Source organism: Kribbella qitaiheensis, from assembly GCF_014217565.1.
In the GTDB taxonomy this organism is placed as follows: Bacteria; Actinomycetota; Actinomycetes; order Propionibacteriales; family Kribbellaceae; genus Kribbella; species Kribbella qitaiheensis_A.
The window spans coordinates 4940487-4997789 of sequence record NZ_CP043661.1; the positions used below are offsets into that span (position 1 = coordinate 4940487).

General features: G+C 67.5%; 51 protein-coding genes and 1 pseudogene (2 of these 52 running past the window's edge). 27 read left to right on the forward strand and 25 right to left on the reverse strand.

Translation table 11 applies throughout. The features are described from left to right. The 3 genes from F1D05_RS23420 to F1D05_RS23430 form a co-directional block, all read left to right on the forward strand. Positions 1-570, forward strand: partial view of a sigma-70 family RNA polymerase sigma factor gene (locus F1D05_RS23420; protein WP_185442444.1) — the 3' portion only. 384 nt of this gene lie to the left of the window's left edge; the window shows 570 of its 954 coding nt (coding positions 385-954); its start codon lies beyond the left edge, outside the window; the stop codon is at positions 568-570. Between the two features lie 47 nt (positions 571-617). Next, on the forward strand, positions 618-1832 hold the full coding sequence (locus tag F1D05_RS23425; RefSeq protein ID WP_246485896.1) for a DUF2786 domain-containing protein: 1215 nt from the start codon (positions 618-620) through the stop codon (positions 1830-1832). 116 nt (positions 1833-1948) lie between these two features. Continuing rightward, the gene (locus tag F1D05_RS23430) at positions 1949-4216 is read left to right on the forward strand and encodes a hypothetical protein (RefSeq protein ID WP_185442446.1); all 2268 of its coding nucleotides are present in this window, start codon (positions 1949-1951) and stop codon (positions 4214-4216) included. 9 nt (positions 4217-4225) lie between these two features. On the opposite strand, the gene F1D05_RS23435 is transcribed toward F1D05_RS23430, so the two are convergent. Continuing rightward, on the reverse strand, positions 4226-4846 hold the full coding sequence (locus tag F1D05_RS23435; protein WP_185442448.1) for a TetR/AcrR family transcriptional regulator: 621 nt from the start codon (positions 4844-4846) through the stop codon (positions 4226-4228). Positions 4847-4977: 131 nt separating this feature from the next. On the opposite strand from F1D05_RS23435, the gene F1D05_RS23440 reads away from it, so the two are divergent. Beyond that, a complete protein-coding gene (locus F1D05_RS23440) occupies positions 4978-6486 on the forward strand; it encodes an MFS transporter (RefSeq protein ID WP_185442450.1) in 1509 nt (502 codons plus the stop codon). A 51-nt stretch (positions 6487-6537) separates the two neighbouring features. Here the strand turns inward: F1D05_RS23440 and F1D05_RS23445 are convergent. From F1D05_RS23445 to F1D05_RS23460, 4 genes and pseudogenes are all read right to left on the reverse strand, one after another. After that, positions 6538-6906: pseudogene (locus F1D05_RS23445) on the reverse strand (N-acetyltransferase family protein); the annotation flags it as partial. A gap of 175 nt (positions 6907-7081) precedes the next feature. Next, the gene (locus tag F1D05_RS23450) at positions 7082-8113 is read right to left on the reverse strand and encodes an alpha/beta hydrolase (RefSeq protein WP_185442452.1); all 1032 of its coding nucleotides are present in this window, start codon (positions 8111-8113) and stop codon (positions 7082-7084) included. 9 nt (positions 8114-8122) lie between these two features. Next, on the reverse strand, positions 8123-9829 hold the full coding sequence (argS, locus tag F1D05_RS23455) for an arginine--tRNA ligase (RefSeq protein ID WP_185442454.1): 1707 nt from the start codon (positions 9827-9829) through the stop codon (positions 8123-8125). 136 nt (positions 9830-9965) lie between these two features. Then, positions 9966-12200, reverse strand: coding sequence for a bifunctional glycosyltransferase/CDP-glycerol:glycerophosphate glycerophosphotransferase (locus tag F1D05_RS23460; protein WP_185442456.1), 2235 nt, complete (start codon positions 12198-12200; stop codon positions 9966-9968). Between the two features lie 24 nt (positions 12201-12224). Between F1D05_RS23460 and F1D05_RS23465 the strand changes: the two genes are divergently transcribed. Continuing rightward, positions 12225-13016 (forward strand): Fic family protein, encoded by a 792-nt coding sequence (locus F1D05_RS23465; protein WP_185442458.1) that lies wholly within the window; start codon positions 12225-12227, stop codon positions 13014-13016. Between the two features lie 295 nt (positions 13017-13311). On the opposite strand, the gene F1D05_RS23470 is transcribed toward F1D05_RS23465, so the two are convergent. Continuing rightward, complete coding sequence (locus tag F1D05_RS23470) at positions 13312-14133, reverse strand: HAD family hydrolase (protein ID WP_219732960.1); 822 nt, start codon at positions 14131-14133, stop codon at positions 13312-13314. 455 nt (positions 14134-14588) lie between these two features. Here F1D05_RS23470 and F1D05_RS40705 point away from each other — a divergent pair, with 455 nt between their 5' ends. The 4 genes from F1D05_RS40705 to F1D05_RS40720 are packed head-to-tail and all read left to right on the forward strand — an operon-like array spanning position 14589 to position 17247. Then, a complete protein-coding gene (locus tag F1D05_RS40705) occupies positions 14589-15314 on the forward strand; it encodes a carbohydrate binding domain-containing protein (RefSeq protein WP_246485897.1) in 726 nt (241 codons plus the stop codon). Between the two features lies 1 nt (position 15315). Then, positions 15316-16314 carry a chitinase gene (locus tag F1D05_RS40710; protein WP_246485898.1) on the forward strand — a complete coding sequence of 333 codons (999 nt, stop codon included), beginning with the start codon at positions 15316-15318 and terminating at the stop codon, positions 16312-16314. 4 nt (positions 16315-16318) lie between these two features. After that, positions 16319-16795, forward strand: a complete 477-nt coding sequence (locus F1D05_RS40715) for a helix-turn-helix domain-containing protein (protein ID WP_246485899.1) — start codon at positions 16319-16321, stop codon at positions 16793-16795. Continuing rightward, positions 16735-17247 (forward strand): helix-turn-helix transcriptional regulator, encoded by a 513-nt coding sequence (locus F1D05_RS40720; RefSeq protein WP_246485900.1) that lies wholly within the window; start codon positions 16735-16737, stop codon positions 17245-17247. The genes F1D05_RS40715 and F1D05_RS40720 overlap by 61 nt, the downstream gene beginning before the upstream one ends. Here the strand turns inward: F1D05_RS40720 and F1D05_RS23485 are convergent. Continuing rightward, positions 17236-18459, reverse strand: a complete 1224-nt coding sequence (locus F1D05_RS23485; RefSeq protein ID WP_185442460.1) for an MFS transporter — start codon at positions 18457-18459, stop codon at positions 17236-17238. The two genes, F1D05_RS40720 and F1D05_RS23485, sit on opposite strands and share 12 nt — an antisense overlap. On the opposite strand from F1D05_RS23485, the gene F1D05_RS23490 reads away from it, so the two are divergent. Then, the gene (locus F1D05_RS23490; protein ID WP_428994970.1) at positions 18449-19225 is read left to right on the forward strand and encodes a LysR substrate-binding domain-containing protein; all 777 of its coding nucleotides are present in this window, start codon (positions 18449-18451) and stop codon (positions 19223-19225) included. The genes F1D05_RS23485 and F1D05_RS23490 overlap by 11 nt on opposite strands. A 58-nt stretch (positions 19226-19283) precedes the next feature. Then, entirely contained in the window at positions 19284-20018 is a 735-nt protein-coding gene (locus tag F1D05_RS23495; protein ID WP_185442462.1) for a hypothetical protein, read from the forward strand. Positions 20019-20068: 50 nt separating this feature from the next. On the opposite strand, the gene F1D05_RS23500 is transcribed toward F1D05_RS23495, so the two are convergent. Further along, positions 20069-21625: a glycoside hydrolase family 18 protein gene (locus F1D05_RS23500; RefSeq protein ID WP_185442463.1), complete on the reverse strand. Its 1557-nt coding sequence runs from the start codon at positions 21623-21625 to the stop codon at positions 20069-20071. A 28-nt stretch (positions 21626-21653) separates the two neighbouring features. Further along, positions 21654-23402: a glycosyl hydrolase family 18 protein gene (locus F1D05_RS23505; protein WP_185442465.1), complete on the reverse strand. Its 1749-nt coding sequence runs from the start codon at positions 23400-23402 to the stop codon at positions 21654-21656. Between the two features lie 249 nt (positions 23403-23651). Here F1D05_RS23505 and F1D05_RS40725 point away from each other — a divergent pair, with 249 nt between their 5' ends. From F1D05_RS40725 to F1D05_RS23525, 5 genes are read left to right on the forward strand one after another with little or no spacing between them, the layout of a single operon-like run. After that, positions 23652-23981 carry a hypothetical protein gene (locus F1D05_RS40725; protein WP_246485901.1) on the forward strand — a complete coding sequence of 110 codons (330 nt, stop codon included), beginning with the start codon at positions 23652-23654 and terminating at the stop codon, positions 23979-23981. Positions 23982-24009: 28 nt separating this feature from the next. Next, positions 24010-24732: a septum site-determining protein Ssd gene (ssd, locus tag F1D05_RS23510; protein ID WP_246485902.1), complete on the forward strand. Its 723-nt coding sequence runs from the start codon at positions 24010-24012 to the stop codon at positions 24730-24732. Then, entirely contained in the window at positions 24729-25886 is a 1158-nt protein-coding gene (locus F1D05_RS23515) for a TadA family conjugal transfer-associated ATPase (RefSeq protein WP_185442467.1), read from the forward strand. The genes ssd and F1D05_RS23515 overlap by 4 nt, the downstream gene beginning before the upstream one ends. Then, positions 25883-26722, forward strand: coding sequence for a type II secretion system F family protein (locus tag F1D05_RS23520; RefSeq protein ID WP_185442469.1), 840 nt, complete (start codon positions 25883-25885; stop codon positions 26720-26722). Before F1D05_RS23515 ends, F1D05_RS23520 begins: the two co-directional genes overlap by 4 nt. After that, complete coding sequence (locus tag F1D05_RS23525; RefSeq protein WP_246485903.1) at positions 26722-27447, forward strand: type II secretion system F family protein; 726 nt, start codon at positions 26722-26724, stop codon at positions 27445-27447. Before F1D05_RS23520 ends, F1D05_RS23525 begins: the two co-directional genes overlap by 1 nt. A 30-nt stretch (positions 27448-27477) precedes the next feature. On the opposite strand, the gene F1D05_RS23530 is transcribed toward F1D05_RS23525, so the two are convergent. Further along, complete coding sequence (locus tag F1D05_RS23530; RefSeq protein ID WP_185442471.1) at positions 27478-27774, reverse strand: YciI family protein; 297 nt, start codon at positions 27772-27774, stop codon at positions 27478-27480. 116 nt (positions 27775-27890) lie between these two features. Continuing rightward, positions 27891-30032, reverse strand: coding sequence for an HNH endonuclease signature motif containing protein (locus F1D05_RS39040; RefSeq protein ID WP_206685807.1), 2142 nt, complete (start codon positions 30030-30032; stop codon positions 27891-27893). 139 nt (positions 30033-30171) lie between these two features. Here F1D05_RS39040 and F1D05_RS23540 point away from each other — a divergent pair, with 139 nt between their 5' ends. The 4 genes from F1D05_RS23540 (at position 30172) to F1D05_RS23555 (ending at position 31729) form a co-directional block, all read left to right on the forward strand. Continuing rightward, a complete protein-coding gene (locus F1D05_RS23540; RefSeq protein WP_185442472.1) occupies positions 30172-30378 on the forward strand; it encodes a DUF4244 domain-containing protein in 207 nt (68 codons plus the stop codon). A gap of 75 nt (positions 30379-30453) precedes the next feature. Continuing rightward, entirely contained in the window at positions 30454-30855 is a 402-nt protein-coding gene (locus F1D05_RS23545; protein ID WP_185442474.1) for a TadE family protein, read from the forward strand. Next, positions 30852-31292: an Rv3654c family TadE-like protein gene (locus F1D05_RS23550; RefSeq protein WP_185442476.1), complete on the forward strand. Its 441-nt coding sequence runs from the start codon at positions 30852-30854 to the stop codon at positions 31290-31292. The genes F1D05_RS23545 and F1D05_RS23550 overlap by 4 nt, the downstream gene beginning before the upstream one ends. Before the next feature lie 20 nt (positions 31293-31312). Then, positions 31313-31729, forward strand: a complete 417-nt coding sequence (locus F1D05_RS23555) for a hypothetical protein (protein ID WP_185442478.1) — start codon at positions 31313-31315, stop codon at positions 31727-31729. 82 nt (positions 31730-31811) lie between these two features. Here F1D05_RS23555 and F1D05_RS23560 read toward each other — a convergent pair whose 3' ends face one another. The 10 genes from F1D05_RS23560 to F1D05_RS23600 all read right to left on the reverse strand — a co-directional run bounded on the left by F1D05_RS23560 (position 31812) and on the right by F1D05_RS23600 (position 42782). Next, entirely contained in the window at positions 31812-32432 is a 621-nt protein-coding gene (locus F1D05_RS23560; protein ID WP_185442480.1) for a response regulator transcription factor, read from the reverse strand. Between the two features lie 226 nt (positions 32433-32658). Continuing rightward, positions 32659-33909, reverse strand: coding sequence for a CehA/McbA family metallohydrolase (locus F1D05_RS23565; protein WP_185442482.1), 1251 nt, complete (start codon positions 33907-33909; stop codon positions 32659-32661). Beyond that, entirely contained in the window at positions 33909-34997 is a 1089-nt protein-coding gene (locus F1D05_RS23570) for an ABC transporter ATP-binding protein (RefSeq protein WP_185442484.1), read from the reverse strand. Before F1D05_RS23570 ends, F1D05_RS23565 begins: the two co-directional genes overlap by 1 nt. Continuing rightward, on the reverse strand, positions 34997-35833 hold the full coding sequence (locus F1D05_RS23575) for a carbohydrate ABC transporter permease (RefSeq protein WP_185442486.1): 837 nt from the start codon (positions 35831-35833) through the stop codon (positions 34997-34999). Before F1D05_RS23575 ends, F1D05_RS23570 begins: the two co-directional genes overlap by 1 nt. Beyond that, on the reverse strand, positions 35830-36753 hold the full coding sequence (locus F1D05_RS23580) for a carbohydrate ABC transporter permease (protein WP_246485904.1): 924 nt from the start codon (positions 36751-36753) through the stop codon (positions 35830-35832). Before F1D05_RS23580 ends, F1D05_RS23575 begins: the two co-directional genes overlap by 4 nt. Beyond that, positions 36753-37340 (reverse strand): hypothetical protein, encoded by a 588-nt coding sequence (locus F1D05_RS40730; RefSeq protein ID WP_246485905.1) that lies wholly within the window; start codon positions 37338-37340, stop codon positions 36753-36755. Before F1D05_RS40730 ends, F1D05_RS23580 begins: the two co-directional genes overlap by 1 nt. After that, positions 37258-38181: an ABC transporter substrate-binding protein gene (locus F1D05_RS40735; protein WP_246485906.1), complete on the reverse strand. Its 924-nt coding sequence runs from the start codon at positions 38179-38181 to the stop codon at positions 37258-37260. The genes F1D05_RS40730 and F1D05_RS40735 overlap by 83 nt, the downstream gene beginning before the upstream one ends. A 591-nt stretch (positions 38182-38772) precedes the next feature. Next, positions 38773-39540: a ricin-type beta-trefoil lectin domain protein gene (locus F1D05_RS23590; protein WP_185442488.1), complete on the reverse strand. Its 768-nt coding sequence runs from the start codon at positions 39538-39540 to the stop codon at positions 38773-38775. 392 nt (positions 39541-39932) lie between these two features. Next, positions 39933-40385, reverse strand: a complete 453-nt coding sequence (locus tag F1D05_RS23595) for a hypothetical protein (RefSeq protein ID WP_185442490.1) — start codon at positions 40383-40385, stop codon at positions 39933-39935. A gap of 39 nt (positions 40386-40424) precedes the next feature. Further along, the gene (locus F1D05_RS23600; protein WP_246485907.1) at positions 40425-42782 is read right to left on the reverse strand and encodes a DEAD/DEAH box helicase; all 2358 of its coding nucleotides are present in this window, start codon (positions 42780-42782) and stop codon (positions 40425-40427) included. A 183-nt stretch (positions 42783-42965) separates the two neighbouring features. Between F1D05_RS23600 and F1D05_RS23605 the strand changes: the two genes are divergently transcribed. The 7 genes from F1D05_RS23605 to F1D05_RS23635 all read left to right on the forward strand — a co-directional run bounded on the left by F1D05_RS23605 (position 42966) and on the right by F1D05_RS23635 (position 51219). Then, positions 42966-43295 carry an STAS domain-containing protein gene (locus F1D05_RS23605; RefSeq protein WP_185442492.1) on the forward strand — a complete coding sequence of 110 codons (330 nt, stop codon included), beginning with the start codon at positions 42966-42968 and terminating at the stop codon, positions 43293-43295. 213 nt (positions 43296-43508) lie between these two features. Then, positions 43509-45815 (forward strand): sodium-translocating pyrophosphatase, encoded by a 2307-nt coding sequence (locus tag F1D05_RS23610; RefSeq protein WP_185442494.1) that lies wholly within the window; start codon positions 43509-43511, stop codon positions 45813-45815. 320 nt (positions 45816-46135) lie between these two features. Further along, positions 46136-47128 (forward strand): ABC transporter ATP-binding protein, encoded by a 993-nt coding sequence (locus F1D05_RS23615; RefSeq protein WP_185442496.1) that lies wholly within the window; start codon positions 46136-46138, stop codon positions 47126-47128. 1 nt (position 47129) lies between these two features. Next, a complete protein-coding gene (locus tag F1D05_RS23620; RefSeq protein WP_185442497.1) occupies positions 47130-47888 on the forward strand; it encodes a hypothetical protein in 759 nt (252 codons plus the stop codon). A gap of 214 nt (positions 47889-48102) precedes the next feature. Continuing rightward, positions 48103-48897: a DUF2785 domain-containing protein gene (locus F1D05_RS23625; RefSeq protein ID WP_185442499.1), complete on the forward strand. Its 795-nt coding sequence runs from the start codon at positions 48103-48105 to the stop codon at positions 48895-48897. Between the two features lie 3 nt (positions 48898-48900). Continuing rightward, complete coding sequence (locus tag F1D05_RS23630) at positions 48901-49692, forward strand: class I SAM-dependent methyltransferase (RefSeq protein WP_185442501.1); 792 nt, start codon at positions 48901-48903, stop codon at positions 49690-49692. A 93-nt stretch (positions 49693-49785) separates the two neighbouring features. Beyond that, positions 49786-51219: a DUF7059 domain-containing protein gene (locus tag F1D05_RS23635; RefSeq protein ID WP_185442503.1), complete on the forward strand. Its 1434-nt coding sequence runs from the start codon at positions 49786-49788 to the stop codon at positions 51217-51219. Here F1D05_RS23635 and F1D05_RS23640 read toward each other — a convergent pair. From F1D05_RS23640 to F1D05_RS23655, 4 genes are all read right to left on the reverse strand, one after another. Then, complete coding sequence (locus tag F1D05_RS23640) at positions 51213-52778, reverse strand: GGDEF domain-containing protein (RefSeq protein WP_246485908.1); 1566 nt, start codon at positions 52776-52778, stop codon at positions 51213-51215. The genes F1D05_RS23635 and F1D05_RS23640 overlap by 7 nt on opposite strands. A gap of 20 nt (positions 52779-52798) precedes the next feature. Continuing rightward, positions 52799-54358, reverse strand: a complete 1560-nt coding sequence (locus tag F1D05_RS23645; RefSeq protein WP_246485909.1) for a GGDEF domain-containing protein — start codon at positions 54356-54358, stop codon at positions 52799-52801. A 108-nt stretch (positions 54359-54466) separates the two neighbouring features. Further along, entirely contained in the window at positions 54467-55768 is a 1302-nt protein-coding gene (locus F1D05_RS23650) for a cytochrome P450 (RefSeq protein WP_246485910.1), read from the reverse strand. Positions 55769-56047: 279 nt separating this feature from the next. Continuing rightward, positions 56048-57303, reverse strand: partial view of an NPCBM/NEW2 domain-containing protein gene (locus tag F1D05_RS23655; RefSeq protein ID WP_185442507.1) — the end only. 2521 nt of this gene lie beyond the right edge of the window; only the last 1256 of its 3777 coding nucleotides appear in the window; the start codon falls outside the window, past its right edge — the gene reads right to left on this strand; the stop codon is at positions 56048-56050.

Genomic DNA, 57303 nt, shown 5'->3' on the forward strand with positions numbered 1-57303 from the left:
GCGCTGCAGCACTTGCCGCCGCGGCAGCGCGCAGTACTGGTGCTGCGGGATGTGCTGGCCTGGCCCGCAGCCGAGGTGGCCGAGTTCCTCGAGACTTCAGCTGCTGCGGTGAACAGTTCGCTTCAGCGCGCTCGTGCTGAGCTTGCGCGGCTTTCGCCCGCGGAAGAGGAGTTCAGTGAACCGGACGAGCCCGTACGCCGTGCGCTGCTCGACCAGTACGCGAAAGCCTTCGAGAACGCTGACCTGGCCGCGCTGGAAGGTCTGCTGACCCAGGACACCCGGTGGGAGATGCCGCCGATCCCGACCTGGTTCAACGGCAGGGACGACGTACTGCGGTTGCTGGCGGTCAAAGTCCTGCCAGGGGAGGGGAGACGGATCCTCGTGGAGACGTCGGCCAACGGCCAACCCGCCTTCGCTTGGTACGTCCGCGGCCGTGACGGTGTGTATCACGGTCATTCCCTGCAGGTGCTGACCATCACCAAGGCCGGGGTATCGGCCGTCCTCGCCTTCCACCGGCCGGATCTGTTCGCGTCGTTCGGATTGCCGGTGAGCCGGTTGTCCACAGGCTGAGTGGGAGGGCGAGCGGCGGGTTGGATCCGGATGGGAGACTTCGGAGCGTGACCGACGAGGAAATCCTGCGGATGCTGCCGATGGCGGCGGCCGCGATCGCCCTGGACGAGCGACTGGCCGATCAGTATCTGGCCCAGCTCGGCCAGTACGACGAGCGCGACCAGGCGCAGGTGGATCGTTGCGTCCAGTCGGCGCTGGAAGGGTTGATCCGCGCGGTCTGGTCGCGGGGCTGGGCGCCGGGGGATGTGGTCCAGCACGGCCGCCGGACGCTCGACCAGGTGATCGAGTCCCTGCTGCTCGCGGTGATCGCGTCGGAGCATCGCTCCTACCCCGTCTCGACCATCGATCCGCGCTGGCTGGAGCAGCTGAACGATCTCGGCATCGACCAGCCGTACGAGGAGATGAACCTGACGGTGTGGGCCGCTGATCGGCGCCTCGGCCGCTACCTGGGTCTTCATCACGCTCTCGTGCTGGCCGGCTTCCTGCAGACGTTGCCCGGCATCGCGCGGCTGTTCCCGCTGCCGGGTGCGGCGGCACCAGGTCGTCGCGGCCACTCTCAGCCGGCGAGCGGCAAGATGCTGGCCCGGATCCGCGCCTTGCTGGCGAAGGCCGAGGCGACGGACTTCCCCGACGAGGCGGAGGCTCTCTCGGCGAAGGCGCAGGAACTGATGGCGAAGTTCTCCCTCGATCGGGCGCTGGTGGACGCCGGCCCCGAGCATCAGCTCGACGATGATTCCGGTGCGCGCCGGATCTGGGTCGAGACGCCGTACGTGTCGGCGAAGGCGCAACTGGTCGGGGCGGTCGCGTCGGCGAACAACTGCCGCACGGTCTCGATGGAACAACTCGCGGTGGTCACGATCGTCGGCGCCGAGGTGGATCTGCAGCTGACAGAGCTGCTGAGCACCTCGCTGCTGGTCCAGGCGAACCGCGCGATGCTGGCGGCCGGGAAACACTTCGGCCGTCGGGGCGAGTCCCGGACCCGCTCGTTTCGCCAGTCGTTCCTGATGGCGTATTCGCAACGGATCGGCGAGCGGCTGCAGGCGACCACCGAGGCTGCCCGAGCCGCAGTGGCGGAGGCCGATGCGGACCGGTTGCTGCCGGTGCTGAGCAAACGGGAGGAACAGGTGGAGGCACTGTTCGTGAAGCTGTTCCCGGAGACGACCCTCCGGCGCACCAGGGTCTCCAACGGCGCCGGCTGGGCGGCCGGCCTGAGCGCCGCCGACGCGGCCCACCTGCAGGCCCGCCGCCCTGTGAACCGCTGAGGCATGCTGCTCTGCACCAGCACGAGTTCTGGTCCAGTCAAGCGTTATGCTGCACCCCGACCAGCCGTTTGCCCACCGGCCCGTTGACAGCGCGCACGTCCGGTGTTAGGAGCCTGATGTCACAGACCGTCGAGAAGTCGCCCCCAGTAGAGGCGGCTCCTCCGGACAAAGCTGTCGGGCGTCTTCCGCGCTGGATCTCCGCCGGCATCACAGCTCTGGTGCTGCTCGCGGCGACTGCCTTTTTCCTGAGCACCGCGGTCGACACGGGCCTGCCGACCGGCTCGGCGATCGCGGCTCTGCTCGGCCTCGCGGTCACCCAACTGGTCCCCGGCGTACTGGTCTGGCGAGTCGTGCGGCCGATGCGCGGCTGGTGGATCGAAGACGTGATGATGGGTCTGGTCACCGGCTTCGTGCTGGCGGTCGGGGCGCAGGCACTGGCCGGCTACACCGAGCAGCCCTGGATCTCGGCTGCGCTCCCGCTGCTGGTGGCGGTCGTCCTGATCGCGATGCCGCGAACCCGCGGCCGGATCCGGCGGGTCGGGACGAGCAACCTGCCGCTGTGGTGGGCACCTGCCGTCGTGCTGACGGCGCTGTTCGGCCTCCAGGACCTGAAGGCGTTCTACGTCCAGGAGCCGTTGACCTGGGCGAGTGGTTTCCGCGCGCCGTACGTCGACACGTATCTGCACCTCGCGCTCGCCGGTCAGCTCAAGCACCGCGGTCCGATCAGCTTCCCCTGGGTCCAGAACGAGCCGATGGCCTACCACTGGTTCAGTCACGCCTGGGTCGCCCAGGTCTCGACTGTCTCGAACACCGGGCTGGACGAGGTGCTGCTGCGCTTCTTGCCGGCGCTGATGCCGCTGGCGCTCGTCCTGGTGGTCGCGATCGCGGCGGTCCGGATCAGCGGGCGCGCGTGGACCGGTCCGGTCGCGGCGGTGCTGGCGCTCGGCGGTTCCGAGCTGAACATCTTCGGCATCCGCACCCCGGGGTATCCGATCGCGCCGTTCTCGCCGAGCCTGGCGCCGTCGATCCTGATCCTGATCGCGATCGTGGTGCTGCTGCACTTCCGCTGGCGCCGCGAGCTGACGCCGTACGGGTTCATGCTGCTGCCGCTGCTCGGGTTCGCCGCGTCGGGGACCAAGGGCTCCTCGATGCCGCTGATCGTCGCCGGCGTCGGCCTCGCGTTCGTCGCGACCCTGATCTTCGACCGGTCCGGGTTCAAGAGCCGGATCGTCGACGGCGTGATCTGCGTCGGCGCGCTGTACCTCGCGCTGGCGATCGTCTTCCAAGGCGCGACCTCCGGGTTGTCGCTGCAGTTCCACGAAGCCGCGAGGGCGACCTCGCTGAGCTCCCGGGTCGGCGTCCAGACCACGGCCACGTTGGCTTTCGCGGCCATTGTCACCGTGCTCGGCATCTGTGGCCGCGGCACCGGCCTGCTCTGGCGGCTGCGAACCGCTGAAGGCCGTCGGGACCCGATGACGTGGCTCCTGCTCGGTGGTGGTTTCGCCGGTGCCGCAGCCGTCGTCGTCTTCGTCCAGCCCGGCTTCAGCCAGTACTACTTCGCCCGCAGCGCGGGTCCGTTGCTCGCACTCGGATCGGCCGTCGGCCTCGTCACGTTGGTCGACCAGTTGAAGAGTCGTGCCTGGCGGGCGATCCTCATCGGCCTGGTCCTCGGACCGTTCTTCGTCCTGCTCCCGCTCTGGGAGGTCGGCGTGATCGTCCCGGGGCACGGCGGCATGATCCACATCGCGAAGATGGTCGGCGTGGCCAGCGCCGTCCTGCTGGTCGCCGGTGTGATCGCCTGGGTGCTGACGCCACGAATGAGGTTCACTGCCTTCTTCGCCGCGATCACCGTGGCGATCCTGGCCGGCGGCGTCACGACCGTCGTCCGGCTGCAGATCGACGCCCCGGAGACCGTCGTGTTGTCCCCGATCAAGCCGACCTCCTACCTGGCCGTCGGCAGGGACCAGATCACCGCGGCCCGCTGGATCCGGGACCACTCGGACGTCGACGACGTGGTGGTGACGAACCGGCACTGCGTCTTCCCGGTCGAGCCGAAGAGCTGCGACAACCGCCGGTACGTCGTGGGCGCGTTTTCCGAGCGGCAGATGCTGGTCGAGGCCTGGACCCCGAGCACCAAGTCCTTCGAGCTCGGCCCGAAGGGTCGCGAGGTGCTCACGGTCAACTACTGGAAACCGGACATCCTGGCCCTGAACGACGGCTTCGTCGCAGCACCCGACGCGGCCAAGGCGGCCAAGCTCTACGCCCTCGGCGTCCGCTGGATCTATGTCGACTACACCCGCCCGTACGCCAAGACCCTCGAGCCGTTCGCGAAGCTCCGCTACCAGAACGCGGCCGCCTCGGTCTACGAACTGCCCAAGGCCTGACCTGGTCCGCTAGGCGGGGACGGGCTTCAGGCCGGCCAGGATGATGTCGAGCAGGCGGCCGGCCTGGTCGGGGTCCATGTCGCGGCCCATGGTGATGCCGCCGACGAGCCGGAGGATGTCCATCAACTCCAGCTCGGGACGGACGGTGCCGGCCGCCTTGGCCCTGTTCAGCAGCAGGTCGCCGGCCTCGCGAACGTTCAGCTTGCAGGCCGAGAAGAACTCGGAATCCTTGCCCAGGGCAGCGGTCAGTTCACCGGCCAGGCTCTTCTTCGAGATGCTGTAGCCGACGAAGCTCTTCAGCCACGCCGCCAGCGCGTCGAACGGCCCGAGCTGGTCGGCGAACCCGTACGCCCGGTCGCAGACCGACTGGATCTCATCCACATAAACCGCTTCGAGCAGCGCCGTACGGCTCGGGAACCGCCGGTACAGCGTCCCGATGCCCACCCCGGCCCGCCGGGCGATCTCTTCCAGCGACGTATCGGTCCCGTGCTCCGCGAATGCCTCCCGCGCGGCAGTGACCAGCAGGTCGTAGTTCCGCGCCGCGTCCGCTCGGGACGGCCGCGTACAGGGCAGCGGCTTGGACTCTCGCCGCTCGCCGGAGCCGATCGGCGCCGAAGCGGTGGTGTTCATCCCGGCCTCCAAAAATTCCCTCGACAAATCACTTGAAAAAGCGGAGGTACCCTCCGTACTGTATCCGGAGGAGCGCTCCACTTCTTCTGTTTTCCACTCTAGCCCCTTCGGGGTAAGGAGCAAGTCACACTATGTCGGCAACATCCGTGGCGCCGAGCGGCGCCTCCACCGGCACGCCCGCGCGGCGGCCGTCGGTAGTCCTCGCGGTCATCCTGGTCACCCAGTTGATGGTGATCCTGGACGGCACCGTGGTGAACATCGCGATGCCCAAGATCCAGCACGCCCTCGACTTCAGCCCGTCCAACCTCTCGTGGGTCCAGAACGCCTACGCGCTCGCCTTCGGTGGTCTTCTGCTGCTCGGCGCCCGCGCCGGCGACCTGCTCGGCCGCCGCCGCGTCTTCATCACCGGCGTCACCGTCTTCACCGCCGCCTCCCTGCTCGGTGGCCTCGCCCCGACCGCCGAGCTCCTGCTCGCGGCCCGGGTCCTCCAAGGCATCGGCGGCGCGATCGCGGCTCCGGCCGCACTCACCTTGCTGATGCTCACCTTCAAGGAAGGGCCGGACCGGTTGAAGGCCCTCGGCCTCTACAGCCTGGTCTCCTCCGGTGGCGCGAGCGTCGGCCTGGTCGTCGGCGGCATGCTGACCGACTGGGTCTCCTGGCGCTGGGGTCTGTTCATCAACGTCCCGATCGGTATCGGCCTGGTCATCGCCGCCCGGCTGGTGCTCGCCGAGACGCCGCCGGAGACGGGCAAGTTCGACGTCGCGGGCGCACTGACCTCGACGCTCGGCATCACGTCTCTCGTCTACGGCTTCATCCGCGTCGCCGAGGCCGGCTGGGGTGCTGCCGAGGTGCTCGCGGCGTTCGGTGCAGGTCTGGTTCTGCTGGCGACCTTCGTCCTGATCGAGCGTCGCGCTACCCACCCGATCGTGCCGCTGCGGTTGTTCCGGGATCGCGACCGAGTGGCGGCGTACCTGACCATGCTGCTCTTGGTCGGCACGATGTTCGGGATGTTCTTCTTCCTCACGCAGTACCTGCAGGGCGTACTCGGCCTGAGCCCGCTGGCCGCGGGTCTGTCCTTCCTGCCGCTGACCGGTCTGCTGTTCACCGCGTCCCGGATCGTGCCGCGGTTGCTGGGCAGGGTCGACGGTGGGCGGCTGATGATCGCCGGTGCGATCTCGGTAACCGCAGGCATGATCTGGCTGACCAGGCTGACCATCGACAGCCACTACCTGACCGGAGTCGTCGGTCCGCTGGTGCTGTTCGGGCTGGGCGCCGGGATGATCTTCATCCCGCTGACCGGTCGCGCATTGGCCGGCGTACAGCCGGAGAACGCAGGCGCCGCCTCGGGTCTGCTGAATGTTCTCCAGCAGGTGGGCGGTGCCCTCGGCCTCGGCATCCTGGTCACCATCTTCGGTACCGCGAGCCGCTCGTCCATCGCCGACGGTGGTTCGGCCAACCCGACCGAAAGGGCCCGGGAGATCCTCACCGACGGTGTCCACGCCGCGTTCATCGGCTCGGCGATCTACGCCGCGCTGACGCTCACGGTGATCATCCTCGGCGTCCGCCCCTGGATCCGCCGCAACGCGGCCCCAGTTCCGGCGACCGCCCTCGAGCCCGAGGCCGTGGACTCGCACATCTAGCAGGAAGCTGTCGGCGACCGGCGGTGGGGCGCCGGTCGCCGATGCCGTGGCTCAGAACGGGCGTCGGTAGGTGACGCTCTTGGACTTGACGCTGAAGTCCAGGCTCTCGTAGAGGCCGAGTGCGCCGGTGGGGTTCTCGGCGTCGACCCCGAGCGAGGCGCGCTGGAAACCGATCCCGGCCGCTTCGGTCATCGAGCGGGTGAGGACGAGCCGACCCAGACCACGGCCGCGGTGAGTGCGACGGGTGCCGAGCTGCCCGATCCAAACATCGCGGACCCCGGTGACCGCGGTATCGGCCTCGTGCTCGTAGCCGAGGGAGTACGCCACGATCTGATCGTCGTCGAGGACCAGGAACGAGACCCCCGGGCGGAACCCGCGCGAGCCGGTGAACCAGGTCTGCCAGGACGACTCGTCTCTCGGGGTCGAACCCCAGTGGTCCCGCGTACGGGAACGACGGCGACGCTCTCGTCTACCTGACCTACTCGTTCACCACCGCCGACCGTCGCCGCCAGATCACCGTCTCGCTCACCCCCTGGGGTCCCGACCGGAATTCCACCGACGACGCCGTCGACGCGCTGATCGATCGAGCGCTCTGCTAGCCGGCGGGCTGCCGGCAAAGCCACGCCACCGCCAGCGGGTAGCGGTACTCGATCCCGCCGTGCGTCCCCTCGAACAACTCGAAGTGCACGCGCTCATCCGGTAGGCCGGCCTTCTGGACGGACTGCCGGAAGGCGGTCGCGCCCAGATCGAGGTAGTACTCGTCCTGCTTGCCCGCGTCGATCCACACCGCGCGCATCGACCGCAACGCCTCGCCGTACTCAGGCTGCTTGGCCATCTCCACCGGATCGTTCGCCAGCCACCGCTCCCAGATCTCGGGGACGACCACCCCGAGCTCGTTGAACGGCAGCTGGACTGTCCCGTCAGGCAACGCCGAGTACGCCGAGGCGTAGCCGTACATCTCCAGCAACTCCAGATCGAGCCGGCTGTTCTGCCCCGACCGGCTCCCGAAGTCGGCGAAGAACTTCTCGTACGACCCTTCGTACAGATCACGCAGTTGGCGGGCGCGCTGCGCGAACTCAGGCCGGTAGGCCACGTCGAACAAGGCGTCTCCGGCGTGGGTCGCCAGTGCGCCGAAGATGTCGGGCCGGTGCATCGGCGTCACCATCGCGGCGTACCCGCCACTCGACTTCCCGGTGATCGCGCGGTGGTCCCGATCGGCAAGCGTCCGGTAGCGCCCGTCCACCCACGGCACGATCTCGTCGCAGAGGTAGGTCTGGTACTGCCCGGTGCCGGGGGAGTCGAGGTACTGGCTGCCGCCCAATCGGGTCCAGCCGTCGACGAACACCACGATCGCCGGCGGTACGTCACCGGTCGCGAACATCGCGTCCAGCAACTCGGGGTACGGCTGCCGGAAGGGCTGCCGGTTGAACCACATCCCGAGGTGCCCGGTGTACCCCATCGCCACATAGATCGACGGGTACCGCTGCTCCGACCCGTCGTACCCGGGCGGCAGGTAGACCAGGACCGGACGTTCGTGCGGATCCCCGAGCACGTTTCCCCGCAGTACGGTGCTGTCGAAGACGGGCTGTTCGAACCGGCCGGCCAGTTCCGCGGACCAGGGCAACATCAGGCAACCTCACATCGAGTCGGGGGCCTTGATGCCGAGCAGGCCCAGACCATCGTGCAACACGGTCCGGGTCGCCGCGCACAGGCCCAGCCGGCCGGCCCGCTGTTCACCAGTACTCGGCAGCACCGGGCAGGTCTCGTAGAACGCCGAAAGCGCGCTCGCGACCTCGTACAGATAGGTGCACAACTTGTGCGGCTGCAGGGTTTCAGCAACCTGTACGACGGCGTCGCCGAAGCCGGTCAGCAGCAACGCCAGCCGCTGCTCGGCCGGCTCCGCCAGCATCGTCACAGGTCCGGGCGCCTCGCCGGCCTTGTCGAGCAACCGGGTCAACCGGGCATGCGCGTACTGCAGGTACGGGCCGGTGTTGCCCGACATCGCCACCATCCGGTCGAGGTCGAACACGTAGTCGTTGATCCGGTCACTGGCCAGATCCGCGTACTTCACGGCCCCGATTCCGACCGCGTCGGCGATCGCCTGCCGCTGGGCCGCCGGCATCTCGTCGTCCCGGCCGGCCAGTAACGCGGACGCCCGAGCGACCGCATCGGCCAGCAGGGAAGCGAGCCGGACCGTGCCACCATCTCTTGTCTTGAAGGGTTTCCCGTCCGGACCAAGAACGGTGCCAAAGGCAACATGTTCGGCCTGCGTCGTGGCGGGCAGCCAGCCGGCATTCCGGGCGAGCGTGAAGATCTGCTGGAAATGCAGGCCCTGCCGGTGGTCGACGACATAGATGATCCGGTCCGCGTGCAGGTCGGCCACCCGATACCGGACGGCGGCGAGATCCGTCGCGCTGTAGCCGAACCCGCCGTCGGACTTCCGGACGATCACCGGCAGTGGAGAACCGTCCCGGCCGACGAAGCCGGGCAGGAACGCACACTGCGCGCCGTCGGACTCCGTCAGCAGCCCGGCGGCCGCCAGGTCATCGACAATCCCTGGCAGTTGGTCGTTGTACGCACTCTCGCCGACAACGTCCGACCGGTCCAGCGGCGAGCCGAGTACGGCGTAGAGCCGGTCGAACTCGACCAGCGAGACCTCGACCATCTGCGCCCAGATCGCGAGCGTCGCGGCGTCACCCGATTGCAGCAGCACCACCCGGGCCCGGGACCGGTCCGCGAAGGCAGGCTCGGTGTCGAAGTGCTTCCGTCCCCGCTGGTAAAGCTGCTGAAGCCCTTCGATATCAAGGGATCCCACCTCGAGCTGCTCGAAGAGAACCTGCTCGACCATCATCCCGAACTGGGTGCCCCAGTCGCCGACATGGTTCTGCCGGATCACCTCGTACCCGACGTAGGCCAGCACATTGCACAGCGCATCGCCGATCACCGTCGACCGCAGATGCCCGACATGCATCTGCTTGGCCACATTGGGCTGCGAGTAGTCGACCACAACCCGCTCGCCCCGCGCAGGCAGCTGCCCGGCGAGCGAGTTCACCGCCGCCGCCAACACCGACGAATGCACTGTCAGGTTGACGAATCCAGGCCCTGCGATCTCCAGCGAGCACAGATCGTCCAGCTCGGCGGCCGCTACCAGCCGTTCCGCGATCACCCGCGGCGGCAGCCCGAGTGACTTGGCGAGCTTGAGCGCGAGGCTGGTCTGGAAGTGACCGAACTCGGGTCTTGTTGCCGCCCGCAACTCAGGGCCGACCTCGGCGTACGACGTACCGAACGTGGCCGTAGCGGCGGCGGACAACCGGGCAGCAAGGACAGGGAGTAAAGCGGACATGGCAAGGATCCTTCGAACGACGCACCGGAACAGGACTGAGGTGTTCAGACAGCGCGTCGTCGTCGCAGGCCCGGAGGCAGCGCACAGGGCGCTAGCGATCACCGGGCTCGTCGACATGGCCCTAAGTATGCACGATTCAGAGCCGGTGTGGCGACGGAGCCGGTCGCCGTTCCGCCAACGGGATCACCGACGGCAGCTCGTCCTCGCCCAGATAGATCCGCCGGACGACACGTTCCGCCGCCCGCCCGTCGTCGAACTCGCAGAACTTTTCGCGGAACAGTTGCCGGTGCTTCGCCGCCTCGGCCGAGGCGAACCGGCCGGTCTGCAGCGCGGCCAGCAATTCCTCCGACGACCGCGCCACCAGCCCCGGCGGAAACTCGGTGATGTCGAAGTACGTGCCGCGGGCGTTCTCGTACGCACCCTTGTCATCGACCAGCAGCATGATCGGCCGGTCAAGGTTGGCGTAGTCGAAGCTGATCGAGGAGTAGTCCGAGATCAGGACGTCGGCCGCGAGCATCAGGTCCTCGACCCGTGGATGGTCCGAGGCGTCCACGACTCGGCTCGAGTGCACCGACGGATGCTTCGACAGCGAGTAGTGCGTCCGGACCAGCACCCGGCCGTGCTCTCCGACGGCGGCGGCCAGTTGGTCCAGATCCAGGTGGATCCCGTCGCCACCGAGATCGACGAGGCCGGTAGGAGTCCGGACGGCGTCCTGCCCGTCCCGCCACGTCGGCGCGTACAGCACGACCAGGTGCGAGTCGTCGAAACCGAAGGACGCCCGAATCGCCCGTACTTCGTCCAGCGTCGCAGTCAGCAGCCGGTCGTTGCGGGGGAATCCGTACTCGAGTTCCTCGAAGTGCGACGGGTAGGTCCGCTCCCAGATCTCCGAGGAGTACCGGTTCGACGACAGGTTGAAGTCCCAGCGGTCGACCTGGCGCATCAGCTCGTCGAGATCCAGGTCCTTCGCCGCGATCGGGAAGTGCCTCAGATCCGTGCCCATCGTCTTGAGCGGTGTGCCGTGCTGGGTCTGGATGTGGATCTGCCCGTCGCGCTTCTCGACGTCCCGCGGCAGGTTCATGTTGCTGACGAAGTACGTCGCCTTGTTCAAGAGCTTCTCGTACGCCGGGGAGCCGGCCACCACGTACTCGACGCCCTCCGGGATGGCCGCGACGTGATCGGCGTCGATGACCCAGACGCCACGGAGCTGCGGTGCGAGCTCGGCCGCCTTCTCGTAGATCGCGCGGGGATTGCACGCGTACTGCTTGAACCAGTACGCGCAGTACAGGGCCAGGTTCGGATCCAGTTCGCGGTGCAGCAGCTTGTCGACGGCCTTGCGGGGACTCGGGAGCGAGGCGCTGCCGCGCAGCACCTTCGAGCTGAGCTTCAGCGTCGAGTACGTGGCGTAGTCGTCGTGGATCAGCAGCCAGCGCCGGAAGCCACGGCCGGTGCGATCGACCGCATACCCCTCGGGCTTCCAGCGCTTGGCGAAGGCGGCCGCCGCGTGGAAGAACTCGGCCCGGATCTCCGGGTCGACCCGCTCGGGCTTGGACAGCACGGCCAGGATGTGGTCGAGCGATCGGTCGAAGACGAACCGCCACCAGCTGGCCAGCTCGGGGTCGGCGGTGATGAACGCGTTCACCCGGTCGTATTGGTCGAAGATGTCGAACTGCCGCCGGGTCCGGGTGGCGTGGATGTTCCCGCCGGTCCGGTGCTGCCGGTAGTGCACGACGACCCGGTCCAGGGTGGCGATCCGGCCGGCCGTGAGCATCGTGGCGTACGTCCACGGCACGTCCTCGTAGTACCCGGCGGTGAAGACGAAGCCGTGCAGGCGGAGGAAGTCGCGCCGGTACGCCTTGTTCCAGATCACCTCGAGGAAGGTCAGGAAGACCGGTCGCTCCGCCGCGGTGAAGACGCCCTGGCCCTCCCGGGCGAAGGCGTCGTGCCGCTGGTTGCGGACCACCTTGCCGTCCCAGAAGATCCGCTCGTAGTCGAACATCACCAGATCCGGCTGGTTGGTGTCGCCGATCCGGGCGGAGATGGCCTCCAGCGAGCCGGGCAGGTAGACGTCGTCCGCGTCCAGGAACAGCACGTACTCGCCGCGGCACTCCTTGAGCGCGACGTTGCGGGTCAGCCCGAGCCCGACATCCTCGCTCAGATGCACCGCCCGCACCCGGGGGTCGGCCGCGGCGTACTCGTCGAGGATCCGGCCGGAGCCGTCCGTACTCGCGCCGTCGACCCCGATCACCTCGAGGTCGGTGAAGGACTGACCGAGCACCGAATCAAGGCAGGGTCGCAGCCAGGCCCGTGCGTTGTGACACGGGACCACGATGCTGAACCTCGGGACCCCGGCGGAGTCGGTGCTGGCGGCCATGAGACGTCATCCTAGGCTGCGGTCATGACTGCTGATGTCTTCGAGCCACTGGCGACGCTGGAGGGGGTCGGGTCGGCGGCGCGGGCCGCCCGGGACGCCGTCGATGTGCTGCTCCGGGACCGGGGCCTGCGCAAGGTCGGGTCGGACATGACCACCGAAGCTCTGCTCCGCGGCGCCCACGCCTCGGCCGCGCTCGCCGGTAGTCAGGAAACACTCGAGCAGGTACGCCGGGGCGCCACCGACCCTCGTGCCGCCGGCGCCGTCCGGATGACCGGCGAGCTGATGAGCCTCGCCCCACAGTCGAACAAAACCCCGGTACAGGTCTGGACCAGACTGCACCAGTTGGCGGCCGCCGAACTCGGCGGCGAAGACCAGTTGGGGCACTTGCGCACCAGTCGCGAGCCGCTGCCGGACGACATCCCCGGCCTGCCCGAGGCGCCGGGAGCCGACGAGATGTGGGAGCGGCTGCACGGCCTGGCCCGCGCACTGAGTGGTCCCACGAGTGCGCCGGGCATCGTGGTGGCCGCCATCGTGCACGCGGAGCTCGCCGTACTGCGCCCGTTCCCGACCGCGAACGGCTTGGTCGCGCGTGCCGCCGAGCGGGCCCTACTGGTTGCCCGCGGCATCGACCCGGTCTCGGTCACGGTGCCGGAGCTCGGTCATTTCGAACTGGCCGGTTCGTACGCGCAGGGATTACGTGATTACGCGGCCGGCGGATTGACCGGAGTACGTGACTGGCTGTTGCGATCTTGTGAGGTCGTGGCTCTCGGTGCCGAACGTTCACCGCTCAACATCTCTGCCCAGCAAGGGAAATAGCCGCCTTCGCCGAGATGCGAACGGCGCTCTCTGACGAGAGCGCCGTCGCTGGCACGCCATCCTGGTTACCAAGCGTGCACCTTGTCTGCCGCCTCGGTCCGGTCCTCTCGGAACGGCCTTGAGGTCGTGCTGCCCGGTTGGGATGGGCTGGTCGCCGCGTGGGTGCCTGGCTGCCGTGCAATCTCTTCAGGACTTCGCTGGAAGGCTCCGTCCTTATGCTTCTTTTGTACTCCGCCAAACCCTTCGTGGGAAGGGCTTAGCCGACCTTCATGAAGCTGTGAAAATTGAGGATCTGTCACACACCGTCGGTGCCACGAGCCCGCCGGCGAGCCGCGTAGAGCAGCACTCCGGCTGCCGCCAGCCCGGCGCCGACGACGGTCGCGGCGACCGCGGGACGGCGTACTTCGTGGAAGCGGGTGCGCTCGGCGAGTGCGACCGGCTTGCTGAAATCGAGCACCGGCCAGTCCCGCGAGATCGCCACCCGGCGCAGGGCGCGATCCGGGTTCACCGCGAACGGATGCCCGACGGAGGCCAGCATCGGCTCGTCGGTGATCGAGTCGGAGTACCCGTAGGAATCCTTCAGTGCATAGCCTTCCGCTTCGGCGAGCGCGGTGATCGCAGTCGCCTTGTGCGGGCCGTAGACGTACTCCTCGACCTCACCCGTGTACTTGCCGTCGGCAACTGTCATCCGGGTGGCGATCACCTTGTCGGCGCCGAGCATGGACCCGATCGGCTCGACCACCTCGAAGCCGGAGGAGGAGACGATCACCACGTCCCGGCCGGCCGCGTGGTGCTCCTCGATCAGGGTCACGGCCTCGTCGTAGACGATCGGGTCGACGATGTGGTGCAGGGTGTCGGCCACGATCGAGCGGACCGTTTCGACGTCCCAGCCTGTGCACATAGCGGACAGGTAGTCGCGCATGCGCTCCATCTGGTCGTGGTCCGCGCCGCCGAGCAGATAGACGAACTGTGCGTAGGCGCTGCGCAGCACCGTCCGCCGATTGATCAGCCCGCCGGCGTAGAACGGGCGGGAGAAGGCCAGGGTGCTGGAGCGCGCGATAATGGTCTTGTCCAGATCGAAAAACGCCGCCGATCGGGATGTCCCCAGGTGCTCCATGGGGTCGAGGATAGGTGCTGCGGCGAAACGCCAGGGGGCCCGGCCTTTCGTGTGGCCTACTCTCCCGTTAGACTATTGAGCAGTGTGACAGTGACACTGGTTCGGCCGACCTCCTGAGGGGTCTCCGGACGCCCGGAATTCACGTTCTCGGTTTTATCGAACTGAGATGTGTGGGATCCGGTTTCGGGGGGTACATACTTCTCGACAGTGGCAGACTGTCGCCTCCTGATCGGCCCCCGGCTCCTCCCCCCGAGCCCGTGGCCGAAGACGGCCCCCGGTCACCCCCCCGCCGGGGGCCGTCGCCTTTCCTCTTCCAGGTCGAGCGTCTCGAAAGCTCCCGGTAGAGCGCTTCCAAGGTTAGAAGATTGTTCAGTTTTACTTTTCCTGAGCGTGAGAGCGCTTCCACTTTATGTAGGGTCTTGACAATGTAGTTGACTGGTCACACTTTGTGAGTCATGAAACCGCGAACCCGCCCCCGCACTACCGTCGCGATCTTCTCCACCCTCCTGTCCGCTGTCCTCGCCGTCTCCGGCGTACTGCTGGTGTCCGGCACCAGCTCCGCCGCGACCAACCTCGTCACGAACGGGACCTTCGAAACCGGCACCCTGGCCGGCTGGTCCTGCTCGGCCGGTACGGGCGCCGCCGTCAGTGGTTCGGCGCACAGCGGGACCTGGGCGATCCAGGGCACCCCGACGTCCGGCGACATCGCCCGCTGCAGCCAGACCGTCTCGGTCAAGCCCAGCACGAGCTACACGCTGTCCGCCTGGGTCAAGGGCTCGAACGTGTACCTGGGAGCCGACGGTGGCACCAGCACGTGGAGCACCAACTCCGCCTGGAACCAACTGACGACCACCTTCACCACGAGCTCCTCGGCGAGCACGGTGACGGTCTATGTCCACGGCTGGTACGGCGTACCGGCGTACCAGGCGGACGACATCGTCCTCGACGGTCCCGGTGGTACCAGCCCGCCGCCGGACACCACGCCGCCGACCACGCCCGGTGGTCTGACCGTGGGCAGCCCGACCTCCAGCTCACTGGCTCTCGCCTGGTCGGGCCGCGTCGGATGCGAGCGGCGTAGACCACTACGACGTGGTCCGCGGCTCCGATGCCCCGCAGAGCGTAGGGAACGTCACCAGCTGGACCGCTACCGGTCTCAGCCCGAGCACCAGCTACAGCTATAAGGTGCGTGCCTGCGACGCGGCCGCAAACTGCTCGGCGTACGGCGCGAGCGTGTCCGGTACGACGTCGAGTGGCCCGACCGACCCGCCGCCCGGTGGCGGCACCCTGCCGAAGCACGTGCTGACCGGCTACTGGCAGAACTTCGACAACGGGGCCACGGTCCAGCGGATCCGCGACGTGCAGGCCAACTACGACTTGATCGCGGTGGCCTTCGCCGACACGGACCCGAGCAAGCCGGGCGGCATCACCTTCACGCTCGACCCGACCTTGTCGAGCCGGCTGGGTGGCTACACGGCGGCCGACTTCAAGGCCGACGTCGCCGCCAAGCACCAGGCCGGCAAGCGGGTCATCCTGTCCGTCGGTGGCCAGAACGGCACGGTCTCCGTCACCAACTCGACGGCAGCCGCCAACTTCGCCAGTAGCGCGCTGTCGATCCTGCGCGAGTACGGGTTCGACGGGGTCGACATCGACCTGGAGAACGGCGTCAACTCGCAGTACCTGGGTCAGGCGCTGCGGAGCCTGCGGACCAGCTTCGGCACCGGTCTGGTGATCACGATGGCGCCGCAGACTATCGACATGCAGGCCACCTCGTTCGAGTACTTCAAGCTGGCGCTGAACATCAAGGACATCCTGACCATCATCAATGTCCAGTACTACAACTCCGGCTCGATGAACGGCTGCAACGGGCAGGTCTACTCCCAGGGCACGGTCGACTTCATCACGGCGCAGGCCTGCATCATGCTGCAGAACGGGATCCGGCCGGACCAGGTCGGCCTCGGCCTTCCTGCCTCGTCCAGGGGTGCGGGTAGCGGCTACGTGTCGCCGACGATCGTCAACAACGCGCTCGACTGCCTCGCCAAGGGCACCAACTGCGGCAGCTTCAAGCCGAGCACCACCTGGCCCACGCTGCGTGGCGCGATGACCTGGTCGACCAACTGGGACGCCCTGAACGGCAATGGGTTCTCCAGCACAGTCGGCCCCCACGTGCACGCCCTTCCCTGACGGCATGCACAACTACCACCCCGTGCAGGTACTGGAAGCGCTCGGAGTCTGTTCCGAGGACGAGCAGCTCTACCGAACGCTTCTGGCCCGGCCGGAAGCCACTACTACCGACCTTGTCGCTGACACAGGCTGGGCCACCGCACGGGTGGCCCGGCACCTGAGGTCGCTGCTGTCACTAGGCCTGGCGTCCCGTACCGCGGGGCGCCCGGCCCGGTACACCCCGGCCGTACCGGAAGCCGCGGTCGAGCTACTCGCTCTCCGCAAGCAGGCCGCGATCGTCCAGGCCAGGCTCAGCGCTTCCGTGCTCACCCAGGAGTTTCGGGCTGCCCACGAGTCCGGACCTTTCACCGTGATCCGTGGGAGCAGGCCATCGCCCAGCGGTTCTACCAAGCCCAGCAGAGCGCCCAGACCGAGGTCCTGGTGCTGGACAAGCCGCCGTACGTCGTACTCCCGGTGGAGCCGCGCCGGGCGTACGGCGTGAGCTACCGGACGATCTACGACATGGCCGCGCTCGGCAATCCCGCCGAGCTGGCTGCTGCCCGGAGCGCTGGGGCCAGCTGCAGGATGCTCAGCGATGTACCTCTGAAGCTGGTCGTCTCCGATCGGCGGACGGGGTTGCTGCAGACCGGGCAGGAGGTCATCGAGCTGGGGCCGTCCAGCCTGCTGGATGCGCTGGTGCGGTTGTTCGAGCTGCTCTGGCAACAGGCGACCTCACTGACACCGGAGTCGTCTGGTGATGGTCCGCTCAGTGCGGAGGATCACCAACTGCTCGCGCTGGCTGCGGCGGGGCTGACCGATCAGGCGATAGCCCGCCGGCTCGGTGTCGCCCAGCGAACGGTCGAGCGACGGATGCAGCGCATCCTCAAGTCGCTCGACGCGACCACGCGATTCCAGGCAGGACTGAGAGCAGGGCAGCGTGGGCTATTGATCTAACTTCGGGATCCGACGCAGGAGGAGCGTCAGCAAGAAGGTGATGAGAAGCAGCCCGGTGGCCTCCAGCACGACACCGGGCCAGGCGGCGCGCGTCCACGCAGTACCGGCCAGGCCGCCGAAGACAGCGGATCCGAGGTAGTAGGCGAAGAGGTAGAGGCTCGCGGCCTGCGCTGTGCCACCGCCCCCTGCGTGGGCGCGTGCGGCTACCCAGCCGTTGACCACACCGTGCACCGCGAAGAAGCCTGCGGTCATCACCCCGAGTCCTGCGATCACGATGGGCAACGGCGAGGCCAGCGTAATTGCAACGCCCGCTATGGCGATGAGACAGCCGATCGGAACCACGGCCCGTCTGCCGTACTTGTCTGCCAGCCTCCCTGCCGTCGCTGAGCCCGCAGAGCCCAGCAGGTAGACACCGAACACGAGTCCTGCCAACCCCGGCCCAAGCCCGTACGGCGCGGCCGCCAGCCGGAAGCCGGTCGCGTTGTAGACCGCGACGAATGCGCCCATGGATGTCACTGCGATGCCGTAGAGCGCCAGCAGAGCTGGATCCTTCAGCACCCGGCCGGTCTGCTCGAGAAGTCGCCTTGGACTGGGCGGCGTGGCTACGAAGTTCTGCGAGGACGGCAGCAGGAACGCCACGAGCACTGCGCAGACTGTGGACAGCAGCGCGATGCCTCCGAGCGCCATGCGCCAGCCACCGAGGTCAGCAAGGCCACCGGAGACCAGCCGGCCGGTCATGCCGCCCACCGCCGTGCCGGCGACGTACAGGCCGCTTGCGCGAGCGTGGCTACTCTCGTGGATTTCATCACGAAGGTAGGCCATCGCTATTGCAGGCAGCCCGGCAAGCGCGATGCCCTGCAGGCCGCGGAGCGCAAGCAGAGCCGACCAGCTGGGCGCTAGCGCGCAGAGGACGGCAATGACCGCGGCTGCTGACACTGACCAACGCATCAGCTTGGTCCGGCCGAAGACCTCGGATGCCGGTGCTGCGATCAGTAGCGCGAGTCCGAGACCGAGCGTTGCCAGGGAGACGGTCAGCGCGCTCTGGCCCGGCGAGACCTCGAACACGCTCGCTAGCTCCGGCAGCAGCGGCTGGGTGCTGTAGAGCATGGCGAAAGTCGCCAGGGCGGCAGTGAACAGAGCTATCGAGACCCGGCGATACCCAGGATCACCTGGCAGGTAGCCGGCCGCCGTGGTCTCCGGGATGGTCTGCATTCCTTCGACGGTGCCAGATCTGCTGGCATACGTAAAATGTCGGAATCGGCTGAAATTGATACGTTATTCGTATGCATGTCGCCGATCTGCGCTGGTTCGTGGTGCTGGCCGAGTCCGAGCGACTGACCGATGCCGCTTCGACGCGCTGACCGATCCCGAGTCGGGCACGGTGCGGTTGGCTTTCATGCACTCGGTCGGCACCGGCGTCGTACCGGATCTGCTGACGGCCTTCCGTTGCGAGGCGCCCTCGATCCGGTTCGCGCTGCGCGAAGAGCCGTCGCACGAGATCGTCCGTGACCTGGACTCCGGCGAGGCCGAGCTCGGCATCACGGGTCCGCGGCCCGCGAGCGACCAGTTCGGCTGGCACCTGCTCGAGCGGCAGCGCCTCTGTCTCTACGTCCCACCCGATCACCGGCTGGCCGGTCTGAAGCGGGTCGCGCTGGCCGAAGCCGCTGACGAGCCGTTCATCGCGCTGCGGCCCAACTTCGGCTTCCGCCGGGTGACCGACGAGCTGTGCCGGGCGGCCGGGTTCACGCCGCAGGTCGCCTTCGAGAGTACGGACCTCGGCACGATGGATCGCCTGGTCGGCGCGGGCCTCGGCGTCTCGGTGCTGCCTGGCGGCGCAGTACGAGGTAGTGAGAGTGGCGCGACGCCGGTCCCGCTGGCCGGCGTACGGGCTCGTCGTGACATCGGCCTGGCCTGGCGGCTGCACCGCGAGCTGTCCCCGGCCGCTCATCGCTTTCGCGCCTTCGTCCAAACCTGGTGATTGCAGGTTGGTGCAAAGAGTCTTGGCCGCGGGCGGTCCGGCCAGGCAGGGTTCAGGTGTGCAGAAGTCATGGAAGTCCGTGAAGCCCACCAGACGGCAAATCTTCGCCGCCGGCGCTGTAGCGACGGTCGCATCGATTGCCTCCACCTCTACCGCGTTCGCGGCCGACGACTACGGCTCGGGTGAGCTCGGCCCGTGGCAGGACTTGTCGAACGCGATCGCCACGCCCGCCACGATCCGCGCTGTCCGCGACGCCAACGGGGTCTACATGTTCGGCGACAGCATCTCCGTCCAGGACGGGTACACCCTCGCCGAGCGGTTGCACACCGACGGGATCCTGCTCGCGGTGCACAACTGGTCCGGCCGCCCGACGACCCCCGCGGTCGACGCACTCCAGGACTGGGCGACCACCTACGGGATGCCGCAGCGGATCCTGATGGCGACGGGTACGAACGACATCTTCAATCCGCCCGTGTTCGCGGCCCAGGTCGATCGGACCATGAGCATCGTCGGCACCACCCGCACGGTCATCTGGGTCAACGTCCAGGCGTCGCGGACGAGTCAGGCGGCTGCTGTCCAGCTTGCGGACCAGCGCAACAGCGGTTGGATCAACCTGCAGCTCGCCGACGCCCAGAAGCGGCACCCGAATCTGAAGATCGTGCACTGGGCCGAGTTCCTGGCGGCGAAGCCGTCGCGGATGTCACCGACGATGTACCTGCGCGACGGCGTGCACACGACGGTGCCGCTCGGCCAGAACGCCCGCAACGAACTGATCGCCCAGACGATCAGCTGAGACCCGGAGTACGGCGGGCGGAGGGGCGCCCGCCCGCCGTACGAAAGGTTCTAGAACCCTGCAGTGATGCGGGTGAAGTCCCAGTCGCCCTGGGCGATACCGCTGCAGTTGGACACGACGCCGCCGCCCGCGCAGCCGCGGTCACGGTTCACCGACCAGAACGCCAGCCGGCCGAGACCGTTGCTCCTGGCCCAGTTGGTGATGTTCTGCCAGGTCGCCGTCGTGGTCATCTCCTGCTGGTCGGACAGACCGTTCATGCCGGAGATGCCCTGGTGGGCGTAGGCCTGCGCGGTGGTCCAGCCGAAGGTCGCCTTCAGCTTGTTGTTCAGACCCGTGGACGCGCCGACCGTGTCGTTGTAGATGTTGCCGCTGCCGAAGTCGAACGGCATCAACGTGAAGATGTCGATGTTCGCACCGAGCGCCGCGGACCGCTCGATCAGCCGGTTGCCGTAGTAGTTCGGGCCGGTGGTCGAGGTACCGAAGGTCAGGATGGTCTGGATCCCGGCGTTGTTCTGCTTGATGATCTTGAGCGCGCCCAGGATGCGGTCCTGGACGGCCTCGTTCTCGAACTCGTCGGAGTTCTCGATGTCGATGTCGATCGCCTTCAGGCCATAGGCGCTGATCACCTTCTGGTACGCGCCGGCGAGGAGCTCCGGCGTACTGCAGTTCGGGCCGAGCTTGTTGCCGCTCCAACCGCCGATCGACGGTACGACGTCGCCGCCGGCCGCGTGGATCGCTGCGATCGCGTTGGCGTCCGCGCTGCCCTGTAGTGGCCGCGCGCCGTCCCAAGCCGGGTTGCAGCCGCCGGACGACAGGATGAAGGCCATCGTGAACCACTTGATGCCGGTCGCGTTCATGACCGTCGTCGGGTTCGGCGGGTCACCCCAGCCCATGTAGAGGTACGGGGCAGCCTTCTTGGAGCCGTTGCCAGGAGGAGTGCCGCCCGTTTGCGTCGTGACGGAAACGGCGCTGCTCTTGGCGCCTTCGCCTGCTGCGTTGGACGCGCTCACCTGGTAGCTGTAGCTGGTGTTCGCGGTCAGGCCGGAGTCCGTGTACGACGTACCGGTCGGACTGCCGACCTTCGAACCGTTGCGGTAGACGCTGTAGCTGGTGGCACCGCTAGCAGCCGACCAGGACAGGCTTACCGACGAAGAGGTCGACGTACCGGAGAGTCCACCTGGTGCGCCCGGCACCGTGCCTCCGCCGCCTCCTGAGCAGGAACCACCATTCAGACGACAGGCGGCGAGACCTGGGAAGTTGCCCGGGTTGCCGTTGAAGCCGAAGGTGACGCTGGCACCAGGTGCCAACGGTCCCGCCCAGCTGGGCGGAGTGAAGGTGTGGGTCTGGCCACTGGTACTCCGGGTGGCGTCCCACGAACTGCTGATGGTGTAGCCGGACGGGAAGTCCAGTGCCACCGACCAGGTACTGAGAGAACTGGTGGTGCCGTTGGTGACAGTCACCTTGCCTTCGAAGCCGCTGCCCCAGTCAGAGACCTTGGTGAAGGCGGCGCTCGCACCGGCGGCCTGGGCTGCCGGGATGACGATCAGCGATGCCACTACGGCGGCAATCGCTGCTATTGCTACGGACAGGAACTTCTTGCGTTTCATGATGCTCCGATCAGTGGGCGGTACGTGATCAGACCCGTCCCCAGAGTGCGGGGACGTTCGGGGGCTCCCAGCCGGTCAAGGAGGTGTGGCCCTGGATGCAGCGGTAGGTGATGCCGTTGTAAGACACCAGTGCACCGGTCGCGTACGCCGTGTTGGGCGCCCACGGGGTTGCCGTCGGAGGGGTGGTCGGCGGCGTGGTGGGAGGTGTGGTCGGGGGCGTAGTGGGCGGAGTGGTCGGCGGCGTCGTGGGAGGCGTCGTCGGAGGAGTGGTCGGCGGGGTCGTCGGCGGGGTGGTGGGGGGACCGCTGCAGCCGGGGGTGTCCGCGTTGACGGAGTTGACGACGGAGTTGAAGAGCGTGACGCCCGGGTCGAGCGCCTCCATCGAATACATCATCGCGCCGGCCAGCCCGTTGCAGTGCGCGTAGTCCGCCTTCGCCTTGATCGACTGGGCGTTGTCACCGGTCCAGAAGGTGCCGTTGCTGTAGAACCAGGAGGACTTGGTCGCGTCGTCGAAGTACGTCCTGGCGGGGTTGTCGACGAAGCCGGTCAGCTCCTTGTAGAAGGACACGCCAGGCACGTTGCCGCTCAGTGCGTGACCGTCAGCGGGTCCGGTGGCCGTCTGGTACTTGCCGTTCGCGGTTGCCGGGACACCCTTCCATCCCCTGTAGTAGAAGGGGTATCCGATCGTCAGTTTGCTCGCCGGGAACCCGCCGGGGATCCCGTACGCCGAGTCGCCGGCGGTCCACGCCTTCACGGCGCTGTCGACGGAGTACTTGCCCTGGCCCGGCGGGATCGGGTTGCTCGGGTCGTTCGGTGCCGTGTACAGCGGGTCCTGGAAGTTGGTCGGCCCGGTGGCCTCCCAGCCGCCGTGCATGTCGTACGACATCACGTTGTTGTAGTCCAGGTACTGGCCGATCTTGTTCGTCTCGATGGTGGCGATCTTGTCCTGGCCCGCCGGGGTGGCGGCGGTCAGCCACATCTTCCTGCCGACACTGTTGCCGTAGGCATCCAGCTGGGAGCGGAGCTCGGCGAGCAACAGGGTGAAGTTCTGCTTGTCCGCGGCGCTGTAGTGGTTGCCGGTGTGACCGTTCGGCGAGCCGGGGTACTCCCAGTCGATGTCGATACCGTCGAAGATCCCGGCGGCGCTGCCCGGGCCGCCGAAGCCGTCGACCACCGGCAGGTTGCCCTTGATGAACATGTCGATGCAGGAGCTGACCATGGCCTTGCGCTTGGTGTCGCTGGAGGCGGCGTCGGAGAAGTACTTCGAGTAGGTCCAGCCGCCGATCGAGATCAGGATCTTCAGGTTCGGCTGCTTGGCCTTCAGCTTCTTCAGCTGGTTGAAGTTGCCCTGGATCGGCTGGTTCCAGACGTCGCCGACGCCGTCGACGCTGATGTCCGCGCCGTACGATTTGCCGTAGTCGGCGAACGCGTCGCCCGCGCCGTCACCGGCGTTCGGGTTGCTCTCGTCCTGGGAGGCCGCCGAGTTCGCCATGAAGCAGGTGTGGTTGGTCGGGTGGAGGTTCGCGAACGCGTAGTTCAGGAAGTCCAGCTTGCTCGCGGCACCGGTGGTGATCAGGGTCTTCGGGTAGAAGAGGTTCTGGTAGATGCCCCACTGGGTGAAGTACGCCGTCTTCACGCCGCCGCTACTGGCGGCCGCGGCTTGTGGGGAGGCCTGTGGTTCAGGTGGACCGGCGGTGGCGACGTTGACGCCGGCGACGGCGATCAGGGCGGTTGCGGCCACTGTGGCCGCGGCGGCGAAGCTGCGCGTTCTACTCATGGGGGCGGTCCTCCGGTCAGGAGCGGAGCAATACTCGGGTGTCCAGCAGGTGTCCAGACATGGACGGGGGCGGAACATTCTGCAAGAAACTTAGTTAAAGACATTTCTAAAACGAACCGTAGCCTTTAGCCGCCCGCCGGTCGCCAGGTCGAGCTGGCGGATTGCCGCAGCTGACGGAAATCCGACACCAGTTGTCCACAGGTTTCGATCGGCCCCGCCGGGGCCGTCGGTTGACGGCACGTTCTAGGCATGGACAACACTTCCTTGACGCCGGCGGTCCTGTTCGCCACCGCTGACGAGATGCTGCTCGACGACCTGCTGCGCCTGGCCGCGGCCGCCGAGGTGACCCCCCAGGTGGAGAACGACCTGCTCGGCCTGCGCCGCTGCTGGCAATCGCCCACTCTTGTCGTCGTCGGCCAGGACCTGGTCGAGCCACTCGCCCGCACCCAACCCGTACGCCGATCCGGCGTCGTCGTGGCCGGCGTCGACGCCGACGACCCGGAGGCGTATCGACGTGCGCTCGCGATCGGTGCCGAAGGAGTCTTCCCACTGCCCGCCGAGGAGGCCCGCGCTCGGTGACAAACTCGCGGACACTCTGGACGGCGGGGTGCGTTCGGCAGTGACGCTGGCCTTCGTCGGTGGCTGCGGGGGAGGCGGAGCGACCACGCTGGCCGCTGCTGTGGCGGTGACTGCGAGCCGGCGAGGACTGCGGACCATGCTGATCGACGGGGATCCACTCGGTGGGGGCATCGACCTCGCGCTCGGCAGCGAAACCGATCAAGGTTCCCGCTGGCCGGAGCTGATCAACGCTGCCGGGCGGGTCAGCGCCGGTGCGCTGCGAGCTGCTCTGCCGAAGGTGTCCGGCTTGGCTATCTTGTCGTGGGACCGTTCCGACGTGACCGCGTTGCCGCCGGAGGCGATGCGGTCGGTGCTGAGTGCGGCGCAACGGAGCAGCGATCTGGTGGTTCTCGATCTACCGCGCCGGGCTGATCCGGCCGCCGAGGAGGCGTTCGTCCGGGCGACGTCGACGCTGGTGGTCGTTCCGCGGGATGTGCGGTCGTGTGCCGCGGCGGCCCGGCTGGTGGCGCCGTTGCGGGATGTCGCCACCGATCTGCGAGTGGTCGCGCGGGAGCCCGCGCTGAACGGCTTGTCGGCCATCGACGTCGCCGATCATCTCTCGCTGCCGCTGGCGGCCAAGCTCGGCTTTGAGCGAGACCTTCCTTCCCTGATGGACGAAGGGCGGTTCGATCCGCGACCACGAAGTGCACTCGGGCGTGCGGCGTCCGAGCTGCTGGATCTCTTCGCGCTCTACGGATCGATGGCCGCATGAATATCGCGCCCGACCTCCTCGAGCGAGTCCGCGGGACCCTTGCGGCGCAGGGAGCGGAGCCGACTCCCGCGCGAGTTGCCGCCGCGCTGCGGGCCGATGGCGGGATCTTCGGCGATTCCACTGTTCTGGCGGTGGTAGCCGCACTGCGCCGGGAGGCCTTGGGTGCGGGGCCGCTCGACGGCCTCCTGTCCGAGCCGGGGATCACCGACATCTTGGTGAACGGAGCGAACGAGGTCTATGTCGACCGTGGCTCTGGCCTCGAGCGAGTCGCCCTCCGCACCGGCGACGAGTCCGCGGTCCGCCGACTGGCCACCCGGCTCGCGGCTGCGGCTGGGCGCCGGTTGGACGACGCCACGCCGTACGTCGATGTGCGGCTGCCGGACGGGACGCGGTTCCATGCGGTGCTGTCGCCGGTCGCTGCGCCAGGGACCTGCCTGTCGTTACGGGTCCCATCGCGCAAGGTCTTCGACTTGGAGGATCTGGTAGCCGCCGGATCGCTGCCTCCTGGCGGCGCTTCGGTGCTGAGGGATCTGCTGGATGCACGCCTGGCCTTCCTGATCAGTGGCGGCACCGGAACGGGGAAGACAACTCTGCTCAATTGCCTGCTGTCGTTGGTGGACGAGTCCGAGCGGTTGGTGCTGGTCGAGGATGCGAGTGAGTTGCGTCCGGACCATCCGCATGTGATCCGGCTGGAGGCGCGTCCACCCAACGTCGAGGGATCCGGCGAGATCACGCTGCGCGAGCTGGTCCGCCAGGCTCTGCGGATGCGCCCGGACCGGCTGGTGGTCGGGGAGGTTCGTGGTGCCGAGGTGGTGGACCTGTTGAGTGCTCTGAACACCGGGCACGAGGGTGGCTGCGGCACAGTCCACGCAAACTCGGCTTCCGACGTGCCAACCCGCCTTGAGGCACTAGGCGCAATGGCAGGCCTGGGCCGCGACGCCTTACACAGCCAGGTGTCTTCGGCACTGCAGGCCGTGATCCACCTGGTGCGAGGCCCCGATGGCCGCCGGCGCGTCTCCGAGATCCGGGTGATCAGCCGGTCGACCGACGGCCACGCAACAACTCTGCCCGCAGTACGTTTCGTTGCCAATGGCAACCTTGAACTCTGCGACGGCGCCACCCGCTTCACCCAGCTGCTCGCAGGTGCCGCATGAGAGTCCCAGCTTTGGCCAGTGGCCTGGCCCTGGCCGCCATCCTCGCGATCCTGCCGTCCCGCGGACGTGGGCTGCATCGCCTGGCCGGTCCCAACGCTGTCGGCGTCTCGGACCGCAGGCGGCTGCTCTCCATCGGGGGCATTGGCCTCGCCCATACTGCCCGCCGACGGCTCGGCATCCTTGCGGCTGCCGTTGTCGGCGCGGCCGTCCTCGCGGGGTCACTCGGTTTGCAACTGGTGGTCTCCATCGTGGCTCTCGGCGTCATCACCACGGTCATCTTCTGGCAGCGGGCCAAGCATCGTCGGCGCTCCGCCGGTGCTGCTCTGCGAGTTGAGGTCATCGAGGCCTGCGATGTGCTCAGTGCCGATCTGACCGCTGGCCGGCCGCCGGCCGAGGCCCTCGAAGGTGCTACGACGATCTGCGCTGACCTCCGGATCGCCTCAGCTGCTTGCCGCCTCGGTGGTGACGTGCCGGCCGCGCTCGATCTTGCTGCCGAATCTCCTGGCGCCGAAGGGCTTCGCGCCTTGGCCTCCGCTTGGCGAGTGGCCGAGGAGTCGGGTGCTGCCTTCGCGGGGATCGTCGATCGCCTGGCCGACTCGTTGCGAGCCGACGAGGCGATTCGCCGTCAGACAGCGGCCAGCCTCGCGGGGGCTCGTGCGACGGCTCGCCTCCTCGCAGTACTGCCCTTTTTCGGCGCTGCCCTCGGGTATGCACTCGGCGCCGATCCGATCGCGTTCCTCACCGGTTTGCCAGTTGGCTGGATCTCCCTTGCTGCGGGTCTGGGGTTGTCGGTCGCCGGACTGGCCTGGACTGATCGCCTCGCCGAGGCTTCGTGATGCTGATACCTGTCGTGCTCGCAGGAGTCGCGGTCGCTCTGCTCATGCCGGGCAGACCAGGCCCACGACGACTCGGCCGCCGACGTGGCCGGATCGCCAGCCAGTTGGCCTTCCCCGCATCTTCCAGTCGACATCGTCGAGTGGCCGGACTCGCCGCCATCGGCGCGCTACTGCTCTTCGGCTTTCCGCTGGGCTTGCTGATCGCACCCGCGATCGCCTTCGCCATCCCTATCGCGCTGAGTCGGCTGGAGCCAGCTGCTGAGCGGAAGCGCCGTGCCCGCATCGCGGCCGACATCCCCTTGGCCGTCGACCTACTCGCCGCCTGCTTGCGAGCCGGTCGCCCGCCACAAGCAGCTGTCGGAACAGTCGCGAAGGCGATCCGTGGTCCCCTGGCTGACCTGCTGGCTGGGGTCGGTCACCGACTCGCCTTAGGCACAGACCCGATCGAGGCCTGGTCCACTCTGCTTGCGGAGCCGGCCTGCGCCGGCCTCGCCCGCGCAGTGCAGCGCGCTCTACGTTCTGGCGCCCCCTTGGCGAAGTCCCTCGAACACCTCGCCGACGACTCACGCCAAGCCCGCCGCTGGGCCGTCGAGGAACAAGCTCGCGCCGTCGAATCCCGAGCCGTCGTCCCCCTCGGCCTCTGCTTCCTCCCCGCCTTCGTCCTACTGGGCGTCGTACCGACCGTCGTCGGATCGCTGAGCGGAATCCTCCACCTGTTCCGGTGACCTTCTCCCGTTCAGGCGAGCGTCTCCCGTTCAGCTGGGCGTCTCGCGGTATCGGTCGAGATCGGGGGCAACGTTCGTCGCGAAGAATTGAGTCACGCGGTAGTCGCAAATCCCCGCGATCGCGAACGGATCCGTCTGCACAAGCTCTCGGACCGCCGTCGCATCATTGCCGAGCGCAAGAATGATGCCGCCGTCGCGAGGCTCCTTGCGTCCCGAGGCGACGAAGATCCCGGCGTCGTACTGAACCTTGACCCAATCCAGGTGATCGGCAAGGAACTCCTCGACACGCTCGAGCGGTGCGGTATAGGTCAGCTCCAAAACGAACATGCCGGCCACCCTAATTCGTCGCAACACCCAGGAGCGCTCCGGCACCGACGGCCGGCTCCCGGAGGACGGCGCGGTCGGCTCTCTATGCGGTGACGAGCCCGCCAGTGCGGACGACGTCAGGCGATGGTATCGGTAGCGGGTGGTGGTCGGCGGGGTCGGGTGGGCGCCACTTTGTTGATGCGTTCGGGTGGCGGCTCGTAGTTGACAGGGCTATTCCGGTATCGGCGTCCGGTGGGGCTGATCCAGGTACAACTGCCATCGACATTGGAGTGGATCTCCCAGCCGCCTTCATGCTTGAGGCGGTGGTGGTGGCGACACAGGCACCACAGGTTGTCCGCGGTGGTACGTCCACCAGCGGCGAACGGGACCCGGTGGTCAACGTCGGTGAACTCCGCAGGCCGGTTGCACCCGGGGAACTGACAGGTGCGATCCCGCAGCCGGACAAACCTGTCCAATGCGGCTGACGGTGTGTACCTATCGGGATCGCTTGGTGGCGGCCGATCGGTCATCCGAAGCTCAATCCGCGCACCACTACCGCGAGCCGCATCGAGAGCGGCGTTAGAGGCGGGAGCGGGACGGACGGTTGTGCCAGGACGGCGGCTGTTGGGAGTGGTACGAAGGTTCGGTAGCAGCCTTTGCGCGAGGGCGTTGATGAGGTGCTTGCGGAGGGAGCTTTGCGGGATGGGGCCATGGTGGTCGACTTCTCCGCCAGTCGCCACCTCCCCGTTGATCAAAGCGCCCACTTCGGCGCCAGTTGCATGGATCACCACTGTCGCCTCTGCTCCGATTGCGGCCTCATTGATGTCCAGATCCACAGACAGGTCGCGATCGGCCGGGAAACTGGGATCGCCGGCCTCACCGTGGTGGCTGTCGCGCTGTTTGCGCGCATCACGATCGGCCGCGCGGCCGAGGTCGCCGTACCCGTGGTCAAACGCCCGGTCTCCGAACGGTTCGTCGCCCAGATCATCGACCGGCTTGTAGCCGTAGTCATCGGGCGGCTCAGTGGCAACAGGCGGGTCACCATCAAACGGATCGCGACTGGAGTCGCCATACGGTGCGTTGCCGTTCTGCTGGCCTTCACCGATGGGCTCGCCAGGGATGGGGGTGGTGTGGGTGCGCTTGGTACGTGGGAGGAGACGTCCTAGGACGATGTCGGAGCAGAGTTGGTCGGTGGTGCGGGAGTCGCCGTTGCGGCGGTAGCGGGCGGCTGCGCGATGCAGGCTGGCCATGACCGCGGCGGCGTCGATGGCGTCGTGGTCGTGGACGAGGGTGGCGCGGCCGTCGCCGTCGGGGAACATCCGCACGGATCGTTCGTCGTGGGCGCGCCGGTGGCGTTTATCCATTGCGGCCGGGGATCGGCGGGCTACCTCACGCTGGCAGGCCTGCTTGATCCCTGCCAACGGGTAGGTCCGTGCCCAGGCGAGGATGGCGGCCTCGGCAGCACGGATGTCGTCGATGTTGTCCAGAACCGACAGCTCCTGCACGATCGTGAACGCGGCCCGCTCGGTCAGCCAGCCTTCCCGGAGCGCACGCAGGGTGGCGGGGAAGTTGTGGACGAGTTCGCAAGAGGTGTGGATCCGGCTCGTTGCGTGGCCTCTGCGCAGATTCAAGATCAGGGCGAGTTCGTCGGCGACCGAACGCAGGTCACCCGCGACCCAGCGGCGTTCGCCGGGGTTCGCGGAGCGGTCGCCTGGCTCGGGGTGGCGGTGCCCGAGGTCGGCCGATACGCCGTGCAGGGACTCTTCGAACCCGGCGATCGCCTCTGCTTCCAACGCGGCCAGGCGAGCCTTGGACCGCTCGATCGCCTCCAGCCGATCCGCCCACCCGTCGTCGCTCAGCCCAGTGGTGTCCTGGGCCAGGATCGCCTCGAGCAACGCCGCTCCGTGGCCGGGGTCATCGGCGATGTCGTGGCGCAGCAGGCTCTGCCGTCGCGGCCGTGGAGCAGCCTGCGGCGGCACACCCAGCGGCGCCGTACCGGGCGGCACCGCACCCAGCGGCCCCGCTCCCAGCGGCACGGGGCCAGGCAGGGCCGGGCGTGATGGCCCGTCTGCTGGTTGACCGCTAGGGAATCTGCTCATGAATCGACAATATGTTCGAATACACTTCGAATCAACTTGGTCGTCCACAGCTCCAGGTCCCATCGAGTTGACGAAGGTGATCTGACGCGTGCGTAGTACTTGCCTAAGGCATCTTGTGTAGAGCTCGCGGAACATCTGTCGAGAAGGTAGGTGGTTGATCCTGATGTTGAAGTTGTTCATCTTGCGCGGATGGAGATCCCGTGGTGTCGGTGAGGTAGTTGTCCCCAGGTTGAAATCTCCTGCTCTGCAAGGGCTTCGGTGACTGCATCTTGTCAGTGAGTCGATCGGAGCAGCCGGTCGGCAGATCAGGAGGTTTCCCATGTCCAAGGCGCTGGTGGCAGTCCGCCGCTTCCGCAAGTTCAACGAGCGTGGCGCGGCGACCGCCGAGTATGCGGTGACGATGGTCGCCGCCTGCGGCATCGGCGGCATTCTCATCGCGTTGCTGAAGTCGTCCGCGATGCTTTCCTTGCTCAAGGCAATCATCAACTTCGCCCTCAAGGCCGCCGGGCTCGACGTCCAGATCTGACCGGCGGACCCGCCGCGGCGCACCATTCAAGGCCGCGGCGGGTCCGCTCCTCGCCCACCGACGAAGGAGCACGAGATGCTGACGACCCTCTGGACACGACTGCACCCTCGACGAGGACGCGACCGCGGCGCTGTGACCGCCGAAGTCGCCTTCGCCATACCGGTGCTCTTGGCAACTATGGTGTTCGGCCTCTGGATGGCCGGCGTGGTGATAGCGAACATCCGCTGCATCGACGCAGCAAGAGACGTAGCCCGAGCGATAGCCCGCGGCGAACTGCCCCAGTCAGCCCAGCAGCTAGCCACCCACACAGCACCCGAAGGCGCAACGGTCTCCATCACCCACGACGGCCAAGACATCCACGTAACAGTCACCGCCGACGTAACCCCCGAGTGGCCCCTACTCGCCAAACTCCCACCCATCCACGCCCAAGCCCAAGCGACAATCCAATCCGAACCAGCCACCCCCACCACCCCATGACCACCCCCAACAGCCCTTACCCGCGGCCCACCCCCTGCCGTCCGACCGTCCGTGTCGGCGTCCCGTCCTGCCGACCACCAACCATCAGCCGACACTGTTCGGAGCTGGGTGCTGGGACCTTGCTGGCCCTGTGGGTCGCGATGGCGCTCCTGAGTGCGGGAATGGTGGCTGTTCTCTGGGCTGCCGTGTCGGTCGGCACCCATCGCGTGGCGGCTGCTGCCGACCTGGTGGCTCTGAGCGCGGCGCAGGCCCTGCAGAGCGGGGAGGACGATCCGTGCCGAACAGCCCGGCGGATCGCCGCGAATCAACGGGTCGATCTCCATAGCTGTCAGGTCGAAGGCGAGACCGTTGCGATCGAGGTCGGGGTGGTCCTGCATTTCGGCCTCCTGGGATCGCCTACCGTCAGCACCCCCGCCCGCGCGGGCCCCGCCGGTTGAAAGGGGGGAGACTTGGCGAGATGACGGGTGAACGGGATGGCGAGTGGGATCGGCTGATCGTGGTTGATGCGGCCAACGTGGTGGGGTCGCGGCCGGATGGGTGGTGGCGTGATCGGCCGGGCGCGGCGCGAAAACTGCTGGACAAGTTGACCACGCTGAACGAGCGACTGGCCGAACCGGCCGAGGTGGTCGTCATCCTCGAAGGAGCCGCCCGACGAGCGATGGACGATGCCCCGGACCTGGGTGACCTGCGGGTCGTCCTCGCCGGCGGCTCAGGCGACGACACCATCGTCGATGTCGTAAAGGCGGCCGCCGACGACAACCCCGAAAGGACGATCACAGTAGTCACCGCCGACCGCGGCCTCCGCGACAGAATCGAAGCCCATGGCGCAGGCTCGGTCGGCCCCCGTTGGCTCTGGGACCACCTCGACCAGTAGCCGGAAATCCCGAACGGCCAACGGTGTTAAGCCGATAAGCGGCACTTGCGGCACAGGGAGTGGTTGGCGCGCTCAGGTGGAGTTAGTCGGCGAGCCAGCCGTTGTGTTCGGCTATCTGGATGGCGTCGGCTCTGGTGCGGGCGCCGGTCTTGCCGATGGCGGACCAGAGGCGGGTGCGGACCACGCGTTCGGAGACGGCGAGTTTCTGTGCCATCAGGGCGACCGAGCCACCGTCGCGGGCGGCGCGCAGAGTGCTGGTCTCACCTTCGTTCAAAGGGGTCTCGGTGTACTGCAGGGTCTCGGCGGCCAGGTTGGCGTCGACGACGCGGAGGCCGAGGTGCACCCGGCGGACGGCGTCGGCCAGTTGAGGGGTGGGGCTGCCTTTGAGTGCGAACCCCTTCGCGCCGGCATCGAGGCCACGGCGGAGATGGCCGGGGCGGCCGAAGGTGGTCAGCATGAGTACGCGGCACTCGGGCATCGAGGTCCGCAGTTCGGTGGTCACGTAGATGCTGTCGTGCCCAGGGCCGGCGGTGTCGAGCAAGGCGACGTTCGCGCGGTGGCGTTTGGCGGCGCCGACGACGTCGTCGGTCCGGTTGACCTCGGCGACGATCTCCAGATCCCGTTCACGTTCGAGGCCGCTTCTGAGGACGCCTCGGCTGAGGATCTGGTCGTCGACCAGCAGCAGCCGGATGCGGTCGGGCAAACGAGCCTCCGGGGTGACCGTCCGGGCGCTGGGGAAGTGCGTCCGGGAGGAGTTGGGCAAGACTTCGGTTCCAGATCATGAACGCACCGTGCTGGTGACGTCCAGATCAACGACCCATCTCTATCAGATTGCGACCAGATCGCGACCGGAGCACCACCGCCCCAGCCACAAACCCCCAGCCACAAACCCCTGATGCGGTTGCCGCCTTGATCCGAAGGCTGGCGGTTCAGTTGGTGACGGAGAGGAAGCGGTTGTCGTGGCCGACCAGGACCGTGCCGGTGGTGGCGGGAGCAGGGACGGTTTCGTAGTCGCTCCGGATGGCGTGACGGCTGCCGTCAGCGGTGACCAGAAGAGTGTTGGGGGCATCGATGACGACCAGTTCGTTGCCGTTGTGGAGCACGACCGGAGCGTCGTACCCGGCGGAGATCGCCGTGCGGCCGGCCGCCAGCCCTGCCAGTACTGCGGGGACCAGTTCGTCGGGACCCTCGGCGGCGGCGTCGATGGCTATCCAGGTAGTCGGGATTCCGGGCGTGGTCAAGGAAGCAGGGTTGTGGTAGTCGCTGCCACCGATCGGAGTCGTCGAGCCGAGACCCCAGGCCTGCCACCAGGCGACGGGGCCGCCCCAGCGATGGTCCAGCCAGGAGGAGTGCCAGACCTCTGCCAAGGGTGGGTGCTCCGGGAGCGGGTGGCGCCAGGAGCAGTCACCACCGAGCGGATGGTTGATCGAGAGCAGCCCACCACGTCGGGCGACCTCGGTGACCCAAGCGGAGGCCGGCCGGCGGAAGTCGATGACGCCGATCGCGCCGAAGGCGTTCGCGTGCCCGGCGTCCGTGGTCACCTCTTGCCCGGGGATGAGCCCGATGCCGAACTGCCGGCCCAGCCCAGGCAGCTCGGCGTGATGCGCCTCGGTGTTGTGGTCGGTGATCGCCATGACGTCCAGCCCGGCGGATAACCCCAGCGCCGCGAGGTTGGCGATCGGGGTCGAGCCGTCCGAGTGAAGTGAGTGCGCATGGAAGTCACCCGCCACCCACCGGAGCCCGTCCGCAGCGGGCAATACGCGGCGCGGCGGTCGAGCCGGTACGCCGACAGCCGCCGTCAGCACGGCGTACTCCTCCAGTCCTGGGATCACTGAGACCGGTCCGGTGACAGCCTCGATCACCAGCTCGACGCCCTCGACGGGGACGCGGTGCAGCCCGATGACCACGAACCAGGTCCCAGCCTCCAGCTCACCAGCTACGTACCCAGGCGTAGCAGCGGTAGGAGTGATCGCGAAGGACTGCCGCGCTCCACCGGACCAGCCGCGCCAACCGCTCGCACCCTCGCATCCGAGGTCGATCACCGCGCCCTCGACGTTCGGGACAGTCAGGGTGACCGACAGCCCGTCACAACCAGGTGGGATATCGACCGGTAGCGAATGCCAGACCGATGAAGCCCTGTCGTCGAGGGTCCAGCGCTGGCGGTAGCTGGTGACGGCCATCAGACGGCGGCAGCGGGTTGACGGGCCAGCAGTTCGCCGGACTCCTTGTCGTACAGCAGGACCCGCTGTTCCGATGCCGTGAGGACCACCGGCGTACCAGGAGACGGCTCGTCCTCCTCGGGCACCGTGACGCCGATCAGCGTGCCGGAGCAGTCGACGGTGACGAGTGACTGCGTGCCGAGGTTCTCGGCGACGACTACCGAGCCGCGGATCGCCGGCCCACTCACGTCGCCCGTCGACAGTGTCAGGTACTCCGGTCGTATGCCGACCGTCACCTCCGCCCCGGCCGGTACCGAACCAGTAGTCGCAGGCAACGATCCGCCGGAGACCGAGACGCCGTGCGACGCGACCGTACCGGGCAGCAGGTTCATCGGCGTCGACCCGATGAAGTTGGCCACGAAAGTGTTGGTGGGCCGCGCGAAGACCTCGCGCGGGCTACCGAGCTGCCGCAACTTTCCGGACTGCATCACGGCGATCCGGTCGGCCAGCGCGAGCGCCTCGGCCTGGTCGTGGGTGACGAAGACCGTGGTGATGCCGAGATCCTTCTGCAGCTTCTTCAGGAACGTCCGCGCTTCCAACCGGAGCCGCGCGTCCAGGTTCGACAGGGGCTCGTCCAGCAGGAGCACCTTGCCCTCGGATGCGATCGCTCGCGCCAGCGCGACCCGCTGCTGCTGACCACCGGACAGCTGAGCCGGCCGCCGCTCGAGTAGTCCCTGCAGGGACAGCTCGTCACCGGTCTTCTCCGCGACCGAGGCCCGGGTAGCCGCCGCGACCCGTCGTACCTTCAATGGGTAGGTGATGTTCTCCGAGACCGTCATGTGCGGGAACAGGGCGTAGTCCTGGAAGACCATCGCCACCCCGCGCTTGCCGGGCTCGGTCCTGGTCACGTCGGCCGAGTCGATCCGTACCGTTCCCTCGGTCGCGGACTCCAGTCCGGCGATGGTCCGCAGCAGCGTCGTCTTGCCGCAACCGGACGGACCTAGCAGGGCGAAGAACTCGCCGTCGGCCACCGTCAGGTCCAGCCCGTCGACGGCGCGGACGCCGTTCGGGTAGACGGTCGCGAGGCCTTCGATGTCGATGCCGGCCATCAGCTCTTGATCCCTCCATGGAAGCGGAACCCGTAGCGCGAGTTCACCAACAGATAAAGCACGACCACCGGGATCGAGAACAGCAGCGAGAAGACCGGGATCACCGAGAGGTTGGCGCTGCCGCCCTCGTCGGTGAAGGTCTGCAGCAAGACCGCGCCCGGCTGCTTGTCGATCGACCGGATCAGCAGGAACGGCACCAGGAAGTTGCCCCAGGAGTTCACGAACGCCCAGACCATGATGGTCGCGAGGCCGGGCCGCGCGACCGGCAGCACCACGTCCCGCAGGATCTGCAGCGTAGAGGCGCCGAACACCCGCGCCGACTCCTCGTAGCTCTTCGGTACTGCGTCGACGAAGTCCTTCAGGATGAAGATTGCCGCCGGCAACAGGCCGCCGGTCATCACCAGCGCGACACCGAACCGGGAGTCGATCAGCCCGAGCTGGAACATCATCACGAAGATCGGCACCATCGCAGCGGTCCCGGTGACTACCGACGAGAGCAGCAACAGCCCGTACAGCAAGGCGTCCCGCCCAGGGATCCGCACCCGGGACAGCGCGTAGCTGGCCAGCGCGGCGAAGGCGGTGACGGCCACAGCTGTGGTGATGCAGATCAGTAGCGAGTTCACCATCGAGTGCAGTGCGTACGGATGGTCGAGCGTCTTGCGGACGTTGTCCAACGTCCAGTCCGGCCAGTGCACGCCCAGCCCGGGTGACTTGTCGAAGGGCGCCGAAGCGATCCACAGCATCGGTACTGCGAAGAACAGCGTGATCGCACAGATCAGCACATAGAAGCCGATCCGCCGCACTATGTAGGCAGGGTCGACGTACGCCGGCCTCATGAGCGCCTCCTCAACAGTCGCAGGTAGAGCAGCGCGACCAGCAGGTTCGCGATCAGCAGCAGGAAGGAGATGGCCGACGAGTAGCCGAGCTCACCGCCTTGCAGCGCGACGTTGTAGATGTAGACCGGCACTGTCTCGGACTCGTGGTTCGGCCCGCCCTTGGTGAGCAGGAACGGCGAGAAGTCGTTGGCGGTCCACAGCGAGATCAGCAGCGTGTTGGTCAGCACGTGCCCGCGGATGTGCGGGAACACCACGTCCCGCAGCGTCTGCCAGCCAGAGGCTCCGACCATCCGGGCCGACTCCAGCTGCGACGGTGGCACCGCCTGCAGCGCGGACGAGTAGAGCATCATCGAGAACGCCGTGCCTCGCCAGGTGTTGAACAAGATCAAGCAGACCATCGGGTAGTCGATCAGCCAGGCGGTGCCCTGCGTCCCGAGGATGCTGTTCAACGTGCCCGTGTCCCGGTCGAAGAACGCGATCCACAGGTACGCCACCACGGTCGACGGCAGGATCCAGGCCAGCAGGACGAACCCCTCGACCGTACGGCGTACTGCCGGTCGCGCGCGGCGCATCGTCCAGGCCAGCGCGAAGCCGAGGATGTTCTGGCCGATGATCGCCGACCCGAGCACGAACAGCACGGTCAGCCAGAGCGCGTTGTGGAACAGCGCGTCGTTCAGGGCCTTCGTGTAGTTGGACAGCCCGACGATCGAAGGCGAGACGGCCTCGACACCGGTCAGCCTGTAGTTCGTGATGCCGATGTAGATCGTCCAGATCGCCGGGAAGACGAGGAAGGCGCCGATCAGCAGCAGGGCCGGGGCCAGGAAGCCGACGGCTCGGGTAATGCCGAGCCCGGCGACGTCCTGGGCCGGAGCACGGACCCGTGCCGGGCGTCCCGGCACGGGTGCGGATGCTGTCGTCATCAGTTGCTGGTGACCTTGTCCTTGCTGCCCGCGGCAGCCTCGACAGCGGTCTGGTAGCTCTTCGCCGCGGCGTCGGTGGACTTACCTCCGACCACGTCCGCGGTGGCCTGCTGCAGCGCGGCAGAGATCTTCGGGTACTCCGCCAGACCCGGCCGGTACTGCGTGAGCGGCAGCACCTTGGTCGCGACGAAGTTGAGCATCGGGTCGCCGGCCAGCACCTCGGTGTTGACGTCCGTGCGCTGGGTGATCTTCGCGGCACCGTCCAGCGACGCCTTGACCATCTCTGCCGAGTTCATGAACTGCAGCAACTCCCAGGCCTGCTGCGGGAACTTGGTGTTCGGGTTGATGGCGGTAGCGCCACCGCCGGACATCGAGACGAAGTCCTGGCCCTTGACGCCGCCGCCCGGCTTGCTGGCCGGAATCAGCGCGTAGCCCACCGCGGTGTCCCGGTCGGACATCTTGGCGACGCCCTCCTTGGGCTCCACCACGCTGCGCCACAGGTAGTCACTCTCGAGCAGGATGCCGATCTTGTTCGCGGCGAACTCGGCGAACGACTTGTCCCGGCCCTTGGCCTCGCGCTGCAGCACCGGGTCGCCCAGGGCCGCCGCCGTAGATGCTCTTGTAGAAGTCGAGCACCTGCCGGACCTGTGTGGTGTTGCCGAGCCACTTGCCGTCGCTGTTGATGGTCGCGCCGGTACCCACCAGGAGCGGCAGCACACCTTGCATCGCGGTGGCCTCGCCCATCGCCGTACCGGCGTTGATCTGGACCGGGGTGACGCCGGGGAGCTTCTTCAACGCCTGAGCCGCGCTGATGATCTCGTCCCACGACTTCGGCTGCCAGTCGGCCGGCAATCCGGCCTGGTGGAAGAGCTTCTTGTTGAAGAACAGCACCCGGCCGTCGGTGCCACCCGGTAGGCCGTACCGCTTGCCGTCGTACGAGCCGAGCTGCTGGACCGACTCCGGGATCTGCTTCCACCCGTCCCAGTCGTCCACCTTGGCGGCATCGCCGACCGTGTCGGTGAGCGGCTTGATGTAGCCGGCCTGGGCGAACTCGCCGACCCAGATGCCGTCGAGGTTGAACAGGTCAGGGCCGGCCTTGTTGGACAGGTTGAGCGCGAGTTTCTGCTTGTAGACCTCGTCGTCCGAGCCGTCGCCCTGGAACTTCACCGTGACGTCGACGCCCTTGGCCTTCTGGGCCTCGACGAACTTGGGGATCAGGACGTCTTCGGTAAAGGTCGCGCCGGCGCTGCTCTTGCCGCCCTTGACCGAGTTCGCGCCGATCGTCAGCTCGACCTTCTTGGCGTCGGAGTTGCGGTTCGCGTCCTGGTCGCCGGACTTGTCGCCGGACGAACCGAGACAGCCGGTCAGCAGCAGGGTGGCGGCCGAGCCGAGGACGGCCAGCCGGGACAACCGCGAGATTCGTCGCATCAGGGGGGCTCCTTGCGGGGGTCGGTGCAGGCGATGCCGGTCCACCTTGGCACTCGGGAAGAACTATGTGAAGACATTTACTACGAAGATTCGCAAAACGTTGTGACTTTCCTACCAACGGTTGCCGGGAGCTACTTCGCAGAGTCACCGGAATCCGTCAAATTAGATGCAGGCGGCAAGCATTGCGGTGAAGTTGAAGTTAGCTCGCGGTTTCATCACAAAGAGTCCGCTTCTAGATACACAGGGTTACTGCGGCGGGTAGCGTCAGTGCCGATCGGGTTCCCTGGAAACGGAGGTGACGAAATGTTGCTCGGACTTCTGGACGACCTTCTCGGATGTGGCTACTACTGGCACCATCACTGGCACGACTACTGCTGCTGGTGGTGATCCGGCGGCGGTGATCGGAAGTCTCCGCTGACGCGCAAGCAGCGGATGCCGACCGGATCCACCGCTCCACCGCTCCACCACTCGAGCACGCAACGGTTCACAACTGAAGCAAGTCGGTTCACCAGCGAAAGGACCGAAAAGAAGCGGCCGGCCCCGAGATCGTCGGGGCCGGCCGTCCTCTGTGTGGCTGAGGATCCTCCTCGGTCAGCGCCTGGCCAGCTGCATCATCTGCTTCGGCAGAGTCGTCATCTGCGCCGGAACCGGGCTCTTGGCCCGGACCAGGTCGAGAAGGCTCGTCGCGGCGTTCGCGATCGGCAGCGGCAGGGCCAGGCCCAGCGATGCCAGCAGTGCGTTCACGAGTGCCAGTATCGCGCCAAGGATGTCCAGGCCCGGCAGCGGCAGTGCGCTCCAGCCCTGGTACGGAGCGCCGGTGGCCGCCAGGTCGCCGGTCGGCTGGGCCTGCTTGGCCTTGCCCTTACCGAGCAGCGAGCTGAGTGCCAGTCCACTCGCCGCGTTGGTGAAGGAGCCGCTGCTCTCGTCGTAGTTCCACTTCTGGCCGGCCCCGTCGCGGCAGGGCAGCACCAGAACCGGCGCGTCCGCCGGCGGCGTGACCAGGTCCGCGCCGGTGTCCAGGCAGGCGCCTGTCTTGGCAAGGGCGCCACCGACGCTCTTGCTCATCGCCACCTGCAGCTGGCCCTTGGCGGTGCGGACCCATTCCTGGGTCTTGCCCTCCTTGCCAGGAGCGCACGCCATCATCACTGCCATCGGCACCTTGTTCGCGGTGACGAAGGTGAGGCAGTAGCGGGTGTCGGCCCGGCTGGCGATCTGCTTCACGACGCCCACCTCGACGCCCGGTGGTGGGCCTACCGGCTGGGACGGTGCGGCTGCCTGCGCCGGGATGGCCGTGGCCAGGGCGACGCTGACGGCGAGCACTGCGACGCCGGTGCGACTCAAAATTCTACGGATGATCAAGACAACCTCCAGAGGTCGTGCTATCTCGCGGCATCAGGTCGTCGGGACCCGAGGCGAGGAGCGTGTCCGGTTCCGGGAACCGCGACGACATCCCAAGCGCTGTGGGATGAGGTGCGGGTCGATCCCCCGTGAGGAGGCGGTGTGGCCCGGAAGGCCGAAGTGACTCAACGCGACGTTGACGCCACGACCAGTAATACACAAGAGGTCCGGAGGTGGTGATGGACATTTGATGTCACTTGATGCCAATGGCAACTAATTGCCAGCATCGAACAGTTGCCCAAGGCATCGAAATCTGGCTGCAGGATCGCCGTGCCCCGGCTGTACGACGGCTGTGCCTCGATCGAGATAGTGCAACTTTTTCTATCTCTTCATGCCCTTGGGGGAAAGAACCTTCATTTCCCGTTTTCGGTGCCTTCGGCAACAATATGGCGGTCGGTGGCGAGCCGGTCCGCCTCGTCGAGGTCGACGGTGCGGCTGCTCTCGTCCGCGTCGACGTCGGCGTGGTGGCTGTGGCGGTCGCCGTGGCCGTCGGTCTCGTCGTGATCGGCGGTGGTGGCTGTCGCGCCGCCGGTCGGTTCGGTGGCCGACGGGGTGGTGGCGACCTGCTGGCGGAGCTCCTTGACCTCCTTGTGCCGGCGGTAGCCGCGACCGAGTCCCTTCTTCATCAACCACAGGCCGAGGAACAGAGCGATCCCCGCCGCGGCGCCGAGGAAGAACAGGGTCGGAACGGACAGCCCGAAGTCGACGCCGAAGACGGACATCCTGGTCGAGTCGCCGGATGAGACCGAGACGCCCAGACCGAAGAGGACGGCCAGGACGATCAAGACGATTCCAAGGGCCAGCATGATCGCTGCCTTTCTTCCAGCAGCCGAACTGCTGGCGGTTTAGGCCTGAAGGAGGGCTGTGAGCAGCGCTACGGCGCCGCCCTTGTCGAGTGGGTTGTTCCCGTTCCCACATTTGGGTGACTGTACGCACGACGGGCATCCATCCATGCACTCACAGTGTGCTATCGCCTCACGTGTCGCGGTCAACCACTCGCGCGCCGCCGCGTAGCCGTGTTCTGCGAATCCGGCCCCGCCCGGGTGGCCGTCGTACACGAAGACCGTCAGCCTGCCGGTGTCCGCGTGCTTGGCGGTGGAGACGCCGCCGATGTCCCACCGGTCGCAGGTGGCGAACAGCGGAAGCAGCCCGATCGACGCGTGCTCGGCCGCGTGCGCGGCCCCCGGTACGTCGGTCAGCCCGAGTCCTTCGACCAGGGCGTCGGGCATGGTCCACCAGACCGCTTTGGTCCGCAGCGTGCGCTCAGGGAGGTCCAGCGGCTGCTCGTCCAGGATGTTGCCGGTCACGAGTTCCTTGCGCTGGTACGAGATCACCTGGCTGGTCACCTGGACCCAGCCGCGCGACAACTCCGCCGAGCCCCAGGCGCTGCTCCGCTCGGTGGCGAGGATGCCGATCTCCGTCTTGTCCCGGGCGAACGTGCTGTAGTCGGGGGAAGCCTGCTCGACGATCGCGGCGTGGCCCTCCAGATCCAGGCTGCGGACGAGATAGGACTCGCCGGCATGGATGTAGACCGCGCCCTCGTGCACGCTCGCGTGGGCCGAACCGCCGTCCACTGTCCCGAGCAACCGGCCGGTCCGGTCTTCCACGATCTGCACGGTCTTGCCGCCGGCGGAGCGGATGTCGATCGCGTCGACAGCCCGATCCCGCCGCGTCCAGAACCAGCCGTGCGGCCGCTCCCGCAGCAGACCTTGCCGGACCAGCTGGCCGATCACGTTCTCGGTGGTGGCTCCGAAAATCTCGTAGTCGGCCGGTGTGAGCGGTAGCTCCTGGGCTGCCGCGCAGAGCTGCGGCCCGAGCACGTACGGATTCTCCGGGTTGAACACGGTCGCCTCGACCGGCCGTCCGAAGATCGCCTGTGGGTGCCGGACCAAATAGGTATCGAGTGGGTCGTCCCTGGCGACCAGTAGCGCCAGCGCGTCTCCACCGGTCCGCCCGGCTCGCCCTGCTTGCTGCCAGAGCGACGCCCTCGTCCCTGGCCAGCCAGACAGCAGTACTGCGTCCAGCCCAGCGATGTCGATCCCCAGCTCCAGTGCGTTGGTCGCTGCGACTCCGGTGAGCTCCCCGCTTTGCAGCATGCTCTCCAGCCGGCGCCGCTCCTCCGGGAGATACCCAGCCCGGTACGCCGATACCTGGTTGGCCAGAGCGGGATCCACCTCGGCAAGGTTGTCCCGTGCCGTCATCGCGACCGTCTCGGCGCCACGCCTGGATCTGACGAAGGCCACCGTCCTCACCCCGGACACCACCAGGTCGGTGAGCAGATCCGCGACCTCAGCCGTAGCGGAACGGCGTACGGGCGCTCCGTTCTCTCCTCTTGACGTGGTCAGCGGCGGCTCCCACAGCCCGAAGGAGATGCCGCCGCGGGGTGAACCGTCCGCGACCACCTCCACCATCGGCAGGCCTGTCAGCCGTTCACCCCATACCGCGGGCTCGGCAACCGTCGCGGAAGCACAGATGAAGATCGGGTGAGCGCCGTACTGCGCGCAGACGCGTCGGAGCCGGCGCAGTATCCCGGCGACATGTGCGCCGAACACGCCGCGGTAGTGGTGGCACTCGTCGACCACTACGTACTGCAAGCAGCCGAGGAACCGGGCCCAGCGCTGGTGGTTGGGCAGCACCGATCGATGCAGCATGTCGGGATTGCTCAATACATAGGTGGCGTGGTCGCGCGCCCAGTCCCGCTCGGTCCGCTCCGAGTCACCGTCGAGCGTGGTCGGCCGCAGCCCGGGCACGGAGTACGCCGAGACTGCGCGCAACTGGTCGTGCGCCAGCGCCTTGGTGGGGGACAAGTACAGAACAGACGCCGTACGCCGATGAGGTGACGCCGCCTGGGCAATGCTCAGAGTGGCGAAGGCGGGCAGCAAGTAGCCGAGTGACTTACCGGAGGCCGTGCCGGTGGCAACGACCACATGCTTGCCGCTGTAGGCAGCCTCGGCTGTCGCGACCTGATGGGTCCACGGCTCGGTCACGCCGGCATCGGCCAGTTGGCTCAGCACTTCGGGCGGCACCCAACGCGGCCAGCTGCCGGTCTGTCCCTGCCGTGGTGGCACGAATTCGACGTGGGTGAGCCGTTCTGCCCGGCCGGGTCCGGCAGCCAAGCGTTTGAGTACGACCGCTGCCTCACCGCCGTTCTGCATCTGCCCACTCACCGCCCTCACGCATACCGCGAGCGTAGTGGTGGCCATCGACAACCATGACGCGGCGATGGGACCGGGGAGGTGCACGAGCGGATGCCGACGGCGGATGCACGCCTCAATTTTGCCGGAGGGTCGACGCGGGATGAGCCGAGGTGAAAGAGTTTTCCGCAACGGCCCTACTCACGGTCCGTACATGGTTGAATGCAACAGTTCACGGGATCGGAGGCCGAAGTGGATCTGTCGCTGACGACGCGCACGGAGGGCGGGCGCACCGTCGTCGAGGTGGGCGGGGAGGTCGACGTCTACACCGCGCCGAAGCTGCGCGAGACTCTCGTCTCGCTGGTCGACGCGGGGCAGTACGAGTTGGTTGTAGACCTTGAAAGAGTGGAGTTTCTGGACTCGACCGGACTGGGGGTCCTGGTCGGCGGACTGAAACGGGTGCGTACCCACGACGGGTCGCTGTCGCTGGTCTGTACGCAGGAACGGTTGCTGAAGATCTTCCGGATCACCGGCCTGACGAAGGTTTTCGACATCCACCCGGATGTCGCCTCGGCGATCTGAGCCGGGGGAGCAGGTAGCCCTGTAACTACGCAGGGTGAGCTGCCGCTCGACCCGCCCGGGTATGGCGTAGACCACCCTGTCATCAGGTCTGGTCGAATACCCGTTAGAGTGACCCACCGCGCCAGGTCATTGGCGCTGTTTTGTATTTCCCAACCCTTCGGTAGCGGCTTACGGGGCCGTCAAGCCCAGAGGGGTTGCCAACAAGGAGGACGGATGTCCGCGACGCTTGCTGTACAAGCGGTGGATCTTTCGTCGAGCAACACCACGCTGGTCATCGTCGTCGGAGTGATCGCGATCTTCGCGGTCGCCATCGCGATGGTGTTCCGCGGTCAGGTGCTTGCCGCGAACGATGGCACCGAGAGTATGAAGACGATCGCCCAGGCGGTCCAGGAAGGTGCATCGGCCTACCTGAACCGCCAGTTCAAGACGCTGTCGATCTTCGCTGTGGTGGCTTTCCTGCTGCTGTTCCTGCTGCCTGTGCACAGTGACGGCGACAACGACACCACGCTGAAGATCTTCCGCTCGATCTTCTTCCTGATCGGGGCGGGCTTCTCCGCCACGATCGGCTACCTGGGCATGTGGCTCGCGACCCGGGCCAACGTCCGCGTCGCGGCGGCCGCACGGGACGAAGGGCGCGAACCCGCCATGCGCGTCGCGTTCCGGACCGGTGGAACGGTCGGAATGGCGACCGTCGGCCTCGGCCTGTTCGGTGCGGCCCTGGTGGTGCTGCTCTTCAAGGGTGACGCCCCGACGGTGCTGGAAGGCTTCGGCTTCGGCGCCGCCATGCTCGCCATGTTCATGCGGGTCGGCGGTGGCATCTTCACCAAGGCCGCCGACGTCGGCGCGGACCTGGTCGGCAAGGTCGAGCAGAACATCCCCGAGGACGACCCCCGGAACGCGGCGACCATCGCCGACAACGTGGGCGACAACGTCGGTGACTGCGCCGGTATGGCCGCTGACCTGTTCGAGTCGTACGCCGTCATGCTGGTCGCCTCGCTGATCCTCGGCAAGGCAGCCTTCGGCGAGCAGGGCCTGGTCTTCCCGCTGATCGTGCCGGCCATCGGTGCCGTCACCGCGGTGATCGGTGTCTTCCTGACCAAGCCGCGCGCCGGCGAGAACGGCCTGAAGACGATCAACCGGGCGTTCTACATCTCGGCCGCGTTCTCAGCGGTCCTGTGTGCGATCGCCGCGTTCGTCTACCTGCCGAGCAAGTTCGGTGACCTGACCGGCGCGACCGAGAAGATCGCCGCGCAGGACGGTGACCCCCGGGTCATCGCGACGGTCTCCGTCATCATCGGCATCGTGCTGGCCGCGATCATCCTGGCCCTGACCGGTTACTTCACCGGTACCGAGGACAAGCCGGTCCAGGACGTCGGCCGCACGTCGCTGACCGGTGCCGCGACCGTCATCCTGTCCGGTATCTCGGTCGGCTTCGAGTCCGCCGTCTACACCGCCCTGGTGATCGCCGCTGCTGTCTACGGCGCCTTCCTGGTCGGTGGTTCCGGTGTGCTCGCGCTGTTCGCGATCGCGCTGGCCGGTGGCGGTCTGCTCACCACCGTCGGTGTCATCGTCGCGATGGACACCTTCGGTCCGGTCTCCGACAACGCACAGGGCATCGCTGAGATGTCCGGTGACGTGGACGGCGAAGCGGCCCAGATCCTGACCGAGCTGGATGCCGTCGGTAACACCACCAAGGCGATCACCAAGGGCATCGCGATCGCCACCGCGGTACTGGCGGCGACCGCACTGTTCGGTTCCTACACGGACTCGATCTACGCGGTGCTGAACGATGCCGGTGACGCCGCGTTCAACGCCGACGCGCTGGTCTTCGACCCGTCGACGCTGGTCGGCCTGATCGTCGGTGCGGCCGTCGTCTTCATGTTCTCCGGACTGCTGATCAACGCCGTCGGCCGCGCCGCCGGCGCGGTCGTCTACGAGGTCCGTCGCCAGTTCCGCGACATCCCCGGGATCATGGAAGGCACGGGCAAGCCGGAGTACGGCAAGGTCGTCGACATCTGCACCCGTGACTCGCTGCGGGAGCTGGCCACCCCTGGTCTGCTCGCGATCGCGGCCCCGATCGCCGTCGGTTTCGGGCTGGGCGCCTCGGCGCTGGCCGGCTACCTGGCCGGCGCGATCGCCAGCGGCACCCTGATGGCCGTCTTCCTGGCCAACTCCGGTGGCGCCTGGGACAACGCGAAGAAGCTGGTCGAGGACGGGAACCACGGCGGCAAGGGTTCGCCGGCACACGAGGCCACCATCATCGGTGACACCGTGGGCGACCCGTTCAAGGACACCGCCGGCCCGGCCATCAACCCGCTGATCAAGGTGATGAACCTGGTCTCGGTGCTGATCGCCCCGGCAGTGGTCGGAATGTCGAAGATCGGCGAGGACACCAACACCCCGCTGCGGATTGCCATCGCCCTGGTGGCGCTGGTCGTCATCATCGCGGCAGTGATCGTCTCCAAGCGCCGGGAGTCCGTCATCTCGGACACCCCGGCCGAGGTGAACGCGGCCGCTTGATCTGAGCACAGCACGAAACGCAAGGCCCGCCGGAGCTTTCCGGCGGGCCTTGCGTTTTGTATACCGCCGTTCTCCGTACTTTCGGTGGTTCGGAATCGACTTTCGGCTGATGCGTCCGCCGGGCGGGTGAGGGATCGTCGGGGACGGGTCAGGGAGTCAACCGATGGCGCAGGGCCTGACAGCAACGGCAGAATCCACCCAGAGGTGGACACACCGGATCCGCCCGGGGTCCGATGTGATGACCCGACCTGGCCTCGATACTGATAGCTACAGCTCGCCCGAAAGGTCTACTGGCGCGCCACCGAACGAGGAGTACGGCGATGATCGAGGCAAACGGCCTCACCAAGCGATACGGCGCAACCGTTGCCGTTGACAACCTGTCTTTCGAGGTCAAACCCGGCAAGGTGACCGGCTTCCTCGGCCCGAACGGGGCCGGCAAGTCCACCACCATGCGGATGATCCTCGGGCTCGACACCCCGACCGCCGGCGATGTCCGCATCGACGGCCAGCACTACCGCGACCTGCGGCAGCCGCTGACCAAGATCGGCGCCCTGCTGGACGCCAAGTGGGTGCACCCGAACCGCTCGGCCCGGGCCCACCTGGCCTGGATGGCCGCCTCCAACAAGCTGCCGAAGTCGAGTGTCGACAAGGTCCTGGAGATGGTCGGCCTCAGCTCCGTCGCGAACAAGCGCGCCGGAGCCTACTCACTGGGTATGTCGCAGCGCCTCGGAATCGCCGGCGCCCTGCTCGGCGACCCGGAGATCCTGCTCTTCGACGAGCCGGTCAACGGCCTCGACCCGGAAGGCATCGTCTGGATCCGGACCTTCATGCACCGGCTGGCCGATGAGGGCCGGACCGTGCTGGTCTCCAGCCACCTGCTCTCCGAGATGGCCCTGACCGCCGAGGAACTGATCGTGATCGGCCGCGGCAAGCTGATCATGCAGAGCACCACGACGGAGTTCGTCGACCGCGCCAGCGGCACCACCATCAAGGTCCGCAGCCCGCAGCTGGACCAGCTCCAGGACGTTCTGCAGCAGCAGCAACTGGTGACCCGGATCGAGGACGTCGAGGACCAGGGCAAGGTCCTGTTCATCGAGGGCGACGTGTCCACCGACCAGATCGGTGAGACCGCAGCCGCGCAAAGCATCACGCTGCACGAGCTGACCCTGCAGCGGGGTTCGTTGGAGGCGGCGTTCATGCAGATGACCGGCGACTCCGTCCAGTACCACGCGCAGGACGAGATCGCGGCTGTGGCCGCGGTTCCGCCGGTCTCCGGCGCCGAGGTGGCCGCCGGGCCGAAGGAGGACAACTGACATGTCGGTCATCGCAGTAGAGCGGATCAAGCTCTTCTCCACCCGCTCACCGTGGTGGTGCATGATCATCGCGGCCGTGCTGAGTATCGGCCTGGCCTCGCTCTTCACCGGCTTCATCAAGAGTGCCGATGAGCAGCAGGCGACGGTCTTCATCACCCAGGGCGGAGCGCAGCTCAGCCAGATGGTGATGATGGTGATGGCCGCGCTGGCCGTCACCACCGAGTACCGGTTCGGCACCATCCGGACCAGTTTCCAGGCGGTTCCGCAGCGGGCCAGCCTCCTGCTCGGCAAGACCGCCGTCGTGGCGGCGCTGGCCGGCATCGTCGGCCTGGTTGCCTCCTTCGGCGCCTGGGCGGTCGGCAACCTGTTCGTGAACTCGGACGCGATGGCCATCGACACGGCCGCCGAGTGGCGGCTGGTGGCCGGGCAGGGTCTCGTGTTCGCGCTCTCCGCCGTGATCGCCATCGCGGTCGGCATCCTGATCCGGCAGAGCGCCGGTGCGGTGGCGATCCTGATCCTGTGGCCGCTGGCCGTGGAGAACCTGTTCAACCTGATCCCGAAGGTCGGCGACGACATGGCGCACTGGTCGCCGTTCGCCAACGCCAGCTCCTTCCTGAACCAGGGACAGGACTTCGGGCTGGCCGGTGGCCAGGGCGGCGACTACGCGATGGGTCCGTGGCTGGCGCTGCTGTACTTCGCCGGCTGGGCGGCTGTGCTGCTCACCATCGCCCTGTTCAGCGCGAGCAGGCGGGACGCCTGATATTCGCTGACTGTTGGACGGTTGGCCGACCGGTGGTCGGCTGACGGGGGTAGAAAGGCCCGGCCGGGCTGAGGGGTCCTGGTCGATTGCGGCCCGTGGAGCATCCACCAGATGCGCCACGGGCCGTTTCCCTTTCCTGCGGGCTCACTGCCCGGCAGCCACTGTCTGAGAGCGCTCTGGCGGGTGGCCCTGTAAAACGTCTAACCTGCCGGGCATGACCGACTGGGCGCAGGTCCGCGCCGATGGATTTCCTGTCCCGACCGATCGTGCGCTCGGCGATCTCGTCGCGGAACTCTCGCTGATGCTGCGGTCGCCCGACCCCGTCGTCCGCGACGTCCACGCCTACTCGACGCTCGCGACCTGGATCGGCAAGGGCGTACTGAGCGCCGACCAGCTCCGCGCGCTCGGGGACGAGATGACCGGCCGGTTCGGCGACGACGAGATCCAGGCCCGGACGTTCGCGCCGCTGATCCTCGACGCGATCGTCTCGGCGGGGGTCTTCGAGCCGGCCTGGGTGCCGCCGTTCGAGCGCTGGTACGTCGCGGAGGATGATCTGCGCGGCCACGATCCGAAACTCGGCTGGCTGCACGCGATAGCCCACGGCAGCGACCTGCTGGGGGCGCTGGCGCTGTTTCCGGCCGTCGAGCCGGTGGAGATGCTCCGGCTCGGTATCGGGCGGCTGCTGACCCCCACAGAGCACGTGATGAGGGATCTCGAGGACGACCGGCTGGGATTCGCCCTGTCGGCGGCCCTGACCCGACCTGACCTCAGCGCGGCGGACGCGACCAGCTGGCTCGACCCCGCGGTCCGCGCGATCAGCATGCACAACCTCGGCGGGATCGCCGCCGAGTCCTCGAACACGCTGCGCGCGCTGCGGGTGGTCTACGTGATGGTCGACACCGGTGTGCTGCTGGACCGCGAGCAGCCACCGGTCCAGGTCCCGCACCGTGATGCGATCAAGCCCAAGCTCGTCGAGGTCTTCCACGCCGCGACGCCGTACTACTTCTGATCGATGACCAAAACACTCGCCACCGTGATCCGGGAGAACTACTCGGCTATTGCCACGACGTACGACGGCAAGTGGGCCGATGTCCTCGCCGTGCACGGGCGAGCCGTGACCGATCGCCTCGATCTGGCGGCGGCCCGTCGGGTCGCCGAGATCGGCTGTGGTCCGGGCCGGCTGCTGTCTTATCTCGAACGGCTCGCTCCCCAGGCTCGCATCATCGGCACCGACCTGACCGAGGCGATGCTTCGCCGGGCACCCGCTCGATTCGCCCGGGTGGCCGGTGACGCCGAGGCGCTGCCGTTCGCCGAGGACAGCCTGGACGCCATCGTCATGCCGTTCGTGCTGTTCCATCTCCCTGACCTCCCTACTGCTTTGTCCGAGGTACGCCGGATTCTGGCGCCTGGTGGTTGCTTCGCCGCGGTGACCTGGTCGGGCCACGACCCGCACCCGGCGTACGACGTGTGGGTCCGGGTGATCGACGAGCACGAGGCTCCGCCGGATCCGTCGCCGCAGATGCCGTCCGGCGCCGTCACCTCCGATCCGGTCGAACTCGAACTGGCGCTGCGAGCCGCGAACTTCGACCCGGTCGACATCACCGTCGAGCGGTTCCGCCATCGCCCGACGGCCGGGGAGTTCCTGGCCCACTCCCAGGTCATCGGTTCGATGGCACGGCGGATCGCGCTGCTCCCGGCCGACCGGCGCGCGAGCTGCTTGGCGGCCGCGGAGCGCGAGCTGGCCGGACTCGAACCAGAGGCCTTCACCGAGTCCGGAACCGTCCTGTACACAACCGCTCGCTGAGTCAAGAGCCTGCAGCGGCACCCCGAACCAGGCCGGTCCCGCCAAGGGGACAACTCCGGGATCGGTGGCGACACCGTCTGGGAGGATGCGGGAGTGGATGCGATAGCGGAGCAGTTGCGTGCTGAGTTCGACGTTGCCGGCTACACGGTCGAAGGCGTTGCCGAGCGGTTGAGTGGCCTGGCCAGTGGTGCGCTCGGACGGAACGAGACGACGCTTGCCTACCGCGAGACGGCGGCGGGCGAGCCGATCGACGCGATGATCAGGCTCTTCTTGTTGCAGCGCACGGTGTCGGCAGAGACTGTCCGCAAGGCGTTTCCGCAGACGTATCAGGAATTGCTTGCCTTGGGCATCATTGTGGAGCGAGGCGGCGACGTGGTGGCGGCCGTTGATATTCGGCCTCATGCCGGTGCTGAGCGGCAGTGGTGGGTGGTTGCCGATCTGATGCCAGGGCTGGACGGCCGGCGCGAGCCGATGCGTTCCGACTACGTGCTCGGCATCGCACCAGCGAGTCTGAGTCTGGTCAACCTGACTGTTCCGATCAAGGCCGGGAAGGCGCTCGATGTCGGTACCGGGTGCGGTATCCAGGCCTTGCATCTGAGCGATCGGGTCGATCACATCGTCGCCACCGACGTGAATCCACGCGCGCTCCGGCTGACCCGCTGGACGGCCGCGCTGAACGGTATCGACCTCGACGTGCGCGAAGGCAGTCTCTACGAACCGGTCGCGGGCGAACGATTCGACCTGATCGTCAGCAACCCGCCGTACGTGATCGCGCCGCCGAGCGACGGGCGGCTCACCTATCGGGAGACGGGGTTCGCAGGGGATGCGGTGGTCGAGCAGCTCGTCCGGCAGGCGCCCGGGCAGCTGACCGAAGGCGGCTGGTGCCAGCTCCTTGCCAACTGGACCTGCATCAAGGGCGAGGACTGGCGAGAGCGGATCGCTGGGTGGACTGGGGATCGCGCGGCATGGGCGGTTCAACGCGAGCAGTTGGACCCCGCGGAGTACGTGGAGTTGTGGTTGCGGGACGCGGGGCTGCACGGCCGGCCGGAGTACACGAGCCGGTACGACGCCTGGCTGCGCTGGCTCGACGAGCAGCAGGTCGAGGCGATCGGGATGGGGTGGATCAATCTGCGGAACCTCCCGGGCAGCCTCGACGCGGAGGAATGGCCGTACGAGATCGAGCAGCCGATCGGGCCGTTCGTGCTCGACCGGTTCGAGCGTCGCGAGGGGCTACCGGCCGAGCTGACCAGCCTGCATCTGGTGGTTGCCGACGACGTGGTCCAGGAGACGGCCGGGCAGCCAGGTGCGGAGGATCCGGCGACGATCGTGCTCCGGCGGCAACGCGGAATGCGCAGGGCCGAGCAGGCCGACACGGTCCTGGCCGGGTTCGTCGGAGCCTGTGATGGTGACCTCAGTGTCGGCCAGATCCTGGACGCGCTGGGGAGCCTGCTGGAGCGCGACGACCTGCATGCCGAGTATCTGCCGAAGGTCAGAAACCTTGTACTGGAAGGCTTTCTCGACTACTGACGCGATCGGCGGCGGCGCTTCTCGGCGTACATGCGGGTGTCCGCTTCGGTGAGGAGGTCGGTGACCGGCGTGCCATCGGTGCTGGCGGCGTGGCCGATGCTGAGCCGCAGCATCATGAACCACGGCTCGTCGGCGGTACCGGCCACCCGTTCGGCGGCGGCCTTGATCCGCTCGACCAGCTCGCGAGCGCCGCGGTCGTCAGGATTGTCGAGCACGACGACGAACTCGTCGCCACCTGCCCGGGCCACGATGTCCTCGGCCCTGCATTGTTCGGTCAGGAGCTGCGCGACCAGACGGAGTACTTCGTCGCCACAGGCATGGCCGTGGCTGTCGTTGACCACCTTGAGGTTGTCCACGTCGATCGCGATCACCGCGACCGAGCGACCGGAGGCGGTGGCCAGCGACATCCGTTCGTCGAGCGCTCGCCGGTTGCCGACGCCGGTCAACGGATCTTCCCGAGCGGATCGCCACTCGGCGTCGTGCCGGATCGAGAGTTCGTGGTTCGCGAGGGCGCTGCGGACGGCGTACAGGCCGCGGAGTCGCTCGGCCCACCAGCCGCGCGTGATCGCCCGCGCGTACTGCAGACCTGCCGCCGCGCCCGTGTCTCCCGTGCCCGCGACGATCTGTACGGCGGTGTGCCGGACCAGCGCCTCGACCGGCGGATCGGAGGTCGGCGGGAGGTCGGTGCCGGCCCGATCGGCGGCTTCCAGCGCATCGTCGAGCCGGCCGAGCGCCGCGTAGGCCTTGGCCAGGTAGGCGCCGGCGATCGCGGCCAGCTCCATCGAACCGAGCTTGGCCAGTTGATCGCGGCAATCGCGCAGGATCACGGCCGCGCCGGCCGGGTCGGTGTCCCGGTCGCAGGCGGCCAGCCACATCCGCCCGGTCATCGGCCAGTACCCGATCAGGTCGGCCCGGACGATCACCTCGATCGCCTCACCCGCCCAGCGCCTGGCCTCCTGGTGCCGCCGCAGGATCTCCTCGTCGTACGCCGGATCGCCGAGCCGCTCCATCTCGTGGGCCCAGCGCAGGTTCGACTCGGCCAGGTTGAGCCGGTTGATCGCGGGGGACTCCGGCAGCCCGAGCGGATCCGAGTCGGCCTCGGCGGCGAGCTCGAAGTGGGGGATGCACAGCTCGAACAACCGCAGCAGGTCGTACGCGTACCCCAGACCCGTGTGGGCCCAGCCGGCCAGCCCGCTGTCCCTGGTGTTGGAGAGCGCGTTCTCGGCTGCGACCAGGTCGGCGACCGAGTCGCCGCCCTCACCCGTGCGGATCAGGGTGACGATCCGCAGCGCGAGTGCGTTCGCCTCCCAGCCTGGCTCGTCGATCGCCCGCGACACCCGGATGCAGCCGTCGACGGCGTCCAGCGCCTCCTCGGCGTCATTGCCGTGGTGAGCGGCGACGGCCCGGACGTACTCCGCGGCGGCGCGTTCGTGCGACGGCTCGGGGCCGAGCTCGCCCAGCAGCCGGCGGATGTCCGCCGCGGCCTCGGCCGGGTGGCCCGACTGGGCGCGCGTCATCGCCGCTGCGATCCGGGCGGTCACCCCCGACGTCTCGCGCACGCCACCTCCCCTTGCCGCGCTCACCGCGCGCGGCGCTTGTCCTCGTACAACCGGCTGTCCGCCATCGGGATCAGTAGTTCCACCGCGACTCCTTCGGCGGTCGCGGCGGACCCGATGCTCAGGCTCAGTCGGCTGAGCCACGATTTCGGCGTCGTTGCCGCGACGACCGCTACCGCCGTCCGGATCCGCTGGGCGAGCTGAGCACCACCCTTCGCGTCCGGCTGGTCCAGTACTACGAAGAACTCGTCCCCTCCCGATCGAATCACGGCATCGGTGGCACGTGCCTGTTCTACCAGGAGAGCTGCAACAACCTGCAGCAGTTCGTCACCGCAAGCGTGCCCATGGGTGTCGTTGACAACCTTCAGGTCGTCCACATCGATGGCGAGCAATGTCACTGCCCGCTGCGAATCCCGGGCCTCGATGAGCCGCTCGTCCAGGGCTCGCCGGTTCCCGATGCCGGTCAACGCGTCGTGCCGGGCGGCATGCCATTCGGCATTGTGTCGTGCCGACAGATCATGCGTCTCCAGAGCATGTCGTACCGCGTTCAGCGCGCGCCGGCGTTCCTTCCACCACCCCCGGGCCACCGAGCGCGCATACGCCAAGCCTGCAACGGCTCCGAACTCGTCGCTGCGGGCCGCGAGCTCCGACCTGGTCTGCAGTACCAGCATCACCGTGGCCGGATCCGCCAACGGAATCAGGTCATCCAGGGCCCGATCGGCTGCTGCGTTCGCGGCCTCGATCCTGCCCTGCGCGGCCAATCCCCTGGCCAGGTAGGCGCCGGCGATCGCCAGCCTCTCGGTCTCGCCGAGCTTGCTGATCTCGTCGCGGCAGTCCTCCAGGTCCGCAACAGCGCGGGCCGGATCGGCGAAGGTGCGGGCGGCGGCAAGCCAGAGCCGGGCGCTGAGCCGCCAGTACTCCTGGCTCTCGTCGTCGACGATCACCTGCTCGGCTTCCATCGCCCAGTGCTCGGCCGACGCCAGCCGCTCCCGGATCTCTCCCTCGTACGCCGGATCGCCGAGCCGCTCGAGCTCGTGTGCCCAGCGCAAGTGGGTCTCCGAGAGGTTCAGCCGGTCGATCGCCGGGACCTCGGCAAGGTCGAGCACGGCCGCCTCCGACGAGGCCGCGATCTCGTAGTGCGGCACACACAGCTCGAACATCCGCAGTACGTCGTACGCGTACCCGATGCCGGTATGGGCCCAGGCCGCCAGCCCAGCGTCGGTGGTCCGGCTCAGAGCGTGCTCAGCGGTGACCAGGTCGTTGACTGTGTCACCGCCGCGGCCACTTCGGGCCAAGGTGATGATCCGGATGGGCAGCGCGTTCGCTTCCCAGCCCGGCTCGTCGATCGCCCGCCCGACAGCCAGGCAGGCGTTCACCGCGGCCAGGGCCTCGTCGGCATCGCTGGCGTGGTGAGCGGTGACGCCGCGGACGTACTCGGCGAGGGCGAGCTCGCTGCAGGGCTCGCTGCCGAGCTCGGCGCGGATGACCCGAAGCTCGGCAGCGGCGGTCACGTGGCCGCCGGACTGTGCCAGCGTCATGGCGGCGGCGATCCGTTCCGTCAGCCGGCCACCGCCCATCACCATCTAGCCAGTCCCCTCGCAGGTCACCCGTTTGTTCGGGTCGGACCGCCCATTGTGTCCGCGTCGAGGCTCGCTGTCACTGTCTTGTCGCTGCGGCGACAAGCGCAGGGGTCAACCTGCAACCTGCTGGGACTCCACGGCGTGCAGCTGGACGGGCAGCGACTCGACGCCGTAGACGATGGAGAAGTCACGGAACCGCAACTGCTCCTCCGATACCGCCAGCGACAGGTCGGGGAACCGGTGGGCCAATGCGGTGAAGGCCGCGCGCAGCTCCATCCGGGCCAGCTCCGCACCGACGCAGCGGTGCATGCCGTGCCCGAAGGCGAGGTGTGCGGCAGGGGCGCGTTGCGGCCAGAAGTCCTCCGCGTCGAGGCCGAAGACGGTCTTGTCCCGGTCGGCGCCGGACAGCGACACCGCGACCAGATCACCCTTCTTGACCTGGTGACCGAACAGTTCCTGGTCGTGCTTGGCGAACCGGGGGAAGGCCACCTGGACCACGGTCAGGTAGCGCAGCAACTCCTCGACGATCGCGTCGACGGCGGTCGGATCGGTCCGGATCCGGGCGAAGTTCTCCGGGTCGCGCAGCAGCACCAGGGTGCCGAGCGCCAGCATGCTGGCCGACGTCTCGTAGCCGCCCAGGAACACGCCGTCGGCGAGCCCACCGAGCTCGATGTCGTCGATCGTGTCGCCGTGCTCGCGGATGATCGAGCCGATCAGGCCGTCACCCGGCTCCTTGCGCTGCTTGCGGACGATCTCGAAGAGGAACTCGCGGGACTCGCTGGCCGAACCGAAGACCCCGATCCCGCCACCGGACAGGTCGAACCGGGCCGGGCCGAGTGCGCGGAACCGGTCGCGATCGGACTCCTCGACCCCGAGCAGGTCGGCGATCAGCAGGAACGGCACGTTGAAGGCGAAGTCGGCCACCACGTCGACGACGGGGCCCTTGGCCTCCATCAGGTCGAGCTGGTCGTTGACGATCTTCTCGATCATCGGCTCCAGCCGGGCCAGCCGGCGCTTGGTGAACTCCGGGGTGAGCAATTTGCGCAACCGGGTGTGGTCCGGCGGATCGGTGAAGCCCAGGCCGCCGATCCCCTCGGACGGTTTGTTCGGGTCCGAGCCGATCATCGGCCGGATGTCGTTGCTGAAGTTCTCGCTGTCGGCCAGCACGACCTTCGCCTCGGCATGGCCGGTGACCATCCAGACGTTCAGCCCGAACAGGTTGGCCAGTTTGTGGACCGGCTCGACCTCACGGATCTGGCCGAGCTCCGGTACCGGGTCCAGGCCGCTGCGCCGCAACGGCATCGAGACCTGGCGCGGGAACACCCGCATCTTGGACAGGTTGAGACCACCCTTGCGGGTGGTTCTGCTCAGTACCCGGCTGCCGACCCATCTCTTCAGGTATGTCGCAACCATGACTCCCACGCGCCCTCTCTGACGTGCTGCCCCCGACGGCTTTTCGGTACATCCCGAAGTTAGCTGTTCCGCGGACCGGATCTGATGGTGTTGGCACTACTAGCGCGGTGGCGCTGGCACCACCATGGGAGGGGGCCATGGTTCTGCCGTCGTGCCAGTCAGACCTTGTCATGCCCGAGGGCCGGGATACCACCGGAACCCACCTGTACCGTCCCCTGGGACGGCGAACAGGTGGGCTCCGGGGCACCTCAGGGCAATTCCAGCCGAAAGTCGGATGCGTCAGGGGTTCTTGCAGGCTAGCTTCGCGTCCGCCCAGTCGGCGTGATCACTGGTGACGCCGTCGCCGGCGTCGGTCACCTGAAGGGTCAGGGTCTGGCCACCGGTGGTGTCGACCGAGACACCGGCCGTTGGCGACGTTCCGGTGAGGAGCTCCGATGTGTACTTCGTCACGCCGTCGACGGCGACCTTGAAGCTCACTTTGCCACGATCCTCCATCTCGTCGTCGACTCCCACCTTGGCGGTGAAGGTCGTGCAGTTGCCACCGAGCCGGACACTCACCGAGGACGGCGCGTGCGTGCCGAGGCCCTTGGCGTACTGCGTGCCGTCGAGCGTGATCGGCCCGCCGTCACCAGCCGCGTCCTCGCCGTTGCTCTTGTCCCGTTCGACCGGTCCCCAGCCGTTGGCCGAGTCGGTGAACTCCAGGTCGCTGACCCAGGGCTGACCGGTCGGTGCCGGCGGCAAGGGCTTGTCGGCGATGGTGGCCGCGAAGAACCCGAGTCCACCGCCGGGCAGCTTGATCGCCTTCACGGTCTTGCCGGGAGTCAGCGGTACCGCGGTGTAGAAGACCCGGTAGTCCGTGGTGGTGTTGCCCAGACCGGCCGGTGTGTAGCGGCCCTTGACCGAGACGGCCAGAGCGGCGCCGCCGGTGGTCGGGTCCTGACAGCACCAGTTCGGCAGTTGTAGCGCGGACGCAGACTCGGTCCCGTCGGTATAGATGACAGTGACACTGCCTTTGGCGTTCAGACTGGCTCCGGCCCCGAGCAGGGCGAGGTGGGAACCGGTGCCGGACACCAGGATCGGTGCAGCCTGGTCCTTCACCACGTTCGGCGTACCGGGTGCGCCGGTAGGCCAGGTGAACTGGGCGCCTTGGACTGCGACCGTCGCGCCGGGTGTGTAGCCGGCTGCTGCGAGTGCTTCGCCGTTGAAGCTGTCGCCCGAGCCGTCGAAGTTGCCCTTGGCATAGGTCGTCGCGTCACTCACGCCGACCACGGTCGCTGCTTGGGACAACGACGCGTACGGCAACTGTGCCGTTGCCACCGCACTGTTCGTATAGGAGTTGTCGTCCACCTTGTACGACGCGTCCACTCGCAACGTGAAGCTTGCCGGCTTCACATCAGTGCCGGGAGTCACCTGAAGCTTGGTGGTGACGGTGGTGCCCGGATCGACCTTGGCAAAGGTGTTCGAACCGGTGGAGGTCCAGCCGTCGGGGAGATTCAGCGCAAGCCGTACGTCGCGCATCGTCGTCGTACCGCCAT

Coding starts and splice junctions, on each gene's coding strand:
- F1D05_RS23430 (WP_185442446.1), top strand. CDS start 1,949: ATGTCACAGACCGTCGAGAAGTCGCCCCCAGTAGAGGCGGCTCCTCCG.
- F1D05_RS23435 (WP_185442448.1), bottom strand. CDS start 4,846: ATGAACACCACCGCTTCGGCGCCGATCGGCTCCGGCGAGCGGCGAGAG.
- F1D05_RS23440 (WP_185442450.1), top strand. CDS start 4,978: ATGTCGGCAACATCCGTGGCGCCGAGCGGCGCCTCCACCGGCACGCCC.
- F1D05_RS23450 (WP_185442452.1), bottom strand. CDS start 8,113: ATGTTGCCCTGGTCCGCGGAACTGGCCGGCCGGTTCGAACAGCCCGTC.
- argS (WP_185442454.1), bottom strand. CDS start 9,829: ATGTCCGCTTTACTCCCTGTCCTTGCTGCCCGGTTGTCCGCCGCCGCT.
- F1D05_RS23460 (WP_185442456.1), bottom strand. CDS start 12,200: ATGGCCGCCAGCACCGACTCCGCCGGGGTCCCGAGGTTCAGCATCGTG.
- F1D05_RS23465 (WP_185442458.1), top strand. CDS start 12,225: ATGACTGCTGATGTCTTCGAGCCACTGGCGACGCTGGAGGGGGTCGGG.
- F1D05_RS23470 (WP_219732960.1), bottom strand. CDS start 14,133: ATGGAGCACCTGGGGACATCCCGATCGGCGGCGTTTTTCGATCTGGAC.
- F1D05_RS40705 (WP_246485897.1), top strand. CDS start 14,589: ATGAAACCGCGAACCCGCCCCCGCACTACCGTCGCGATCTTCTCCACC.
- F1D05_RS40715 (WP_246485899.1), top strand. CDS start 16,319: ATGCACAACTACCACCCCGTGCAGGTACTGGAAGCGCTCGGAGTCTGT.
- F1D05_RS23490 (WP_428994970.1), top strand. CDS start 18,449: ATGGTCTGCATTCCTTCGACGGTGCCAGATCTGCTGGCATACGTAAAA.
- F1D05_RS23485 (WP_185442460.1), bottom strand. CDS start 18,459: ATGCAGACCATCCCGGAGACCACGGCGGCCGGCTACCTGCCAGGTGAT.
- F1D05_RS23500 (WP_185442463.1), bottom strand. CDS start 21,625: ATGAAACGCAAGAAGTTCCTGTCCGTAGCAATAGCAGCGATTGCCGCC.
- F1D05_RS23505 (WP_185442465.1), bottom strand. CDS start 23,402: ATGAGTAGAACGCGCAGCTTCGCCGCCGCGGCCACAGTGGCCGCAACC.
- F1D05_RS40725 (WP_246485901.1), top strand. CDS start 23,652: ATGGACAACACTTCCTTGACGCCGGCGGTCCTGTTCGCCACCGCTGAC.
- F1D05_RS23515 (WP_185442467.1), top strand. CDS start 24,729: ATGAATATCGCGCCCGACCTCCTCGAGCGAGTCCGCGGGACCCTTGCG.
- F1D05_RS23520 (WP_185442469.1), top strand. CDS start 25,883: ATGAGAGTCCCAGCTTTGGCCAGTGGCCTGGCCCTGGCCGCCATCCTC.
- F1D05_RS23525 (WP_246485903.1), top strand. CDS start 26,722: ATGCTGATACCTGTCGTGCTCGCAGGAGTCGCGGTCGCTCTGCTCATG.
- F1D05_RS23530 (WP_185442471.1), bottom strand. CDS start 27,774: ATGTTCGTTTTGGAGCTGACCTATACCGCACCGCTCGAGCGTGTCGAG.
- F1D05_RS39040 (WP_206685807.1), bottom strand. CDS start 30,032: ATGAACAACTTCAACATCAGGATCAACCACCTACCTTCTCGACAGATG.
- F1D05_RS23540 (WP_185442472.1), top strand. CDS start 30,172: ATGTCCAAGGCGCTGGTGGCAGTCCGCCGCTTCCGCAAGTTCAACGAG.
- F1D05_RS23545 (WP_185442474.1), top strand. CDS start 30,454: ATGCTGACGACCCTCTGGACACGACTGCACCCTCGACGAGGACGCGAC.
- F1D05_RS23550 (WP_185442476.1), top strand. CDS start 30,852: ATGACCACCCCCAACAGCCCTTACCCGCGGCCCACCCCCTGCCGTCCG.
- F1D05_RS23555 (WP_185442478.1), top strand. CDS start 31,313: ATGACGGGTGAACGGGATGGCGAGTGGGATCGGCTGATCGTGGTTGAT.
- F1D05_RS23565 (WP_185442482.1), bottom strand. CDS start 33,909: ATGGCCGTCACCAGCTACCGCCAGCGCTGGACCCTCGACGACAGGGCT.
- F1D05_RS23570 (WP_185442484.1), bottom strand. CDS start 34,997: ATGGCCGGCATCGACATCGAAGGCCTCGCGACCGTCTACCCGAACGGC.
- F1D05_RS23575 (WP_185442486.1), bottom strand. CDS start 35,833: ATGAGGCCGGCGTACGTCGACCCTGCCTACATAGTGCGGCGGATCGGC.
- F1D05_RS23580 (WP_246485904.1), bottom strand. CDS start 36,753: ATGACGACAGCATCCGCACCCGTGCCGGGACGCCCGGCACGGGTCCGT.
- F1D05_RS40735 (WP_246485906.1), bottom strand. CDS start 38,181: ATGCGACGAATCTCGCGGTTGTCCCGGCTGGCCGTCCTCGGCTCGGCC.
- F1D05_RS23595 (WP_185442490.1), bottom strand. CDS start 40,385: ATGCTGGCCCTTGGAATCGTCTTGATCGTCCTGGCCGTCCTCTTCGGT.
- F1D05_RS23600 (WP_246485907.1), bottom strand. CDS start 42,782: ATGGCCACCACTACGCTCGCGGTATGCGTGAGGGCGGTGAGTGGGCAG.
- F1D05_RS23610 (WP_185442494.1), top strand. CDS start 43,509: ATGTCCGCGACGCTTGCTGTACAAGCGGTGGATCTTTCGTCGAGCAAC.
- F1D05_RS23615 (WP_185442496.1), top strand. CDS start 46,136: ATGATCGAGGCAAACGGCCTCACCAAGCGATACGGCGCAACCGTTGCC.
- F1D05_RS23620 (WP_185442497.1), top strand. CDS start 47,130: ATGTCGGTCATCGCAGTAGAGCGGATCAAGCTCTTCTCCACCCGCTCA.
- F1D05_RS23625 (WP_185442499.1), top strand. CDS start 48,103: ATGACCGACTGGGCGCAGGTCCGCGCCGATGGATTTCCTGTCCCGACC.
- F1D05_RS23630 (WP_185442501.1), top strand. CDS start 48,901: ATGACCAAAACACTCGCCACCGTGATCCGGGAGAACTACTCGGCTATT.
- F1D05_RS23645 (WP_246485909.1), bottom strand. CDS start 54,358: ATGGTGATGGGCGGTGGCCGGCTGACGGAACGGATCGCCGCCGCCATG.
- F1D05_RS23650 (WP_246485910.1), bottom strand. CDS start 55,768: ATGGTTGCGACATACCTGAAGAGATGGGTCGGCAGCCGGGTACTGAGC.